This window comes from Oceanicola sp. D3 (assembly GCF_006351965.1).
GTDB lineage: Bacteria > Pseudomonadota > Alphaproteobacteria > Rhodobacterales > Rhodobacteraceae > Vannielia.
This window is the reverse complement of sequence record NZ_CP040932.1, coordinates 3940242-3996346: the sequence shown is the minus strand read 5'-3', so window position 1 is coordinate 3996346 and position 56105 is coordinate 3940242. Positions and strand designations below refer to the sequence as shown.

The 56105-nt window shown below is 63.2% G+C and carries 50 protein-coding genes, 3 tRNA genes, 3 rRNA genes and 1 pseudogene (2 of these 57 cut by a window edge); 29 read left to right on the top strand and 28 right to left on the bottom strand.

The window, feature by feature from the left end:
• The 13 genes from clpB to tkt form a co-directional block, all read left to right on the top strand.
• Positions 1 to 1363: the 3' portion of an ATP-dependent chaperone ClpB gene (clpB, locus tag FHY55_RS20095; RefSeq protein ID WP_140015881.1), read on the top strand. Its footprint begins 1253 nt before the window's first position; only the last 1363 of its 2616 coding nucleotides appear in the window; its start codon lies beyond the left edge, outside the window; the stop codon is at positions 1361 to 1363.
• Between the two features lie 87 nt (positions 1364 to 1450).
• Positions 1451 to 2197: an SDR family NAD(P)-dependent oxidoreductase gene (locus FHY55_RS20090; RefSeq protein WP_140015880.1), complete on the top strand. Its 747-nt coding sequence runs from the start codon at positions 1451 to 1453 to the stop codon at positions 2195 to 2197.
• An 81-nt stretch (positions 2198 to 2278) separates the two neighbouring features.
• The gene (locus tag FHY55_RS20085) at positions 2279 to 3241 is read left to right on the top strand and encodes an endonuclease/exonuclease/phosphatase family protein (protein WP_140015879.1); all 963 of its coding nucleotides are present in this window, start codon (positions 2279 to 2281) and stop codon (positions 3239 to 3241) included.
• A 60-nt stretch (positions 3242 to 3301) separates the two neighbouring features.
• The gene (locus tag FHY55_RS20080) at positions 3302 to 4801 is read left to right on the top strand and encodes an FMN-binding glutamate synthase family protein (protein WP_140015878.1); all 1500 of its coding nucleotides are present in this window, start codon (positions 3302 to 3304) and stop codon (positions 4799 to 4801) included.
• A 97-nt stretch (positions 4802 to 4898) separates the two neighbouring features.
• Positions 4899 to 5807 carry a protein-methionine-sulfoxide reductase catalytic subunit MsrP gene (gene msrP, locus FHY55_RS20075; protein ID WP_140015877.1) on the top strand — a complete coding sequence of 303 codons (909 nt, stop codon included), beginning with the start codon at positions 4899 to 4901 and terminating at the stop codon, positions 5805 to 5807.
• 7 nt (positions 5808 to 5814) lie between these two features.
• Positions 5815 to 6423: a protein-methionine-sulfoxide reductase heme-binding subunit MsrQ gene (gene msrQ / locus FHY55_RS20070; protein ID WP_140015876.1), complete on the top strand. Its 609-nt coding sequence runs from the start codon at positions 5815 to 5817 to the stop codon at positions 6421 to 6423.
• 768 nt (positions 6424 to 7191) lie between these two features.
• Positions 7192 to 8659, top strand: a 16S ribosomal RNA gene (locus tag FHY55_RS20065).
• Positions 8660 to 8807: 148 nt separating this feature from the next.
• A tRNA-Ala gene (locus tag FHY55_RS20060) sits at positions 8808 to 8883 on the top strand.
• Positions 8884 to 8886: 3 nt separating this feature from the next.
• A tRNA-Ile gene (locus tag FHY55_RS20055) sits at positions 8887 to 8963 on the top strand.
• Positions 8964 to 9280: 317 nt separating this feature from the next.
• A 23S ribosomal RNA gene (locus FHY55_RS20050) occupies positions 9281 to 12109 on the top strand.
• An 88-nt stretch (positions 12110 to 12197) separates the two neighbouring features.
• Positions 12198 to 12312: ribosomal RNA gene (gene rrf, locus FHY55_RS20045) — 5S ribosomal RNA — on the top strand.
• The 16S, 23S and 5S rRNA genes sit together here with 3 tRNA genes alongside, the layout of an rRNA operon.
• Before the next feature lie 81 nt (positions 12313 to 12393).
• Positions 12394 to 12470, top strand: a tRNA-Met gene (locus FHY55_RS20040).
• 155 nt (positions 12471 to 12625) lie between these two features.
• The gene (gene tkt, locus FHY55_RS20035) at positions 12626 to 14617 is read left to right on the top strand and encodes a transketolase (protein WP_168223070.1); all 1992 of its coding nucleotides are present in this window, start codon (positions 12626 to 12628) and stop codon (positions 14615 to 14617) included.
• 57 nt (positions 14618 to 14674) lie between these two features.
• On the opposite strand, the gene FHY55_RS20030 is transcribed toward tkt, so the two are convergent.
• The 6 genes from FHY55_RS20030 to FHY55_RS20005 form a co-directional block, all read right to left on the bottom strand.
• On the bottom strand, positions 14675 to 15706 hold the full coding sequence (locus tag FHY55_RS20030; RefSeq protein ID WP_140015874.1) for a TRAP transporter substrate-binding protein: 1032 nt from the start codon (positions 15704 to 15706) through the stop codon (positions 14675 to 14677).
• Between the two features lie 159 nt (positions 15707 to 15865).
• Entirely contained in the window at positions 15866 to 16900 is a 1035-nt protein-coding gene (locus FHY55_RS20025; protein WP_140015873.1) for a TRAP transporter substrate-binding protein, read from the bottom strand.
• 169 nt (positions 16901 to 17069) lie between these two features.
• Positions 17070 to 17858: a xanthine dehydrogenase family protein subunit M gene (locus FHY55_RS20020; protein ID WP_140015872.1), complete on the bottom strand. Its 789-nt coding sequence runs from the start codon at positions 17856 to 17858 to the stop codon at positions 17070 to 17072.
• Positions 17859 to 17870: 12 nt separating this feature from the next.
• Complete coding sequence (locus FHY55_RS20015; RefSeq protein ID WP_140015871.1) at positions 17871 to 20234, bottom strand: xanthine dehydrogenase family protein molybdopterin-binding subunit; 2364 nt, start codon at positions 20232 to 20234, stop codon at positions 17871 to 17873.
• 79 nt (positions 20235 to 20313) lie between these two features.
• Positions 20314 to 20799 carry a (2Fe-2S)-binding protein gene (locus FHY55_RS20010; protein ID WP_140015870.1) on the bottom strand — a complete coding sequence of 162 codons (486 nt, stop codon included), beginning with the start codon at positions 20797 to 20799 and terminating at the stop codon, positions 20314 to 20316.
• 52 nt (positions 20800 to 20851) lie between these two features.
• Positions 20852 to 21370 (bottom strand): CoxG family protein, encoded by a 519-nt coding sequence (locus FHY55_RS20005; RefSeq protein ID WP_140015869.1) that lies wholly within the window; start codon positions 21368 to 21370, stop codon positions 20852 to 20854.
• A gap of 164 nt (positions 21371 to 21534) precedes the next feature.
• On the opposite strand from FHY55_RS20005, the gene FHY55_RS20000 reads away from it, so the two are divergent.
• The 8 genes from FHY55_RS20000 (at position 21535) to FHY55_RS19965 (ending at position 29711) form a co-directional block, all read left to right on the top strand.
• Positions 21535 to 22233, top strand: a complete 699-nt coding sequence (locus FHY55_RS20000; RefSeq protein ID WP_140015868.1) for a response regulator transcription factor — start codon at positions 21535 to 21537, stop codon at positions 22231 to 22233.
• 63 nt (positions 22234 to 22296) lie between these two features.
• Entirely contained in the window at positions 22297 to 23463 is a 1167-nt protein-coding gene (locus FHY55_RS19995) for an FIST N-terminal domain-containing protein (protein ID WP_371707746.1), read from the top strand.
• Between the two features lie 3 nt (positions 23464 to 23466).
• Complete coding sequence (locus tag FHY55_RS19990; RefSeq protein WP_140015867.1) at positions 23467 to 25644, top strand: PAS-domain containing protein; 2178 nt, start codon at positions 23467 to 23469, stop codon at positions 25642 to 25644.
• 102 nt (positions 25645 to 25746) lie between these two features.
• A complete protein-coding gene (locus tag FHY55_RS19985) occupies positions 25747 to 26178 on the top strand; it encodes a YeeE/YedE family protein (RefSeq protein ID WP_140015866.1) in 432 nt (143 codons plus the stop codon).
• Between the two features lie 3 nt (positions 26179 to 26181).
• Positions 26182 to 26628, top strand: a complete 447-nt coding sequence (locus FHY55_RS19980; protein ID WP_140015865.1) for a DUF6691 family protein — start codon at positions 26182 to 26184, stop codon at positions 26626 to 26628.
• 27 nt (positions 26629 to 26655) lie between these two features.
• Positions 26656 to 27540, top strand: coding sequence for an MBL fold metallo-hydrolase (locus FHY55_RS19975; protein WP_140015864.1), 885 nt, complete (start codon positions 26656 to 26658; stop codon positions 27538 to 27540).
• 3 nt (positions 27541 to 27543) lie between these two features.
• The gene (locus FHY55_RS19970) at positions 27544 to 27960 is read left to right on the top strand and encodes a TIGR01244 family sulfur transferase (RefSeq protein WP_140015863.1); all 417 of its coding nucleotides are present in this window, start codon (positions 27544 to 27546) and stop codon (positions 27958 to 27960) included.
• A 5-nt stretch (positions 27961 to 27965) separates the two neighbouring features.
• Positions 27966 to 29711, top strand: a complete 1746-nt coding sequence (locus FHY55_RS19965) for a SulP family inorganic anion transporter (protein ID WP_140016208.1) — start codon at positions 27966 to 27968, stop codon at positions 29709 to 29711.
• A 3-nt stretch (positions 29712 to 29714) separates the two neighbouring features.
• On the opposite strand, the gene FHY55_RS19960 is transcribed toward FHY55_RS19965, so the two are convergent.
• Entirely contained in the window at positions 29715 to 30725 is a 1011-nt protein-coding gene (locus FHY55_RS19960) for a DUF2125 domain-containing protein (protein WP_140015862.1), read from the bottom strand.
• A 64-nt stretch (positions 30726 to 30789) separates the two neighbouring features.
• Here FHY55_RS19960 and FHY55_RS19955 point away from each other — a divergent pair, with 64 nt between their 5' ends.
• From FHY55_RS19955 to FHY55_RS19945, 3 genes are all read left to right on the top strand, one after another.
• The gene (locus FHY55_RS19955) at positions 30790 to 31341 is read left to right on the top strand and encodes a gamma-glutamylcyclotransferase (RefSeq protein WP_140015861.1); all 552 of its coding nucleotides are present in this window, start codon (positions 30790 to 30792) and stop codon (positions 31339 to 31341) included.
• A gap of 72 nt (positions 31342 to 31413) precedes the next feature.
• On the top strand, positions 31414 to 32574 hold the full coding sequence (locus FHY55_RS19950; protein ID WP_140015860.1) for a biopolymer transporter ExbB: 1161 nt from the start codon (positions 31414 to 31416) through the stop codon (positions 32572 to 32574).
• Positions 32574 to 34571, top strand: coding sequence for a peptidoglycan -binding protein (locus FHY55_RS19945; RefSeq protein WP_140015859.1), 1998 nt, complete (start codon positions 32574 to 32576; stop codon positions 34569 to 34571). The genes FHY55_RS19950 and FHY55_RS19945 overlap by 1 nt, the downstream gene beginning before the upstream one ends.
• Before the next feature lie 179 nt (positions 34572 to 34750).
• Here the strand turns inward: FHY55_RS19945 and FHY55_RS19940 are convergent, their stop codons facing one another.
• The 20 genes and pseudogenes from FHY55_RS19940 to trpS all read right to left on the bottom strand — a co-directional run bounded on the left by FHY55_RS19940 (position 34751) and on the right by trpS (position 52035).
• On the bottom strand, positions 34751 to 35506 hold the full coding sequence (locus FHY55_RS19940; RefSeq protein WP_140015858.1) for a TIGR02186 family protein: 756 nt from the start codon (positions 35504 to 35506) through the stop codon (positions 34751 to 34753).
• The gene (locus FHY55_RS19935) at positions 35506 to 36420 is read right to left on the bottom strand and encodes a sulfite exporter TauE/SafE family protein (RefSeq protein WP_140015857.1); all 915 of its coding nucleotides are present in this window, start codon (positions 36418 to 36420) and stop codon (positions 35506 to 35508) included. Before FHY55_RS19935 ends, FHY55_RS19940 begins: the two co-directional genes overlap by 1 nt.
• A 58-nt stretch (positions 36421 to 36478) precedes the next feature.
• Positions 36479 to 37279: a purine-nucleoside phosphorylase gene (locus FHY55_RS19930; RefSeq protein ID WP_140015856.1), complete on the bottom strand. Its 801-nt coding sequence runs from the start codon at positions 37277 to 37279 to the stop codon at positions 36479 to 36481.
• Positions 37263 to 38240 carry an ABC transporter permease gene (locus tag FHY55_RS19925; RefSeq protein ID WP_140015855.1) on the bottom strand — a complete coding sequence of 326 codons (978 nt, stop codon included), beginning with the start codon at positions 38238 to 38240 and terminating at the stop codon, positions 37263 to 37265. The genes FHY55_RS19930 and FHY55_RS19925 overlap by 17 nt, the downstream gene beginning before the upstream one ends.
• Before the next feature lie 4 nt (positions 38241 to 38244).
• The gene (locus FHY55_RS19920; protein ID WP_140015854.1) at positions 38245 to 38880 is read right to left on the bottom strand and encodes a LysE family translocator; all 636 of its coding nucleotides are present in this window, start codon (positions 38878 to 38880) and stop codon (positions 38245 to 38247) included.
• Positions 38880 to 40049 carry an ABC transporter permease gene (locus tag FHY55_RS19915; RefSeq protein WP_140015853.1) on the bottom strand — a complete coding sequence of 390 codons (1170 nt, stop codon included), beginning with the start codon at positions 40047 to 40049 and terminating at the stop codon, positions 38880 to 38882. Before FHY55_RS19915 ends, FHY55_RS19920 begins: the two co-directional genes overlap by 1 nt.
• Positions 40050 to 40065: 16 nt before the next feature.
• Complete coding sequence (locus tag FHY55_RS19910; protein WP_140015852.1) at positions 40066 to 40932, bottom strand: type VI secretion system-associated protein TagO; 867 nt, start codon at positions 40930 to 40932, stop codon at positions 40066 to 40068.
• Positions 40929 to 42470, bottom strand: coding sequence for an ABC transporter ATP-binding protein (locus tag FHY55_RS19905; protein ID WP_140015851.1), 1542 nt, complete (start codon positions 42468 to 42470; stop codon positions 40929 to 40931). The genes FHY55_RS19910 and FHY55_RS19905 overlap by 4 nt, the downstream gene beginning before the upstream one ends.
• Positions 42471 to 42559: 89 nt before the next feature.
• On the bottom strand, positions 42560 to 43552 hold the full coding sequence (locus FHY55_RS19900) for a BMP family protein (protein WP_140015850.1): 993 nt from the start codon (positions 43550 to 43552) through the stop codon (positions 42560 to 42562).
• Positions 43553 to 43739: 187 nt separating this feature from the next.
• Positions 43740 to 44159: a GNAT family N-acetyltransferase gene (locus FHY55_RS19895; RefSeq protein ID WP_140015849.1), complete on the bottom strand. Its 420-nt coding sequence runs from the start codon at positions 44157 to 44159 to the stop codon at positions 43740 to 43742.
• Positions 44156 to 44743 carry a tRNA (adenosine(37)-N6)-threonylcarbamoyltransferase complex dimerization subunit type 1 TsaB gene (tsaB, locus tag FHY55_RS19890; RefSeq protein ID WP_140015848.1) on the bottom strand — a complete coding sequence of 196 codons (588 nt, stop codon included), beginning with the start codon at positions 44741 to 44743 and terminating at the stop codon, positions 44156 to 44158. The genes FHY55_RS19895 and tsaB overlap by 4 nt, the downstream gene beginning before the upstream one ends.
• 17 nt (positions 44744 to 44760) lie before the next feature.
• Positions 44761 to 45324 (bottom strand): NifU family protein, encoded by a 564-nt coding sequence (locus FHY55_RS19885; RefSeq protein ID WP_140015847.1) that lies wholly within the window; start codon positions 45322 to 45324, stop codon positions 44761 to 44763.
• Between the two features lie 108 nt (positions 45325 to 45432).
• On the bottom strand, positions 45433 to 45888 hold the full coding sequence (locus FHY55_RS19880; RefSeq protein WP_140015846.1) for a universal stress protein: 456 nt from the start codon (positions 45886 to 45888) through the stop codon (positions 45433 to 45435).
• A 60-nt stretch (positions 45889 to 45948) separates the two neighbouring features.
• On the bottom strand, positions 45949 to 47004 hold the full coding sequence (locus tag FHY55_RS19875) for an AbrB family transcriptional regulator (protein WP_140015845.1): 1056 nt from the start codon (positions 47002 to 47004) through the stop codon (positions 45949 to 45951).
• Positions 47005 to 47196: 192 nt separating this feature from the next.
• On the bottom strand, positions 47197 to 47940 hold the full coding sequence (locus tag FHY55_RS19870; RefSeq protein WP_140015844.1) for a TSUP family transporter: 744 nt from the start codon (positions 47938 to 47940) through the stop codon (positions 47197 to 47199).
• A 187-nt stretch (positions 47941 to 48127) separates the two neighbouring features.
• Positions 48128 to 48988 carry a branched-chain amino acid aminotransferase gene (locus FHY55_RS19865; protein ID WP_140015843.1) on the bottom strand — a complete coding sequence of 287 codons (861 nt, stop codon included), beginning with the start codon at positions 48986 to 48988 and terminating at the stop codon, positions 48128 to 48130.
• Positions 48989 to 49283: 295 nt separating this feature from the next.
• Positions 49284 to 49787: a VOC family protein gene (locus FHY55_RS19860; RefSeq protein WP_140015842.1), complete on the bottom strand. Its 504-nt coding sequence runs from the start codon at positions 49785 to 49787 to the stop codon at positions 49284 to 49286.
• 167 nt (positions 49788 to 49954) lie between these two features.
• Positions 49955 to 50074: pseudogene (locus FHY55_RS19855) on the bottom strand (tryptophan--tRNA ligase); the annotation flags it as partial.
• Positions 50075 to 50234: 160 nt separating this feature from the next.
• Positions 50235 to 50777, bottom strand: coding sequence for a hypothetical protein (locus FHY55_RS19850; RefSeq protein WP_140015841.1), 543 nt, complete (start codon positions 50775 to 50777; stop codon positions 50235 to 50237).
• A 238-nt stretch (positions 50778 to 51015) separates the two neighbouring features.
• Positions 51016 to 52035, bottom strand: a complete 1020-nt coding sequence (gene trpS, locus FHY55_RS19845; RefSeq protein WP_140015840.1) for a tryptophan--tRNA ligase — start codon at positions 52033 to 52035, stop codon at positions 51016 to 51018.
• A gap of 75 nt (positions 52036 to 52110) precedes the next feature.
• Here trpS and FHY55_RS19840 point away from each other — a divergent pair, with 75 nt between their 5' ends.
• From FHY55_RS19840 to FHY55_RS19820, 5 genes are read left to right on the top strand one after another with little or no spacing between them, the layout of a single operon-like run.
• On the top strand, positions 52111 to 52797 hold the full coding sequence (locus FHY55_RS19840) for a rhomboid family intramembrane serine protease (RefSeq protein ID WP_140015839.1): 687 nt from the start codon (positions 52111 to 52113) through the stop codon (positions 52795 to 52797).
• 53 nt (positions 52798 to 52850) lie between these two features.
• On the top strand, positions 52851 to 53315 hold the full coding sequence (locus FHY55_RS19835; RefSeq protein WP_140015838.1) for a RidA family protein: 465 nt from the start codon (positions 52851 to 52853) through the stop codon (positions 53313 to 53315).
• The gene (locus tag FHY55_RS19830) at positions 53312 to 54067 is read left to right on the top strand and encodes a glycerophosphodiester phosphodiesterase family protein (protein WP_140015837.1); all 756 of its coding nucleotides are present in this window, start codon (positions 53312 to 53314) and stop codon (positions 54065 to 54067) included. Before FHY55_RS19835 ends, FHY55_RS19830 begins: the two co-directional genes overlap by 4 nt.
• Before the next feature lie 32 nt (positions 54068 to 54099).
• The gene (locus FHY55_RS19825; protein ID WP_140015836.1) at positions 54100 to 55281 is read left to right on the top strand and encodes a GNAT family N-acetyltransferase; all 1182 of its coding nucleotides are present in this window, start codon (positions 54100 to 54102) and stop codon (positions 55279 to 55281) included.
• Positions 55278 to 55535, top strand: coding sequence for a 4a-hydroxytetrahydrobiopterin dehydratase (locus FHY55_RS19820; RefSeq protein ID WP_140015835.1), 258 nt, complete (start codon positions 55278 to 55280; stop codon positions 55533 to 55535). The genes FHY55_RS19825 and FHY55_RS19820 overlap by 4 nt, the downstream gene beginning before the upstream one ends.
• A 462-nt stretch (positions 55536 to 55997) precedes the next feature.
• Here FHY55_RS19820 and FHY55_RS19815 read toward each other — a convergent pair whose 3' ends face one another.
• A protein-coding gene (locus tag FHY55_RS19815) for a peroxiredoxin (RefSeq protein WP_140015834.1) crosses the window boundary here: on the bottom strand, positions 55998 to 56105 show its 3' end. The gene runs 381 nt beyond the window's last position; only the last 108 of its 489 coding nucleotides appear in the window; its start codon lies off the right edge, out of view; it ends in the stop codon at positions 55998 to 56000.

The window sequence follows — 56105 nt, the reverse complement described above, 5'->3', positions numbered from 1 at the left end:
GATCCTGCAGATGCAGATCGAAGCCGAGGCGCTGAAGAAGGAAGACGACCAAGCCTCCAAGGATCGGCTCGAAAAGCTCGAAAAGGAGCTTTCCGACGTGCAGGAGAAGTCTGCCGAGATGACGGCGCAATGGCAGGCCGAGCGTGACAAGCTGGATTCGGCCCGTGCGCTGAAAGAGCAGCTCGACCATGCCCGCGCCCAGCTTGATCAGGCCAAGCGTGAGGGCAATTTGGCGAAAGCGGGTGAGCTTTCCTATGGCGTCATCCCGGGGCTGGAGAAGCAGCTTGCCGAGGCTGAAGCGTCGGAGAGTGACGTGATGGTCGAAGAGGCCGTGCGCCCCGAGCAGATCGCCGAGGTTGTCGAGCGGTGGACGGGTATTCCGACCGCGCGGATGCTGGAAGGTGAGCGCGAGAAGCTGCTGCGTATGGAAGACGAGATCGGCAAGCGCGTGATCGGCCAGCGCCAGGCGGTGCAGGCGGTGTCTAACGCGGTGCGCCGTGCGCGGGCCGGGCTGAACGACGAGGCGCGCCCGTTGGGCAGCTTCCTCTTCCTCGGGCCGACCGGCGTGGGCAAGACGGAGCTGACCAAGGCGCTTGCCGAGTTTCTCTTCGATGATGACAGCGCGATGGTGCGGATCGACATGAGCGAGTTCATGGAGAAGCACGCCGTCGCCCGGCTCATCGGTGCCCCTCCGGGCTACGTTGGCTATGACGAAGGCGGCGTGCTGACCGAGGCGGTTCGGCGGCGTCCCTATCAGGTGGTGTTGTTCGACGAGGTCGAAAAGGCGCATCCGGACGTGTTCAACGTGCTCCTGCAGGTGCTTGATGATGGTGTGCTGACCGATGGTCAGGGCCGCACTGTGGACTTCAAGCAAACGCTGATCGTGCTCACCTCCAACCTCGGGGCGCAGGCGCTCAGCCAGTTGCCCGAGGGATCGGACGCCGGTGAGGCCAAGCGCGACGTGATGGACGCGGTGCGGGCGCACTTCCGCCCGGAATTCCTCAACCGTCTTGATGAGACCATCATCTTTGACCGGCTCAGCCGGGATGACATGGATGGCATCGTCGACATCCAGCTGGCCCACCTGCGCCGTCGCCTTGGTGCGCGGGGCATAGCGATCGAGCTGGATGAGGGCGCGCATAAGTGGCTGGCCGATGAGGGCTATGATCCGGTGTTCGGGGCCCGCCCGCTGAAGCGCGTGATCCAGCGGGCCTTGCAGAACGAGCTGGCCGAGATGCTGCTGGCCGGGGATGTTGCCGATGGCGATACGGTCACGGTGTCTGCCGGGGCTGAGGGCTTGATCATCGGTGACAAGGTGGCCGGCTCCAACCGCCCGCGCCCCGATGATGCTGTGGTGCACTGAGCGAAGTTGATCCGGGCCCATCGCCCGCCTAAACACGCAAGGCCCCCTTCCGCCCGGGAGGGGGCCTTTGCATTGGGAGGAGGGCGCATGAAAGGTGCAATCATTACCGGGGCCGCGCGTGGGATCGGGCTGGCGACGGCCAAGCTGCTGGCCGGTGATGGCTGGAAGGTGGCGATGGTCGACCGCGACTGCGAGGCGCTGAAGGCCGCCGTGGGCGAGGTGCCGGGCGGAGTGGCCGTGTTTGCCGATGTGTCGCTGCCCGAGGATGCGAGCCGGATGGTCGACGAGGCCAAGGCAGCGCTGGGCCGCATCGACGGCTTGGTGAACAACGCGGGTGTGGCGCTGTTTGGCCCGGAGGCGGAAACCGATTTTGCCATGTGGCGCGAGGTCATGGCCACAAACCTCGACGGCGTGTTCCTCTGTTCGCAGGCCGCGCGCGCGGCGCTGAACGAGAGCAAGGGCGCCGTCGTCAACATCGCCTCGATCTCCGGGCATCGGGCCAGCACGCTGCGCGTGGCCTATGGCACCTCGAAGGCGGGGGTGATTCACCTGACCAAACAGTTCGCCGCCGAATGGGGCGAGCATGGTGTGCGGGTCAATTGCATTGCGCCCGGCCCGGTGGATACCAAGCTGGCACTCGCCGTGCACACGCCCGACATTCGCGCGGCCTACCACGATTCCATCCCGCTCAATCGCTACGGCAAGGAAGAGGAGATTGCGCAGGGCATCGTCTTCCTGCTGTCCGACAAGGCCAGCTATATTACAGGGCAGTTGCTCTCGGTGGATGGCGGCTTTGAGAGCACTGGGATCGGCCTGCCCTCGCTCCGGTCGTGAAGCGCGCGTGAAATTCGCCTGCGCGGGGTAGGGCAAGCGGGGCAGGGCGGTTAGGCTGGGGCCAGATCGCCGGAGCCCAGTATGCCGCCCTTCGAACCACCTGCCTTCGCCTTCAGCTACGACGCTGATGCAGAGATCGCCGCCATACGGGCCTGGCGCGATACGCAGCCGGGCCGCGCCATTCCGCCCAAGCAGAACGGGCGGCTGCTCTTGGCTTCGTGGAACATCGCCAATCTGGGAGACCGTTCGCAGATCAGGGATGAAGCCGATGTTCGCCTCATCGCCGAGGTCATCTCTTGGTTCGATATCGTCGCCGTGCAGGAGGTGAAGGAAAACCTTGCCGACTGGCGGCGGGTGCAGGCGCATCTGCCCCACGGGTGGGACACTGTCTTTTCGGACCAAGGCGGCAATGACGAGCGGATGCTCTTTGCCTTCGACAGCGCCCGCGTTACCCGGATGGAACTGGCGGGCGAGATCGCCGTGCCACCCGGGAGCCACCGCCATGTGAAACTGCCGGGGATCGGGCAGAAGTTTCGCGGCTTCGACCGCAACCCTTTTGCTGTCGCGTTTGAGGCGGGCGGATGGGTGCTGACGGTGGTGAACGCGCACCTCTATTTCGGCTCGGAGTCCAAACGCTCGGTCAACCGGCGTGCGCTGGAAACCTACGCGCTGGGCCGCTGGGCCGACCTGCGCCGCAAGCGCGGCTGGGCCTATTCGCCCAATGTGGTGGCGATTGGCGATCTGAACATGCCCAAGGCCGAGATGGGCGATGCGATATTTGATGCGCTGCGAAAGCGCGGGCTGGAGGTGCCGGCTCATCAATCGCGCATCGGCACCGTCATTACCGAGGGCAAGCATTATGACCAGCTGGCCTTCTTTCCGGGAGATGCGGGGCAGGCCTTCGTGCAGAAGGGGGTGTTTGATTTTGATGGCGCGGTGTTTGCCGATCTTTGGCAAAGCCGCACGCCTGCCGAGTTTGATGCCTTCACCCGCTACCATATTTCCGACCATCGCCCGATCTGGGCGCAATTCATCACCGGCTAGCCTTGCCACCTGCGACTTACCCGGCGCATCCTCCGGCAACCGACCGAAGGAGGCAGGCAGATGTGGTTTACGAACTGGGCGGGCTGGGCGCTTGAGGTTCTGGCGCTGGGGCTGCTGGTGGCAATCGGCGTGGCCCTGTTTGTTGCGGCCTGCCTCTTTGTCATCGACAAGACCCAGACGCAGGATGCCATTCGCCGCAACTATCCGGTGATCGGGCGCTTCCGGCATGTGTTCAGCACGCTTGGGGAGTTCTTCAGGCAATACTTCTTTGCGATGGATCGCGAGGAACTGCCCTTCAACCGGGCGCAGCGGGATTGGGTCAAACATGCGGCTGCGGGGCATTCCAACACGGTGGCCTTCGGCTCGACCCGCAACATCAGCGTTGTCGGCACGCCGATCTTCGTAAACGCGGCCTTCCCGCCGCTGGACGACCAGTTTGCATCGACCGAGCCCGTGCTGATTGGCCCCCATTGTCGCGAGCCCTACACCGCGCAGTCGATCTTCAACATTTCGGGCATGTCATACGGTGCCCTGTCGCAGCCCGCCGTTCGGGCGTTGAGCCGGGGGGCAAAGCTGGCGGGTATCTGGATGAACACGGGCGAGGGCGGCGTGAGCCCCTACCACTTTGAAGGCGGATGTGACCTCGTATTTCAGATCGGCACGGCCAAATACGGCGTGCGCGACCATGACGGGAACCTCTCGGATGAAAAGCTGAAAGAGCTCGCCACCCACCCGCAGGTAAAGATGGTGGAGCTGAAGCTGGCGCAGGGGGCCAAGCCGGGGAAGGGGGGCATTTTGCCTGCCGCCAAGGTGACGCCGGAGATTGCGGAGATCAGGGGCATTCGCGTGGGGGAGGCGTCTATCTCGCCCAATCGACATCCCGAGATTGATGACTGGGGGGATTTGCTCGACTACATCGCCCATGTGCGTGAGGTCACGGGCAAGCCGGTGGGCTTCAAGACGGTGATCGGCAACATCGAGGCGTGGCGACCACTGTTTGAGCTGATCGCAGAGCGGGGCGAGGCCTCGGCGCCTGACTTCATTACGATAGACGGTGGCGAGGGTGGCACCGGCGCGGCGCCAATGCCGTTGATGGACCTTGTCGGCATGCCGATCCGCGAGTCGCTGCCGCTGTTCAACAACCTGCGCGACGAGTTCGGGCTGAAAGAGCGCATTCGGCTGGTCGCGTCTGGCAAGATGGTGAACCCGGGCGATGTGGCGCTGGCCCTCGCGCTGGGGGCCGACTTTGTCACCTCTGCCCGTGGTTTCATGTTTTCGCTCGGCTGCATTCAGGCGCTGAAGTGCAACCGCAACACCTGCCCCACCGGCATCACCACCCATAACCCGCGTTTCCAGAAGGGGCTTGTGGTGGAGGATAAGGATAAGAAGGTGGCGCATTATGCCAAGTCGGTCATCAAAGAGGTTGAGACCATTGCGCACTCTGTTGGGGTGGCCGAGCCTCGGCTGATGCGGCGGCGGCACGTGCGGATTGTGCAGGCCGATGGCAGCTCGATCCCGTTCAACCGCATCCTGCCCAGTTTCAACGCGCCGCCCGAGTAGTGTTTCAACGGCTGACGATCCTGTCAGCCAAACGGCTCGTGAGAAATGTTTCAGTTTTCTCATCTTATATAGTGGGTGGGGAAAGAAGGAGACGACCATGGCTTTTCGCTGGAGCAACACACTCACCCGCGCCGACGTGACACCGGAGCCGATCTGGCTGAACCGGCGCAAGATCATCGCCGGGCTGACGGCGGCCGGTGTGGCCGGCTCGCTGGCCGGGCGGGCACAGGCGGCAGGTGAGGAACTGGAGCCGAACAGCTTTGAGGACATCACCAGCTACAACAACTACTACGAATTCGGCACCGGCAAGACGGACCCTGCCGACAATGCCGCAGCGCTGGATACTTCCGGCTGGGCGATTGAAATCGACGGCATGGTCGACAAGCCGGGCCGCTACACGATGGCCGATCTGACCGACGGGCTCACGGAGGAGGAGCGGATCTATCGCTTCCGCTGTGTCGAGGCCTGGTCGATGATCGTTCCGTGGAACGGGTTTGAACTGGCCGACATGCTGGCCAAGGTCGGTGTGCAGGAGGGCGCGCGCTACGTGGCCTTTGAAACAGTGGTGCAGCCAGAGAACATGCCGGGCGTGCGCCGCAAGGTTATTCCCTTTCCCTATGTCGAGGGCCTGCGCCTTGATGAGGCGATGCACCCGCTGACGATGATGGCCACCGGGATCTACGGCAAGCCGATGCCCAACCAGAACGGAGCGCCGATCCGGCTGGTGGTTCCGTGGAAGTATGGCTTCAAGTCGATCAAGTCGATCGTGCGGATCAGCCTTGTGGATGAGGAGCCGCCGACAACGTGGAACAAGCTGAATGCCCGTGAGTACGGCTTCTATTCCAACGTGAACCCCAAGGTGAGCCATCCGCGCTGGAGCCAGGCCTCCGAGCGGGTCATCGGTGGGGGGCTGTTTGCAAAGCGGCAGGAGACCCTGATGTTCAATGGCTACGAGGATGAGGTTGCCGCTCTCTACGAGGGCATGGATCTCACCAAAAACTACTGAGCGCCCGATGATCGACCTGGTGAACTCGAACCTCCGCAAGCTGCCTGCGTGGTCACTCTATATAGTGGCCCCCCTGCCAGCGGCCTTCTGGCTCTGGCAAGGGGCGACGGGGGCGAGTGGCCCGGAGCCGATCAAGGCGCTGGAGCACAGCCTTGGCCTGTTTGCCCTCCAACTCCTGATCTTCGGCTTGGCGATCACCCCGCTGCGCAAGTGGACAGGGCTGAACCTGCTGAAGTTCCGCCGTGCGGTTGGGGTCGTCTCCTTCTTCTATGTACTGCTCCACTTTCTGACGTGGCTGGTGCTCGACATGTCCCTGCTGTGGGGGCAGATCCTCGGTGACATCGTCAAACGCCCCTACATCACCATCGGCTTCATCGGATTCGTTTTGCTGATCCCGCTGGCGATCACTTCCAACAACCTATCGGTTCGCAAACTCGGCGCGCGGTGGCGCAAGCTCCATAAGCTCGTTTACCCGGCGGTTCTGTTGGGTGGGCTGCATTGGGTGTGGCTGGCCAAGGGCTGGCAGCTCGAGCCGATGCTCTATCTGGCCGCGATTCTGACGATTCTGGCCCTGCGGGCGATTCCGAAGCCCCGGAAACGGGCGCTCGCCGCCTGAATCGCCGCGAGTCACCCGACTCGCGGCGGTGAATCGGGGGTGAATCGAAAAAACTTCGCCCTCGCGGCAGAAAATTTCGGCCCGACTCGACGATTCACCCCCGTTCGACCCCCTCGATTCATCCGAACACCCCTCCGATTCCGATTCATCGCACCCCTGATTCACGCCTTACCCTACGTCCGAGTCTGTGGATAACTCACAAAACGCCTCGATTCTGGCCGCCGATCCCAGCTGCAAGCCTCAGCTCGCTTGAGGATGAAGAAAAAACGCAGCCGCAAACCCCTTGTTTTTAAGGTTTTTCGCGCAACCGCTAAAAAAATGTCATCTTTCTCCAAAAAAGCCCTTGCGAGGTCCGGCCCCTATCCGTAAATACCCCCTCACCGGCGGCGCTGAGGCGCACAACGGAACGCCAGACGGAACGACGGACTAGCCCACAAGGCGACGCTCCGGAGGGAAGGAAGGCAAAAAAACAGAGGTAAGTGAGGCGGGGCGCGCCAACTAAGTTACGGCGCATCTCGGTGATTTTGTCTCTGCGCTCTTTGAAATTGATGGTATCTGAAGAGATATGCGGGCGGTTTGGTCCATGCGACTGACAACCTCGTATATCGCGCTCTTAGGCTTCGGCCGATAATAGAGTGTCAGCTTCACTGTTTGTACGGCTCACGGTTCTTCGGAACCAAGAGCACATCAAACAGAGACTTTCCTGACCATAGCCGGTCAGGAAGATGTGCGAGGTTCGACGTCAAGGATAGCAGAGTAATCTGCTTTCAACTTGAGAGTTTGATCCTGGCTCAGAACGAACGCTGGCGGCAGGCCTAACACATGCAAGTCGAGCGCTACCTTCGGGTGGAGCGGCGGACGGGTTAGTAACGCGTGGGAACGTACCCTTCTCTAAGGAATAGCCACTGGAAACGGTGAGTAATACCTTATACGCCCTTCGGGGGAAAGATTTATCGGAGAAGGATCGGCCCGCGTTAGATTAGATAGTTGGTGGGGTAACGGCCTACCAAGTCTACGATCTATAGCTGGTTTGAGAGGATGATCAGCAACACTGGGACTGAGACACGGCCCAGACTCCTACGGGAGGCAGCAGTGGGGAATCTTAGACAATGGGCGAAAGCCTGATCTAGCCATGCCGCGTGAGTGACGAAGGCCCTAGGGTCGTAAAGCTCTTTCGCTGGGGAAGATAATGACTGTACCCAGTAAAGAAACCCCGGCTAACTCCGTGCCAGCAGCCGCGGTAATACGGAGGGGGTTAGCGTTGTTCGGAATTACTGGGCGTAAAGCGCGCGTAGGCGGACTATTAAGTCAGAGGTGAAATCCCGGGGCTCAACCCCGGAACTGCCTTTGATACTGGTAGTCTTGAGTTCGAGAGAGGTGAGTGGAATTGCGAGTGTAGAGGTGAAATTCGTAGATATTCGCAGGAACACCAGTGGCGAAGGCGGCTCACTGGCTCGATACTGACGCTGAGGTGCGAAAGTGTGGGGAGCAAACAGGATTAGATACCCTGGTAGTCCACACCGTAAACGATGAATGCCAGTCGTCGGGTAGCATGCTATTCGGTGACACACCTAACGGATTAAGCATTCCGCCTGGGGAGTACGGCCGCAAGGTTAAAACTCAAAGGAATTGACGGGGGCCCGCACAAGCGGTGGAGCATGTGGTTTAATTCGAAGCAACGCGCAGAACCTTACCAACCCTTGACATCCTGATCGCGGTTACCAGAGATGGTTTCCTTCAGTTCGGCTGGATCAGTGACAGGTGCTGCATGGCTGTCGTCAGCTCGTGTCGTGAGATGTTCGGTTAAGTCCGGCAACGAGCGCAACCCACACCCTTAGTTGCCAGCAGTTCGGCTGGGCACTCTAGGGGAACTGCCCGTGATAAGCGGGAGGAAGGTGTGGATGACGTCAAGTCCTCATGGCCCTTACGGGTTGGGCTACACACGTGCTACAATGGCAGTGACAATGGGTTAATCCCCAAAAACTGTCTCAGTTCGGATTGGGGTCTGCAACTCGACCCCATGAAGTCGGAATCGCTAGTAATCGCGTAACAGCATGACGCGGTGAATACGTTCCCGGGCCTTGTACACACCGCCCGTCACACCATGGGAGTTGGGTTTACCCGAAGACGGTGCGCCAACCTTTCGAGGAGGCAGCCGGCCACGGTGAGCTCAGCGACTGGGGTGAAGTCGTAACAAGGTAGCCGTAGGGGAACCTGCGGCTGGATCACCTCCTTTCTAAGGATGTTTCTGGATTTCAGGCTTGCTTGAAACGTGAAACACTTAGCAGCTACTTCGGTAGCATAAGATCAACATAGTTGATCAAACTCGGCACCAGGCCGTCCTCATATCTCTTCAGTCCAAGTTTCGCAGTGCGGAACAAACCGGGGCGTTAGCTCAGCTGGGAGAGCACCTGCTTTGCAAGCAGGGGGTCATCGGTTCGATCCCGATACGCTCCACCAGATGGGTCGGTAGCTCAGGTGGTTAGAGCGCACGCCTGATAAGCGTGAGGTCGGAGGTTCAAGTCCTCCTCGACCCACCATCATCCACGTTTGGATTGGCAAGCCGTAAGGCTTTCCTGTCCAATCGGACAAATTGACATCGTTTAGAGAGATACAAACATCAGAACTGCTGGTGTCCCGAGTGTGGGAACACCCAGGACTGGACCTCCGGAATTCGCCTTTCCTCGGCGACCCGGGTGCAAGGATCAGTCCATGAGAGGCAGTTTTGTCCAAGTCAAGTACACTAACCAATACTCCACCACGAACCAGGGTGGAGTGGGAAAGTACGACTTTTGATCCAGTCGCTCCTTCGGGAGCAGGAAGCGGGCTCCGCTTGGGCCTTGCTTTTTCTGGATCAAATCAAGCGCGAGAAGGGCGTTTGGTGGATGCCTTGGCAGTAAGAGGCGATGAAGGACGTGATACTCTGCGATAAGCGTTGGTGAGCCGAGAATAGGCTTTGACCCAGCGATCTCCGAATGGGGCAACCCACCTGACAGTTCGTTATAATTTGCTTCGGCAATTTATAATGGGCTGAAACAGGTACTTAATTCCTGAATACATAGGGTTTTAAGAGCAAACCTGGGGAACTGAAACATCTAAGTACCCAGAGGAAAGGAAATCAATTGATACTCCCCTAGTAGCGGCGAGCGAACGGGGACCAGCCAAGCCATGAATGTGACTAGAATGAGATGGAAAGCTCAGCCATAGCGGGTGACAGCCCCGTATAGGAAGCACGATTGGATGTATTAAGTAGGGCGGGACACGTGAAATCCTGTCTGAAGATCGGGGGACCACCCTCGAAGGCTAAGTACTCCTTACTGACCGATAGCGAACCAGTACCGTGAGGGAAAGGTGAAAAGCACCCCGACGAGGGGAGTGAAACAGTTTCTGAAACCGGACGCCTACAAGCAGTCGGAGGAGCCTTGAGCTCTGACGGCGTACCTTTTGTATAATGGGTCATCGACTTGGTCTCACATGCAAGCTTAAGCCGTTAGGTGTAGGCGCAGCGAAAGCGAGTCTTAATAGGGCGAATGAGTATGTGGGATCAGACCCGAAACCGAGTGATCTAGGCATGGCCAGGTTGAAGGTGAGGTAACACTCACTGGAGGACCGAACCCACATCTGTTGAAAAAGATCGGGATGAGCTGTGCCTAGGGGTGAAAGGCCAATCAAACTCGGAGATAGCTGGTTCTCCGCGAAAACTATTTAGGTAGTGCGTCATCCGAATACCCCGGGGGGTAGAGCACTGGATGGGTAATGGGGCCCCACAGGCTTACTGATCCTAACCAAACTCCGAATACCCGGAAGTACTAGATGGCAGACACACGGCGGGTGCTAACGTCCGTCGTGGAGAGGGAAACAACCCTGACCTACAGCTAAGGCCCCTAATTCATGGCTAAGTGGGAAAGCAGGTGGGACGACCAAAACAACCAGGAGGTTGGCTTAGAAGCAGCCATCCTTTAAAGATAGCGTAACAGCTCACTGGTCTAGATAAGTTGTCCTGCGGCGAAGATGTAACGGGGCTCAAGCCATGAGCCGAAGCTTAGGATGCAGCAATGCATGGTAGCGGAGCGTAGTGTGACATAACTCCACGCCTTTTCTACATCCTTCGGGGTGTATTGAAGGCTCGGAGTTTTCTGTGAAGCCGGCCTGTGAGGGATCCGGTGGAGAGATCACTAGCGAGAATGATGACATGAGTAGCGACAAACAGGGTGAGAGACCCTGTCGCCGAAAGTCCAAGGGTTCCTGCTTAAAGCTAATCTGAGCAGGGTAAGCCGGCCCCTAAGGCGAGGCAGAAATGCGTAGCCGATGGGAACCACGTTAATATTCGTGGGCCAGGAAGATGTGACGGATCCCGAAGGTAGTTCATCCTTATCGGATTGAATGGGCTGCTTAGGGGTTCCAGGAAATAGCCTTCCATCAGACCGTACCCTAAACCGACACAGGTGGACTGGTAGAGAATACCAAGGCGCTTGAGAGAACGATGTTGAAGGAACTCGGCAAAATACCTCCGTAAGTTCGCGAGAAGGAGGCCCGGGTTCAAGGCAACTTGGATCCGGGGGCACAAACCAGGGGGTGGCGACTGTTTACTAAAAACACAGGGCTCTGCGAAGTCGCAAGACGACGTATAGGGTCTGACGCCTGCCCGGTGCCTGAAGGTTAAAAGGAGAGGTGAGAGCCTTGAATTGAAGCCCAGGTAAACGGCGGCCGTAACTATAACGGTCCTAAGGTAGCGAAATTCCTTGTCGGGTAAGTTCCGACCTGCACGAATGGCGTAACGACTTCCCCGCTGTCTCCAACATCGACTCAGCGAAATTGAATTGCCTGTCAAGATGCAGGCTTCCCGCGGTTAGACGGAAAGACCCCGTGCACCTTTACTACAGCTTCACACTGGCATCAGGCACAGCATGTGCAGAATAGGCGGTAGACTTTGAAGCAGGGACGCTAGTTCCTGTGGAGTCTCCTTTGAGATACCGCCCTTGCTCTGCTTGATGTCTAACCGCGGTCCGTTATCCGGATCCGGGACCCTGTGTGGCGGGTAGTTTGACTGGGGCGGTCGCCTCCCAAAGAGTAACGGAGGCGCGCGAAGGTTGGCTCAGAGCGGTCGGAAATCGCTCGTTGAGTGCAATGGCATAAGCCAGCCTGACTGCGAGACTGACAAGTCGAGCAGAGTCGAAAGACGGCCATAGTGATCCGGTGGTCCCGAGTGGAAGGGCCATCGCTCAACGGATAAAAGGTACGCCGGGGATAACAGGCTGATGGTGCCCAAGAGTCCATATCGACGGCACCGTTTGGCACCTCGATGTCGGCTCATCTCATCCTGGGGCTGGAGCATGTCCCAAGGGTACGGCTGTTCGCCGTTTAAAGAGGTACGTGAGCTGGGTTTAGAACGTCGTGAGACAGTTCGGTCCCTATCTGCCGTGGGTGTAGGATACTTGAGAGGAGTTGCCCCTAGTACGAGAGGACCGGGGTGAACGATCCACTGGTGGACCAGTTGTCGTGCCAACGGCAGTGCTGGGTAGCTATGATCGGAAAGGATAACCGCTGAAGGCATCTAAGCGGGAAGCCCCCCTCAAAACAAGGTATCCCTGAGGGCCGTGGTAGACCACCACGTCGATAGGCCGGAGATGTAAGCGCAGCAATGCGTTCAGTTGACCGGTACTAATTGCCCGATAGGCTTGATTTGATCCAGTAACAGCAAGGCCGTTACTGATCGAAAGCCGTACTACACCACAATGCGTGCTTGGCTTGGACGATGATGATTTCTTTCTCGGTTTGGTGGTCATAGCGCGAGCAAAACACCCAGCTCCATCCCGAACCTGGCCGTTAAGTGCCGTAGCGCCGATGGTACTGCGTCTTAAGACGTGGGAGAGTAGGTCGCCGCCAAACCTAGTAAGAAATCATCCGCCGTATCTCTCAAAACGATGACCAGCGCGAAAGTTCGAACGCAGCAATCGCGCACATAAGTGTCGCGGGGTGGAGCAGCCCGGTAGCTCGTCAGGCTCATAACCTGAAGGTCGTAGGTTCAAATCCTACCCCCGCAACCAACATCACGGCCCGCCTTTGGCGGGTTTTTTTGTGTCTGGCGCTTGTGTGTAGTTTTCCTAACAAGATCATTAAGTTTTCGAGTTTGCTCCGATCTGGGCCAATGGCTAGGAACGGGCGCGGGTTTTTGACCCGTCCGTTGAGGAGGAAGCCGGGCATGAACATTCAGAATTCGACCGAAACTGCCGTCGACATGCGGCGGATGGCGCATGCGATCCGCTTCCTTTCGATGGATGCCATCGTACGGGCGGGCGAAGGCCACCCTGGAACGCCTTTGGGTGGCGCCGATATCGCAACGGCCCTGTTCACCCGCCACCTCAAGTTTGATGCCGCCAACCCAACATGGCCGGACCGCGACCGCTTTGTGCACTCAGCTGGTCACGGCTCGATGCTGCTCTATTCGCTTCTTTGCCTCTGTGGCTATGAGAAGATCGACATGGAGCAGGTGAAAAACTTCCGTGTTCTTGGCTCTCACACCGCGGGCCACCCGGAGTATGATCCGGAGGCCGGGATCGAAACCACCACGGGGCCGCTGGGGCAGGGCATTGCGAATGCTGTTGGGATGGCGGTTGCCGAGCGCATTCTGAACGCCAAGTTCGGCGATGGGATCGTTGACCATTACACCTATGCCTACACCGGCGATGGGTGCCTGATGGAAGGGATCGCAGCCGAAGTCATCGCTATCGCGGGGCACCTGAAGTTGGGCAAGCTGATTTTCCTATGGGATGACAATAGGATGACCGATGACGGGCCGACCGATCAGGCGGTGTCGGAAGATCAGGTGACCCGGTTTGAAAACAATGGATGGCATGTGCAAGAGGTGGACGGGCACGACCCGGAGGCGGTTTCGAACGCAATCGCCAAGGCGAAATCCGATGACCGGCCCAGCATGATCGCTTGCCGCACCCTGATCGGTTACGGCATTCCCCGGATCCAAAACGATCGCGCCGCACACGGGGGCAAGATCACCACGGATGACACCGACGCCGCGCGCGAGAAACTGGACTGGCCCCTTGCGCCGTTTGAATTGCCTAGAGAGGTAGAAGCCGCTTGGCGAGAGGCTGGAGCGCGTGGCGCATCGGAGAGGGAAGCCTGGCAAGCGCGGGTTGATGCCCTGCCACCGGAGACCCGCGCCGAATGGAACAGGTTGATGGCCGGTGAGCTGCCGAGCGGATGGCAGACGGCCCTCGCGAGGAAGAAGGAAGAACTGGCCAGCGCAGGAGACTTGCCCGGCATTCGCGCCTCGGGCGAGATGGTCGAAGCTATGGCAGAGGCTCTCCCAGAGCTCATTTCCGGTGCGCCCGACCTTGAAGCCGCCACACAACACAAACGCCAGCTTGCGCCCTTCACCGCCAACGATCGTTCCGGCCGCTACATCCATTACGGCGTCCGCGAGCACGCGATGGGCGCGATGATGAACGGGATGACGGTGCACGGCGGGATCGTGGCCATGGGCACCACTTTCCTCGTCTTTTCAGACTACATGCGCCACACCCTTCGGATGGCCGCATTGATGCGTATTCCGGGGCTTTTCATCTTCAGCCACGATTCCATCGGGATCGGCAAAAACGGCCCAACGCATCAGCCTGTCGAGTATCTCGCCTCGCTTCGGGCCTACCCGAATCTGTGGACAATCCGACCGGCGGATGCGGTTGAAATGGCCGAGGCTTGGGAGTTGGGGCTCACTCATGCTGATGGCCCAACCTCCATTATCTGCTCTCGCCAACCGCTCTCGGTTGTGCGGCCAGATGCCGGTAAGGAAAACCGGTCTGCCAAAGGGGCTTACGTTCTGGCGGAGGCAAACGGGCCGCGCCGGGCGACAATTTTGGCAACTGGCTCCGAGGTGGCAATCGCTCTTGCCGCGCGTGATCAGCTGGCCGCGCAGGGCGTTGAGGTGGCGGTGGTTTCGATGCCTTGCTGGGAGCTGTTTGAGGCCCAGCCCAAGGCCTACCGCGATGAGGTGCTTGGGCGGGCGCCCCGCGTTGCCGTGGAAGCGGCCGTGCGCTTTGGCTGGGATCGCTACATCGGCGCGGACGGGGCGTTTATCGGGATGGAAGGTTTTGGGGCATCGGGTGACTTCCCTGATCTCTATCGCCACTTTGACATCACGGCGGAAGCCGTGGCCGAGGCCGTTCGGATGAGCATCTGACACGAAAAAGGGCCGCAGCGTTGCCGCTACGGCCCGAATTTCAAACTTGGCTCAGGATCACTCGGTGTATTCAGCGATCTTGGCGCGGGCTTCGTCGATCAGCGCCTGACCGTCGATGCCCTTGGCCTCCATGTCCTTCACCCACTCTTCGTAGATCGGCTCGGCAAGCTCACGCCATTCAGCGGTGGCCTCCTCGTCGAGGGTGATGATGTTGTTGCCAAGGTCTTCGGCGATCTTGCGCGACGGGGCATCGGAGGCCTCCATCGTGTCGCCTGCGAACATGGAGAATTCGAGGCCGGAGTTGTCGTCGATCACCTTCTTGAGGTCGTCGGGCAGGCTCTCGTACTTGTCCTTGTTCATGGCCAGCACGAAGGTGAGCGTGTAGAGCGACACATCCTTGAACTCGGTGTGGTTTTCAACCAGCTCGGCCACCTTGAGCGAGGCCGTCACCTCCCACGGGATGGTGGTGCCGTCGATCACGCCTTTGGACAGCGCCTCCGACACGGCCGGAACGGGCAGGCCAACGGGCGTTGCGCCGAGCTTTTCGAGCAGGATGTTCACGGTGCGAGAGCCGCCGCGAATTTTCATGCCGTCGAGGTCGGCGGGCACTTCAATTGGATCCTTGGTGTGGAACAGGCCCGGGCCGTGCACCCAAGTGCCAAGGATGTGGAGATCCTTGAACTCGGTGTCGCGCATGTGGTCCTCAAACATTTCCCAATAGGCGCGGCTGGCCGCTTTGGCCGTTGTCACCATGAAGGGCAGCTCGAAGACCTCGGTGCGCGGATAGCGGCCGGGCGTGTAGCCTACCACCGTCCAGACAATATCGGCCGATCCGTCGATGGCTTGGTCCATCAGCTCGGGCGGCTTGCCGCCAAGCTGCATCGAGGGATAGTGCTCTACCTTGATGCGCCCGTCCGACTGCTCCATGACATCGGCGGCCCATTTGTCGAGCACCAGCTTGGGCACGTTGGCCTGCGGTGGCAGGAACTGGTGCATCCGGAGTGTTACCTCCTGCGCCAATGCACTCGTGGCGCCGAAAGCGGCAAGGGCAACGCCGCCCATGGCCCCCAAAATCGTTCTGCGATCCATCCTCTAACTCCTCCCGTTAACCTGATGGTTTTTGCATTATAGTGCCGAGTTTGCCGTATATCACACCTTCGCGCCAGCAATAAAATCGACGATCTCAGCGATCATCGCAAAAAAAACGCCCCGCTCTGAGGCGGGGCGCTTTCGATCATGTGGTGTGTTTTACTTGCTGTATTCGTCGATCTTGGCGCGGGCCTGATCAATGAGCGCCTGCCCGTCGATCCCCTTGCTCTCCATATCGGCCACCCATTCTTCGTAGATGGGCTGGGCGAGCTCTTTCCACTCTTCGGTGCCCTCGGCGTCGATGGTGATGATGTTGTTGCCGAGATCCTCGGCAATCTTCAGGCCGGGCGCATCGAGCTCGTCCATCATCTTGCCGGCCCAGGCCGAAAATTCTGCGCCGGAATTGGCGTCCAGCGCGGCTTTGGCCTCGTCCGGCAGGCTCTCGTATTTGTCCTTGTTCATGGCCAGCACGAAGCCAAGAACATAGAGGGAGTTTCCGGTGAACTCGGTGTGGTTGGTCACCAGTTCCGAGCTTTTCACGGCGGTGGTCACTTCCCACGGGATGGTGGTGCCGTCGATCACGCCCTTGGAGAGGGCTTCAGACACAGCCGGAACCGGCATGCCAACGGCGGTTGCGCCGAGCTTTTCAACGAGGTTGGTCACCAGCCGCGAGCCGCCGCGAATTTTCATGCCCTGAAGATCTTCGGGGGTCTCCACAGGGTCTTTGGTGTGGATCAGGCCGGGGCCGTGGACCCATGTGCCGATGATGTGCAGGTCTTTGAACTCGGTGTCCTTCATGTGTTCGTCGAACATGTCCCAGAAGGCCATCGACGTGGCTTCAGCCGTGGTGGCCATGAAGGGCAGCTCAAACACCTCGGAGCGCGGATACCGGCCCGGGGTGTAGCCGATCACCGTCCAGACGATATCGGCAACGCCGTCTTTGGCTTGGTCCATCAGCTCCGGCGGGGTGCCGCCAAGTTGCATGGAGGGGAAGTGCTTGATGGTGAGCGAGCCATTCGATTCTTCTGCAACCTTGGCAGCCCAAGGCTCGAGAATCTGCGAAGGCACGGCGGCTTGCGGCGGCAGCATTTGGTGCAGGTTCAGCGTTTCCTGAGCCTGGGCCTGAGCGCTGAAGCCAGCGGTTGCGAGGGCCGCAGCGCCTGCAATGTTGAGGAATTGGCGACGTGTTTTCATTTTATCCTCCCAGAGACATGAAAACTTGAGATCGGTGCTGATCGTGGCATAGAGCCTGCCTGCGGGCCATGAGATATTGCGCCGCGTCAATCAAATTTTTCTTGAGCCCCAAAGAGAAACGCCCCGCCGGGAGGGCGGGGCGCAAACGTTTTCTTATTGCCGGTGGCGGTTAGCTTGCCGCTGCGACGGCCCGTTTGGTAAGCACGCCGATCAGATGCGCGCGATACTCGGCAGTGCCGTGCAGGTCGTTGATGAGACCGTCGGCAGAGTGGGTGAGGCCGGACACCGCATCGGCAGAGAAGTTGCCCGCGAGCGCCTCCTCGGCCTCGGCCCAGCGAAACACGCCATCTTCACCCGCGCCGGTCACGGCCACGCCAACGCGGTCGCCGTATTTGGCCACAAAGACACCAACGAGCGGAAAGCGCGAAGCCGGCTGTTCGAACTTCTGGTAGTCCGAGGCTTGCGGAACCGGGAAATCGATACCGGTGATGATCTCCCCCTCTCCGAGCGTTGTGGTGAACAGCCCGTCGAAGAAGTCATCCGCCGCAATCTCGCGGCTGTTGGTGCGGATGGTCGCGCCGGTGGCCATGCAGGCCGAGGGGTAGCAGGCCGCCGGGTCGTTGTTGGCGAGGCTGCCGCCGATGGTGCCACGGTTGCGCACCGCCGGATCGCCGATGAGCGAGGCCAGCTTGGAGAGGCCAGCAAAGCTGCCCTTGGCTTCCTTGGCCACGGTCCCGTGGGTGGTGCCGCCGCCGATCTTCATCGTGCCGCCATCCGACGACACGCCTTTCATCTCGGCGATACCGGTGAGAGACACCAGCTTTTCGGGCATGTTGAGGCGCTGCTTGAGCGTGGGGATCAGGGTTTGCCCGCCGCCAAGTGCCTGCGCCCCTTCACTCGACAGGGCCGCAACGGCCTCGTCGATGGTGGAGGGCTTTTCGAAGTCGAAGTCATACATGTTCGTGTCTCCTCAACCGTTCATCGCGGCCCAGACCCGGGCGGGCGAGAGCGGCATGTCGATATGTTTCACATCCTTTCCGGCGCGCTGCAATGCATCGCAGACGGCGTTGACCAGTGCAGGCGGGGAGCCGATGGCCCCGGCCTCGCCGCAGCCCTTCACCCCAAGCGGGTTGTGGGTGCAGGGGGTCTGGCAGGAGTGATCCACGATGAAGTTTGGCAGGTCGGCCGCACGGGGCATGGCATAATCCATGTAAGAGCCCGAAAGCAGCTGGCCGTCATCGTCGTAGGCGCAGTTTTCGAGCATGGCCTGCCCGATGCCTTGGGCGATGCCGCCATGCACCTGGCCTTCAACGATCATCGGGTTGACCACGTTGCCGAAGTCATCCGCTGCCGCGAAGGCCAGCACTTCCACCTTGCCGGTGTCCGGGTCCACTTCGACCTCGCAGCTGTAAGCGCCGGAGGGGTAGGTGAAGTTGGACGGATCGTAGAAGGCGGTTTCTTCCAAACCCGGCTCGATGTCTTCGAGCGGGTAGTTGTGGGGCACGTAGGCCGCGAGGGTCACATCGCCCCAGGCCACCGATTTGTCGGTGCCTGCCACGGTGAAGGCACCGTCCTTCAACTCGATGTCGCCCTCGGAGGCTTCCATCAGGTGCGCCGCGATCTTCTTCGCCTTGGCGATGATCTTCTCGGTTGCACGCACCATGGCCGAGCCACCTACCGCAAGGGAGCGGGAGCCATAGGTGCCCATGCCCATCGGGGTGTTCGCGGTGTCACCGTGAACGATCTCGATCTGGCTGGCGTCGATTCCGATCATGTCGGCCACCACCTGCGGGAAGGCGGTTTCATGGCCCTGCCCGTGGCTGTGCGAGCCGGTCATCACCGAGATCGAGCCGGTCGCGTTTACCCGCACCGTCGCGCTCTCATAGAGACCCGCCCGGGCACCGAGCTGGCCGACGAGGTTGGATGGCGCGATGCCGCAGGCCTCGATGTAGCAGTTCACGCCCAGCCCGCGCAGCTTGCCGCGTGCCTTGCTCTCGGCGGCGCGCGCCTCGAACCCGGCGAAGTCGGCCACCTCGATGAGCTTGTCCATCGTGGCGTGGTAGTCGCCGGTGTCATACTCCACCGCAACCGGCGTGGCGTAGGGGAACTCGGTGATGAAGTTCTTCCGCCGCAGGTCGATCGGGTCCATCCCGATCTCGCGGGCGGCTTTGTCGATCACGCGCTCCAGCTGGTAGGTTGCCTCGGGGCGGCCTGCGCCGCGATAGGCGTCAACCGGCACCGTGTTGGTGAAGACGGCCTTCACGTTCACGTAGATCAGCGGCGTCTTGTAGTTGCCGGCCATCAGCGTGCCATGCAGCCACGTGGGCACCGAAGGCGCGAAGGTGGAGAGATAGGCCCCCATGTTCGCGTAGGTCTCGGTGCGCAGGGCGGTAAAGTTGCCCTCTGCGTCCATCGCCAGCTCGATCTTGGTCACGTGGTCGCGGCCATGAGCGTCGGAGATGAAGGCCTCGGAGCGCGAGCAGGTCCACTTCACCGGGCGCTTCACTTCCTTGGCGGCGAAGGTGCAGAAGGCCTCTTCGGCGTAGTGGAAGATCTTGGTGCCGAAGCCACCGCCCACATCGGGCGCAACCACCCGCAGCTTGTGCTCGGGGATGCCCAGCACGAAGGCGCCCATCAGCAGGCGAATGACATGCGGGTTTTGCGAGGTGGTGTAGAGCGTGTGATCGCCGGTCGCATCGTTGAAGTCGCCCACGGCCACGCGGGGCTCCATCGGGTTGGCGACGAGGCGGTTGTTCTTCAGCTCCAGCGTGGTGACGTGATGGGCGGATTTGATCGCCTGATCCACCGCGTCGCGGTTGTCTTCCACGAAGCCCCAATCATAGCAGAGGTTGCTCGTCAGGTCGTCATGCACCTTGGGGGCGCCATCCTGCACGGCGGCTTTCATGTCGATCACGGCCGGAAGGTCGGTGATGTCGACATCAATCGCCTCTGCGGCGTCACGCGCCTCCTCAAGGCTTTCGGCCACGACGGCGGCAATCGGGTCGCCCACGTGCCGCACCTTGCCTTGGGCCAGCACCGGGTGGGGCGGCTCTTGCATCACCTCGCCGTGCCGATCGGTCACCTGCCAGCCGCAGGGCAGCCCGCCGATGCCTTCGAAGTCCTTGCCGGTGAAGATGCGCACAACGCCGGGCATCCCTTCTGCGGCAGAGGTGTCGACCCCGTTGATCCGTCCATGCGCCACGTCGGAACGCAGGAAGTAAACGTAGGCCTGTCCATAGATGTTGATGTCGTCGGTGTACTTGCCTTTGCCGGTCAAGAACCGCACGTCTTCGCGCCGCTTGGTGCTGGCGCCAATGCCACCGTCTTTGGGCATCTTATCTCCTCCCCTTGGGATTGGTGGGCGTGGCCCACTCTAAAGCGTGTCCGGCCCGCAGAATGGGGGCCGGGAAGGCTCACTCGGCGGCAACCGCGCTCACGTCCTGCCCGCTGGCTGCCATGATCGCCTTGACGATGTTGTGGTAGCCGGTGCAGCGGCAGATGTTGCCCTGCAGGTAGTTGCGGACTTCCTGCTCGGTCGGCTTCGGGTTGTCCTTGAGCAGAGCCGCGGCGGACATCACCATGCCCGGAGTGCAAAAGCCGCACTGTAGGCCGTGGTAGTCCTGAAACGCCTGCTGAATGGCGTTGAGCGAGCCGTCGGCATTGGCCTGGCCTTCGATCGTGCTCACCTCGGCACCATCGGCCTCTTGGGCAAACATGGTGCAGGCCTTAACCGCCTCGCCGTTCACATGAACAACACAGGCCCCGCATTGGCTGGTGTCACAGCCCACGTGGGTGCCGGTGAGTTTCAATTCTTCTCGCAAGAACGAAACGAGGAGGGTCCGCCCCTCCGCTTCGCCGGTCCGGGCTTTCCCGTTGACCGTCATGGTTACCGTTGCCATTGCAATCCTCCCTATGTGGTTATCCTGGCGTTTTGTGCTGGGTCGGGGAGGGTCAGCTGCCGGTCAGGCGCTTGAGCCACCCTTTCTTTTCTGTCTCTGCATCTTCGGCGGGGTCTTCCTCGCCCTCGGGCGGACCCTCGATGGCCGTCTGGAAATTTTGAAAGAACTGGTCGGCCATCTTCTTGGCGAAGCCGTCGATGATGCGCGAGCCGAGCTGGGCAAGTTTGCCGCCCACCTTGGCTTCCACCTTATAGGTCAGCTCCGTGCCCTCGGGCACTTCCTTGAGCTCCACATCAGCGCCGCCCTTGGCAAAGCCTGCCGCGCCGCCCTTGCCTTCACCGCTGATGGTGACGCTGTGGGGCTCGTTCATGTCCGTAAGCGTGACCGCTCCTTTGAACGTGGCCTTCACCGGGCCAACCTTTTGCACCACGGTCGCTTCGAAGCCCTCTTCTGGAGAGCCTGACATTTCGGTGCAGCCCGGCACGCAGGCCTTGAGCACATCGGCATCCAGCAGCCCGTTCCAGACGGTTTGCGGATCGGCTTTTATTACACGGCTGTCGCTGAGTTCCATGAATCACCTCCCTCAATTGATGAAGACCCTAGGAAGCGCGAGGGGCCGCGCCTATTCGACCAAAGGCTTGGTTGGGGCCCATCGGGTTTTGTCGGGTGCGAGTGTCACCCGCCCCCGACCAATTGGCAAGTGACTGAGCAATCTTCGGCGGATAGTCTTGCCACATGGAACAGATCGACCGTGATATCCCTTCAGGCGCGTTCACCGGCTGGGCGCTGGTGGTAGATGACCACCCGCTGTTTTGCGATGCGCTCGAACTGACGCTCACAAGTGTTGCCGCCTTTCGGCAGGTGCGCACCTGCGACCGGTTGGAAACCGCGCTGACAATGCTGGGCGAGGCGCTGCCTGATCTGGTGGTGCTGGATCTCAATCTGCCGGATGTGTCTGGCCTCGACGGTCTGATCCGCCTCAAAGCCGCCGCGCGGGGTGTTCCGGTTCTTGTTGCCTCCTCGATGGCTGAAAATCAGGTGATCTCGGCCGCGCTCAAGGCTGGTGCGGCGGGGTTTGTGCCCAAGCACAGCCCGCGCAGCACCTTTCGCGAGGCGCTCGCCGCGGTTGCGCGCGGCGAAACCTACATGCCGGATGATTTTGTTGAGGCGGAGGGCAAGGAGGGCGATGCGGGCGATGCCGTTGAGCGGCTTTCCACCCTGACGGCGCAGCAAGCGCGCATCCTTCAGCTGATCTGCCAAGGCAAGCTGAACAAGCAGATCGCCTTCGATCTTGCCATCGCCGAGACCACGGTTAAGGCGCATGTCACCGCGATCATGCGCAAGCTCGGCGTGCAGAGCCGCACGCAGGCGGTGCTTGTGGCCGGGCAGGCCCGTTTTTCAGCCGTATTGCCAAGCGCGCCTGTCTCCTCCTAACTTGTGCCGCCACTGGCGCTTTCGGATGCGCCCCGGTGGCACGTGGGAGGAGCCCCTGTGACACTGACCAAAGACGGCCAAAGGCACCAAGCCTTGCTGCATCTCGGCCCGCAGGTCGCAGAAGCCTTCGCGACAGATCCCGACCCTCTCGCCGTGCTCGCAGAAGAACTGGGCCCCGGCCCGTTTTCGCTCGTTTGTCTCTTCGTCAGCCCGGTGGGCGACTTTTCGGAACTGGTCACCGCGGCCTCGGCGCGGTTTGGAGAGGCGCAGGTGATGGCCTGCACAACAGCGGGTGAGATCGGGCGCGCCGGATATGTTGAAGAGCGCGTGGTGGCCGTCGGCTTTCCGGCGGAGACGTTTTCTACCGCCGCCGTCATGATCCGCGAGTTGAGCAGCCGGGATGCGCAGGCCTTTGGAGACAGGCTGGTGCGGGAGCGGCTCACCCTTTCGGAGCAGGCCCCGGACCGCCCCAATGCGTTTGCTTTCTTGCTGGTCGATGGGCTCTCACTGAAAGAAGACATTTTGGCCGCCGCGCTCTCCCCCGCGCTGGGCGGGATGCCGATGTTTGGTGGCTCTGCGGGCGATGGGGTGGATTTTGCCCGCACCCGCGTCGCCCTCAATGCCGAGGTGGCTCAGGATGCCGCCGTTTTGGCGCTGGTCCGCACGGCCCTGCCGATCCGGGTTTTCTCTATCAATCACCTCTTGCCGACCGAGGAGCGTATGGTGGTGACCGAGGCGGACCCGACCGCGAGGATCGTGAAGGCCATCAACGCCGAGCCTGCGGCGCGGGAGTATGCGCGGATTGTCGGCAAGGACCCTGACCAGCTTGATACCTTTACCTTCGCTGCCCACCCCGTGGTCGTCCGTATCGGGGGGGAGCACCATGTCAGGGCAATTCAACGGGTGACGGACGCGGGTGAGTTGCAGTTCTTTTCCGCCATCGACGAGGGCATGGTTCTGACCGTGGCCCACAAGCAGGATATTGTCAGCCATCTGGAAGAAGAGCTTTCGGCCCTTGCCCGCGAGGAGGCGCCCCTTTCGATCCTCGGGTGCGATTGCCTGTTGCGGCGTATGGAGGCCGAGCAGGCGCAGGCGGTGCGGGGCCTGTCAGACACGCTGTCACGGCATAAGGTCTCGGGTTTTTCCACCTATGGTGAGCAGTTCGGGCCATTGCATGTGAACCAGACAATGACCGGCGTTGCGTTCTACCCGCCCGAGGAGGCGGTGTAGGGGATGCTGGTCAACCCTGAAGACAGTCTTGAGCGGCAGAACGAGAAGTTGTTGCAGATCGCCGAGTCGCTCATGCGCCGGGTTGAGCAGAAAAACGAAGAGAGCGGCCTTGCCTATGCCCAGTTTGAACGGGCCGCGCTGCTGGAAGCACAGGTGCGCGAGCGCACGGAGCAATTGGAGCGGGCGCTGGACCTCTTGCAGGATTCAAATGCCAGCCTCGCCCGCGCCAATAGCTCCGCCGAAGAGGCCCGCTCCAACCTTGCCGATGCGATCGAGACGGTGGCCGAGGGCTTTGCGCTCTTTGATGCCTCCGAAAAGCTGGTGCTCGCCAACAGCCGCTTTTGCAAAGCCCTGTCGGACATCAAGCCAAAGCTCACCGAGGGGCTCAGCTTTGCCGATTACGTGCGGCTTGTATCCGAGAGCCGCGCTATCTCGCTGCCAAAAGGCGAAGACCCCGGCGATTGGGCCGCCCGCCGGATGCGCCGCCACCGTGATGCGCATTCGGTGTTCAATGTCTCGCTGGTGCGCGACCGCTGGCTTCAGGTCTCCGAGCATCGCACCGCCTCTGGTGGCACGGTCATCCTGCAAACTGACGTCACCTCGATTTTCCGCGCCGAGCGGCGTGAACGAGAGCGGCTGCAGCACGGTCATGCCCAGATGCTGCAGGCCACGCTCGACCATTTGACCCAAGGCGTTGCCATCTTTGACGCCAACGCCCGGCTTGTCGGGTGGAATGACCGATTGGGTGAGCTCTTCGATATCGGCCTGCCGGAAGAGGTGCTGGGCGCAGACTTCATCGAGATCAGCCGCCAATTGGGCACGCAAGCCGGGTTTTCTGACGGGCTGACGCTTGAAACCCTTGTGGATTGGGCGGCCCGGCGCAGCGGGCGCGCGCCCTTGAGCTTTGAGGTGACAACAGCGGGCGAGCGGGTATTGCAGGGGTTCGCGCAGGAAATGCCCGACCGGGGCTTTGTGGTGTCCTTCACCGATATCACCGCCGAGCGACAGGCGGCCAAGGACTTGAAAGACATCAACGAATTGCTCGAACAGCGGGTGGAAGAGCGCACATTGGAGCTGGAGGACGCCCTCACCGAGGCGGAGCGCGCCAACACCTCCAAATCGCGCTTTGTTGCGGCGGCCAGCCATGACCTGATGCAGCCCCTTTCTGCCGCCAAGCTGTTCCTGTCGTCGCTGGCCGAGGCCGCGGGGGGTGGGGCCCCGGCGGAACTGGCCGACAAGACGGCGCAGGCCTTGGTCAACGTGGAAGAGATCATCACCGCGCTTCTGGATATCTCCAAGCTGGACCTTGGGCAGGCGAGTTTTGAGGTGCAGCCCGTGCCTCTGCGCGCCATCTTCGAGCCTCTGCGCCACCAGATAGAACCGCTCGCGCGTGCCAAGGGTTTGCGCCTCAAGATCATCGACAGTGACCTTACCGTCAGGTCTGACCCGGCCTTTCTGCGGCGCATCGTGCAGAATTTGCTCTCGAACGCGGTCAATTACACTGATCGGGGGCGCGTGGTGCTGGGTGTGCGCCGCAACGGCGGCTCGGCGCGGATCGAGGTGTGGGACACGGGGCGTGGGATTGCCGAGGAGGATCAGGCGCTGGTCTTTCAGGAGTTCAAGCGGCTCGAAAATGGCGGCGGCGATGGGCTTGGCCTTGGGCTGGCCATCGTGGAGCGGGCGTGCAAGGGCCTTGGCCATCCGCTGTCGCTCTGGTCTGCGCCGATGCAGGGCAGTTGCTTTGCGCTGAATGTGCCGCTGGCCGAACGGGCCATGCCGGCCCGCGCCCGCCGGGCGCTGGAGGAGCCGGACCTGCGCGAGCGCGCGCCGCTTGTGCTGCTCGTGGAGAATGACACTGCCCTTGCCCGCGCCATTGGCATGATGATCGAGGGCTGGGGCGCGCATGTGCTTCACGCGCATAATGCCGATGAGGCGCTGGAACTGCTGGCCGAGGTGCAGCTGAAGCCGGATGCGCTTTTGCTTGATGAGCAACTGGGGCGCGGCATGTCGGGCACGGAGCTGTATTCCCTGCTCTCCGGGCGCTTTGGCAAGCTGCCTGCCCGGGTGATTTCTGCCGACCGTTCGCGCCGTCTGCGGGAGGCCTGTGCCGCGCTCGGGCTGGAGCTGCTGGGCAAGCCGATTGACCGTGAGCGGATTGGGGCATTTCTGGCACGGCTCTGATCGCCTCTTGTCAGATGCAAAAAATGGAATATATAGATGTCAACGCCAGAGACGGGCCCCTGCTGCGCGGCCCGCAGCGCATAAAACGGAGATGTCAGACCAATGGAAACCGAGTTTACACCCTATGCCTCTCTCGGCGGGGGCCTGCTGATCGGGCTTGCAGCCGTGATGCTGATGGCCACGCTCGGGCGCATCTTCGGTGCTACCGGAATCTTGGCAGGTTTCATCCAGCCAAGCAGCCCCTCGGAGTTTTCGTGGCGCGCCGCACTGCTGGCCGGAATGGTCTCCGGCCCGCTGCTCTTCCTCGCGATTACCGGCAACTGGCCCGCCATTTCTGTGCCCGTGTCCACGCCGCTCTTGGCGCTGGGCGGGGTGATTGTGGGCGTGGGCGTGACCTACGGGGCGGGCTGCACCTCTGGCCACGGCGTCTGTGGCATGGCCCGGCTCTCGCCGCGCTCGGTCGTGGCCACGCTCTCCTTCATGGTGGGCACGGCAGCCACGGTTTATGTCATCCGCCACGTGATCGGGGGCTGATCCATGAAAAAGCACATCCTGATCTACCTCATCGGCCTGATCTTCGGCCTCGGCATCTCCATTTCCGGCATGGCCAACCCGGCCAAGGTCATCAACTTTTTCGATGTTGCGGGCAGCTGGGATCCGAGCCTGATCTTCGTCATGGGCGGGGCGCTGGTTTTCACCCTTATTGGCTACCGTCTGGTGTTTCGCCGCGCGGCACCGATCTGGGCCACCGGCTTCAGCCTGCCGAACACCCGCCTGATCGACGCGCGCCTGATCGGCGGCTCGCTTGTCTTTGGCATCGGCTGGGGCATCGCTGGCTTCTGCCCCGGCGGCGCACTTCCGGCCCTCGGCACGGGCCGCATCGAGGTGTTTATCTTCGTCGCGGCGCTGGTGGCAGGTGTCCTGCTGGCCAAGACGCTGCAAAAAATAACAGCGCGAAAGAAACCCGAGGTGGCAAGGGCCTGAGCGCCCCCGCCCGAAATGGAGGTTCACATGAGCGACTACCCCATCGACATCACCGTTATCCCCGAGGTCAAAGCCTTCTTCGATGAGGCGACCAACACCATCTCCTACGTGGTGAAGGATCCGGCCAGCGAGCATTGCGCCGTGATCGACAGCGTGATGGATATCGACTACGCCGCCGGCCGCATCACCTATGACAATGCCGACGAGATCATCGCCTACGTGCGGGAGCACGGCCTCACCGTTGACTGGCTGATCGAAACCCACGTCCACGCCGACCATCTCTCCGCCGCGCCCTATATCCAGCAACAGCTGGGCGGCAAGATTGGCATCGGTGTCCACATCAAGACGGTGCAGGACACATTCGGCAAGGTGTTCAACGAGGGCACCGAGTTTCAGCGCGACGGCTCGCAGTTTGATGCGCTGTTCGAGGATGGGGATACCTACAAGATCGGCGGCCTCAACGCGGTGGCGATCTTTACCCCGGGCCACACCCCCGCCTGCATGACCCATGTCATCGGCAATGCGGCCTTCGTTGGCGACACGCTCTTCATGCCCGATGGCGGCTCGGCGCGTGCCGACTTCCCTGGCGGCGACGCAGGCGTGCTCTACGAGAGCATCATGAAAGTTCTGGCGCTCCCTGACGAGATGCGCCTGTTCATGTGCCACGATTACGGGCCGAATGGCCGCGATATCCAGTGGGAAACCACCGTGGCGGATGAGCGCGCGCACAATATCCACGTGGGCAAAGGCAAGACGAAAGAGGATTTCATCAAGTTCCGCACAGAACGCGATGCCACGCTCGACATGCCAAAGCTCATCATCCCGTCGTTGCAGGTGAACATGCGCGCGGGCGAAATCCCGACGGACAAGGACGGCAAGCCGATGCTCAAAGTCCCGCTGAACGGGCTTTGAGCCATGGTTGCGCCCAAGCCATTGGACGGCGACTTTTTCGTTGCGGGCCAGATCGCGCCTGACGATCTGGGAGGGCTCGCGGCAGCCGGGTTTCGCACCATCATCTGCAACCGCCCGGATGGCGAGGTGCCGGGGCAACCCGACGCCGCCACGCTGGATGCAGAGGCCAAGCGGCTTGGCCTCGCCTTCCATTTCTTGCCGGTCTCCGGCGCGGATGTGCGTGAAAGCCATGCCGATGCGCTGGGCGAGATCTTGAGCAGCAAACCCCCGGGCGCGGTGCTGGCCTTCTGCCGCACCGGCACGCGATCGGCCATGGTCTGGGCGCTTCGCGAAGCCCGGATGCGCCCGGCGGAGGATGTTTTGGCAAAAACGCGTGACGCAGGCTACGAGCTTGGCGCGTTTCTCGGCGCGGCGGGCTGATCTTGCTGCGCCTTGCCCGCAAGTATCTGCCGGTCTTCGACTGGGGCCGCGATTACTCGCGCGATACCCTGTCCAATGACCTGATCGCCGCGCTGATCGTCACCATCATGCTGATTCCGCAGTCGCTGGCCTATGCGCTGCTGGCCGGGTTGCCGCCCGAGGCTGGCATCTACGCCTCCATCGTCCCGATCATCCTCTATGCCATCTTCGGCACCTCGCGCGCGCTGGCCGTGGGGCCGGTGGCGGTGGTGTCGCTGATGACGGCCGCTGCCGTTGGGCAGGTGGCCGAGCAGGGCACCATGGGATACGCCACCGCCGCGCTGACCCTGGCCTTTCTTTCCGGCGGGATGCTGCTGCTGCTGGGGGTGTTCCGGCTCGGGTTTCTGGCCAATTTCCTGTCACACCCCGTTATCGCGGGGTTCATCACCGCCTCCGGCATCCTCATCGCCACCTCGCAGCTCAAGCACATCCTCGGAGTGCAGGGCGGCGGGCACACGCTTGTCGAGATGGTGGAACGCCTCATTACCCAGCTTGGACAGACGAATGTGATCACCCTTGTGGTCGGGGTCACTGCCACGGCCTTCCTGTTTTGGGTCCGCAAGGGGCTGAAGCCCGCGTTGTTGAAGGCAGGGCTCACGCCCCGGCTTGCCGACATTGCCACCAAGGCGGGTCCGGTGGCTGCCGTCGTTGTTACCACGCTCGTGACGTGGGCCTTTGGCCTGACCGAGCGTGGCGTTGCGGTGGTTGGGTCTGTGCCGCAAGCATTGCCGCCGCTGACCATGCCCGACTTTTCCACCGAGATGCTGGGTGCACTGTTCGTTCCCGCGCTGCTGATCTCGATCATCGGCTTTGTAGAGTCGATCTCGGTGGCCCAAACGCTGGCGGCCAAGAAGCGTCAGCGGATCAACCCCGATCAGGAGTTGATCGGCCTCGGCGCGGCCAACCTCGGCGCGGCCTTCACTGGCGGCTACCCGGTAACGGGCGGTTTTGCCCGGTCGGTCGTCAACTTCGATGCGGGCGCCGAGACACCGGCGGCGGGAGCCTATACTGCCGTAGGCCTCGCCATTGCCGCCGTCGCCCTCACGCCTTTGGTGTATTTTCTGCCCAAGGCCACGCTGGCGGCCACCATCATTGTTGCCGTGCTTTCACTGGTCGATTTCAAGATCCTGAAAACCTCATGGACATACAGCCGCGCCGATTTTGCTGCCGTTCTGGCCACCATCCTGCTGACGCTCGGCCTTGGTGTCGAAACCGGGGTAACGGCGGGCGTGGTGATCTCGATCGGCCTTTTTCTCTACCGCACCTCCAAGCCCCATATCGCCGAGGTGGGGCTGGTGCCGGGCACCCAGCACTTTCGCAACGTGCTGCGCCACATGGTGGAAACCTCGCCAACCCTGCTGACCATCCGGATCGACGAAAGCCTCTATTTCGCCAATGCCCGCTACCTCGAAGACTATGTTCTCGACCGCGTGGTGAAAAACCCGGAGCTGCGCGATGTGGTGTTGATGTGCTCGGCGGTGAACGAGATCGACCTTTCGGCGCTTGAATCGCTGGAGGCGCTGAATACGCGGCTCATGGGCCTCAACGTGCGTTTGCACATGTCGGAGGTGAAAGGCCCGGTCACAGACCGGCTTGGCCGCACCCACTTTCTTGAAGCCCTCTCGGGAGAGCTCTTTCTGGCGCAGTATGATGCTTATCAGGCTCTTTCAGCCAAGCCGCGCGAGGCACAGCAGAGCGGCGCGCAGGCCTGAGCCTTACCGCAACAGGATGACAGGCGCGGGGCCGATGGGCGCGGGGCCGATGCGGGTTTGGCCGTTTTTGAAGTTCAGCGGAATATCCAGCGTCTTGGGGCTGCCCGCCAGTTGGCTGGCCAGTTCCAACGCGGTGGTGATCGGCATCTCGAAATCTGCGGGCACCACGCCCGAGGCAACACCAACGGCCAGAATTTCGCGCCAGTTGGTGGCCTTCACCAGCAGCGCGCCCTCCGGCACGCCGGCCTCGTCCACATCAAGGCTGCCGGCCAGCTTCAGCTCCATCTGCCCCCATTTTGCCTCGGCCAACGTCACCTCTACATGCCGCGGCTGGGGGCGGGCACGCTCGATGGCGTAGCGGTCCCACGGGGCGGAGAAGGTGATGGTGACGTCTGCGGTGACGCTATCCAGCGTATCGGGCACCAGATCGGCGGCATTCAACTCTGCCAACAGCCGCGATGGCACCTGCCAGGCGCGTGCCGAGAAGTTCACCTGATGAACCGTCGGATCCGGAAAATCCTCGGGCAAAGTCCGCGTGGCCAGCCGGCCCTCTGTCAATCGGCTCGTCCACCCGGCGTCCGAGGTAATCTCCACCCCGTCCAGTTCAAAGCTCGACCGTTTCAGCGCGAGCGAGGTCGGCGTCAGCATCAGGCTGCCGCGAAGCCGCTCGGACGTGATGTTGAGCCGCTCATAGGGTGTTTGCAGGCTCTGGGTCTCAGGCCAGACGGCAATGACGTGGTACGGCTTGTAGCTCAGGGCAAGGCTTTGAAAGAACGGCGCATTCCATGCCCAGCCGGTCTTTGGGTCTGCCAGCTTCAGCGTGTTCAGCTCAAGGTCGAACCGGTTGGGGAAGCCTCGCACAACCACCTGCTCGGCCTCGGCCTGCCAGCCATCTGCCCGGCGCTCTTCCAGCCAGCCGCGCACGGCCTTTTCCAGCCCCCATGCGCCAACAGCCCAATACCCGCCCCAAGCGAGCACGGCCACCAGCACCACCACGATCATACGGCGCAGCATCCACGCCCCTTTCGGTTTTTGACGCGATCTGGTTTACCGGGCCGCAGATGGAAAGGCGAGGCGGATGATCCCCGATAGCAAACTTCCCAACCCGCTCTGGGTGTTCGGTTACGGCAGCCTGCTCTGGAACCCCGGGTTCGAGGTGGCCGAGCAGCGGCTGGCGCGTCTTGATGGGTATCACCGGGCCTTTTGCATGTCGTCGATCCACCACCGTGGCACCGAAGAAGAGCCGGGGCTGGTGCTGGCTCTCGATGAGGCAGAAGGCGCGTCCTGCCAAGGCGTTGCGCTGCGTGTGACGCCCGGACAGGAGCCGCAGGTTCTGGCCGATCTGCGGGAGCGCGAGCTGATCTCTTCGGCCTATTTCGAAGCGGTCGTGACGCTCCGCGCCGATGGGTTTGAGCCGTTCAATGCGCTGGCCTATGTGGTGGACCGGGATCACGTGCAATACTGCGGGGCCCTCAGCCTTGAACAGCAGGCCAAGATTATCGCCCATGCCCATGGCGGGCGTGGGCCCAATTCCGAATACCTCTTCAACACTGCCGATCATCTGGCCCAGATCGGCATAGCCGACCCGGACCTTGCCTGGCTTGCTGCCAAGCTGCGTGAGGGCGCCTGAGCCCTTTGTGATTGGCAAGAAGGGGCCGGACCCCTATCGTGAGGCCAACAAGCAAAGGGCGTTAACCCCGCTATGAGCATGACAGAGGCTGAGGCCGAGCCGCATTTTTCGCAACCCGTGCGCCAGGTGGCGCAGATGCTCATTGTCTTGGGCCTTGTGGGCGTGGGCAGTTACCTGCTGTTGCCCACCGTGATGCCGGTGATCCTTGCCAACCTCTGGCTCAACGGCACCATCGGGCTGGTTTTCGTGGTCGGTGTGTTCACCTGTTTCTGGCAGGTCTACCAATTGGTGCGCTCCGTGCATTGGCTGGAGGATTTTGCGCTCGACCGGGAGGTGGGGCCAAAGGTGCCCCGGCTGCTGGCTCCGCTGGCGGCGCTTCTGCGGTCGCGGCGCGGGCGGATGCAAATTTCTGCCACCTCATCGCGCTCGATCCTCGAATCTGTGGCCACCCGGATTGAAGAGCTGCGCGATATCACGCGCTATCTCGTCAACCTGCTGATTTTCCTCGGGCTTCTTGGCACCTTCTACGGGCTCGCCACCACCGTCCCTGCCGTTGTTGAAACGATCCGCTCCCTTGCGCCACAGGAAGGCGAGGGCGGTGTGGAGGTGTTTTCGCGCCTGATGGGCGGGCTCGAAGCGCAGCTTGGCGGGATGGGCACGGCCTTTGGCTCTTCGCTTTTGGGGCTTGCCGGTTCTCTTATTGTCGGCTTGCTGGAGCTTTTCGCCTCCCACGGTCAGAACCGCTTTTACCGTGAGTTGGAAGAGTGGCTTTCGTCCATCACCCGCGTCTCTTTCGCCGCGAATGACGGTGAGGCTTCCGACCCGTCTTCGGCTGCTGGCGTCCTTGACCACATGGCTGAGCAGATGGAAGCGATGCGCGAGATGTTCACGCAGTCCGACGTCTCCCGCGCCATGCTGGAAGACCGGATGGGCGAGGTGGCACTGGCGATGGAAAAGATCGCCGAGAACATGGCGCAGCCGCGCAATACCGACAAGCTGCTGCGGCGGATCGCAGAGGGCAACGAGGCGCTCCTCACCAAGCTCGACAATCTCGCGCCCGGCGAGGGCGGCGTTGATGCCGAGAGCCGCATGCGCCTGCGCTCGATCGACACGCAACTGCTTGCAATTCATGAAGATATCGCCGCCGGCCGGCAGGAAAGCGTCTCTGGTCTGCGCGCCGATCTTGCGGCCCTGACCCGGGTGATCCGCGACGCGACCAAGAGGCCCGGCTGATGGCCCTCTCCCGGCGCAGCGGCCAACGGTTCTCGGCCTCGATCTGGCCGGGTTTTGTGGATGCGATGACAGCACTTTTGCTGGTGCTGATGTTCGTTCTGTCGATCTTCATGATCGTGCAATTCATGCTCCGCGAAACCATCACCGGGCAGGAAAGCGAGCTGAACCAACTGAGCGAAGAGCTGGCCTCTCTGGCCGATACGCTCGGCCTTGAACGCGCCCGGGTGGAGGCCTTGCAGGGCGACATCGCGCAGCGGGATGCAACGATCTCGGCGGCGCAGGAGGATGCGGCGCGGCAGGCGGCCTTGATCGCGTCGTTGCGGGGCCAGATCGCCTCGGGGCAGGAGGCGCTCCAGGACGCACAGCAGAAGATTTCGGGCTTCGAGGCGCAGGTTGCGGCGCTGATCGTGGAGCGGGATGCCGCGCAGGAGCGGGGGGCCGGGCTGGCGCAGGATCTGGCGGAAGCAGAGGCCGCGCGGGAGGCTGTGGAGGCCGAGAAAACCTCTTTGGAACAGGCGCTTGCGTCGGCAAGAACGGAGGTTGACGCCCAAGTGGAGGCCGCGCGGCTTGCTGCGGCGCGGCGGGAGGCGCTTGAGGCGCTGGTGGCGGATCTGCAGGCAGAGAAGGTCGAGGCCGCTGCAAAGGTGGCTGGGCTGGAAGAGCAGCTGTCGGAAGAAGAGAAGGCCCGGCTGGCAGAAACTGCGGCGGCTCAGGCACTTAGGGAGCGTTTGCAGGGGGCCGAGACGGAGCTGACGGCGATGACTCTCGCGCTGGAGGCGCAGCGGAAAAAGGCCGAGGAAACGCTGACACTTCTGGCGGCAGCCGAGGCGGCGGAGGAGACGTTGAACGCGCGACTGGCAGCGGCTCTGGCGTCGATCTCGCAGTTGGAAAGCCAAGTGGAAACAGGCACTTCCGCCGCAGAAGAGGCCGCCCGGCTTTCGGGTGAGCTGGCCACAGCGAAAGCCGAGCTTGCGGCGCTGGGCGCGGCGCGGGGTGAGGCGGAGGCGGCGCGGGATGCGTTGGCGGCACGTGCGGAGGCGGCGGAGGCGGACCTTGCCGCGCTTCGGGCAGAAGTTGCTGAAAACGCGCGGGAAATCGCAGAGTTGAAAGCCGTCAAAGAGGCGCTGGAGGCGGACCTTGGGGATGCCTCGCAGGTGCGGGAAAAGCTGGCGGCGGCGCTGGCAGAGAAGCTGGCCGCAGAGGGCCGCGCAGAGGCGGCGCTGAGCGAAGTGGAGCGCAAGGATGCGCTGCTTGCTCAGGCCAATAAAGAGTTGGAAAACAGTGAGGTAGCCTCAGCCGAAGGGCAGCGAAAACTGGCGCTTTTGAACGAGCAAGTGGCCGCTCTGAGAGCGCAATTGGGGGCGCTTCAGGGGGTGATTGATGCGGCGGCGCAGAAGGACCAGGACGCGCAGGTGCAGATCGAGGCGCTGGGCGCGCAACTGAACGCCGCGCTGGCCAAGGTGGCGCAGGAAGAACGGCGGCGGGCGGAGCTGGAAGCGGCGGAGCGGGCGCGGCTGGAAGCGGCGCAGGAAGACCTTGAAAAGTATCGCTCGGAGTTCTTCGGACGGCTCCGCGACCTTGTGGGCAACACCGAGGGTGTGCGGATCGAGGGGGACAGGTTTGTCTTCTCCTCCGAGGTGCTTTTTGCCCCGGCAGAGGCGCGGCTTTCACCGGAAGGGCGGCAGGAAATTCAGAAGGTTACGCTGATCCTGCGCCGCCTCGCCGCCGAGATTCCGCCCGAGATCGACTGGGTGATTCAGGTCGATGGTCATACCGACAACCAGCCGCTCTCGGGCTTTGGCGAATACGCTGACAATTGGGAATTGAGCCAGGCGCGGGCGCTCTCGGTTGTCCGGTTCATGAGCGAGTCTCTCGGCGTTCCGCCGCAACGCTTGAGCGCGAATGGTTTTGGGGAATATCAGCCGATTGACACGGCAGACACGGCGGAGGCGCGGGCGAAGAACCGGCGGATCGAGTTGAAGCTGACAGAGCGTTGATTTGCTTTGCAGAAATGCCGTTGCGCCGCGTTGCTGCACGGCGTTAACTGCAAAAATGTCACATGCACAACCCATGCACATCCTATGCACAACCCATGCATCCGGTATTTGCGCAAAGCCGAAGAGGTTAACGCACCGGGCAGGGCGTGCGGTGTATTAGCGATGAAGTGTAGGGCGGATCAGCCCCGGATATACCGGAACACCGCAGAGGCGCCCCAGCCTGCCGCGATGGCGATGGCGAGCGAGAGCAGGCCGTAGAGCAGCGGTTGCTCATGCGCCAGCGCGTGCAGCCAGCGTTCCAGCCCGACCTTGGAGACGTGAATGGTGGTGGTGTGGCTCGACACCACGGCACCTTGGCGGGTCAGGAAGATGCGGGTGGTGTAATTGCCTTCGGTCAGGTTGGCCGGAAGGGCGACGTTGGCGCGAAAGAGCGTGTCTTTCTGGATCGTCACCCCGCCCTCCTGCACGGCGTAGTGCCCGGCGTCGGTGCGGATGCGGATGAGCGCCTCGGTGAAGTCGGCGGCGTTGCCGATGCTCGCGGGCGCGCCGACAGAGCGGATCGCGCGATCAATGGAGATGCTGTGGCGCAGGTCGGCGGTGGCGGAGATCAGGCTGTCGAGCGGATCGGTGGTGACGATCTGGTAGAAGCTGGGCGCCCGGTCAACCTCCACAGCCTCGGTATTGACCCAAACGCCCGCCTTGCGGTTTTTCTTGCGCACAACGACTGGCGTTGACGGACCGGCGACGGTGATGACAACACCCAGCTCACCGGCGGGAGACACCGGGTAGTTGCGGCGGACCGCGCCGAACACAAGGATTTCGGAGCCGTTGAAGGTGGCGTTGATGCCCACCCGGCTTTGCGAGAGGTCGGCCACCACCTCTTCGGCGGCGCCGGCGGGGGCCGCGAGGAAGAGGAGGGCGAGGAGCCAGCGCATCAGCCCGCCCCCAGCGGGGTGAGCGAGAACAGCTCGGTGGGTTGCAGCAGCAGATCGAGCGCGAGTTTGCCGCAGACCAGCAGCACCAGCCCGGCCAGGGCGATGCGTAGCTGCTCGGCCTTCATCATGGTCCCGATCCGAGTGCCGAATTGCGCGCCCACCACCCCGCCGACCAGCAGCAGCACGGCTAGCACGATATCGACCGTCTGGTTGGTGGTGGCGTGCAGCAGCGTGGTGAAGGCGGTGACGAAGATGATTTGCAGCAGCGAGGTGCCGATGACGACCTTGGTGGGCATGCCCAGCAGGTAGATCATTGCCGGAACCATGATGAAACCGCCGCCCACGCCCATGATCGCCGCCAGCACGCCGACAGAGAGGCCGACCAGCAGCGGCGGGATGACGGAGATATAGAGGCCGGAGGTGCGGAATTTCATTTTCAGGGGCAGGTTGTGCACCCAGTTGTGCTTGCGCCGTGGGGGCAGTTTGCCGCCCTTGGTGCGGCGCATCGCATTGAGGCTTTCGATGAACATCAGCGCGCCGATGATGCCAAGAAAGACGACGTAGCAGAGCGTTACCAGCAGATCGACTTGGCCGAGTTGGCGCAGGATGTTGAAAACCCAGACGCCAAGCGCCGCGCCAACGAGGCCGCCCGCCAGCAGGACAAGGCCCATTCGGACATCGACCGTCTTTCGCCTGAGGTGCGCGAGCACGCCGGAGATGGAGGAGGCGACGATTTGATTGGCGGAGGTGGCCACGGCCACGGCGGGCGGGATGCCCACGAAAAACAGCAGCGGGGTGATCAGGAAGCCACCGCCCACCCCGAACATCCCCGAGAGGATGCCCACCACGCCGCCGATGCCCAGGAGCAGGAAGGCGTTCACCGATACCTCGGCGATGGGGAGGTAGAACTGCATGGACCTCCTAGTGCGACAAACTTCTGGCGCTGTCTAGTGCCGCAGCGCAGCGTATGGCTTAGAGTGACTTCAGGAAGGCACGCAGGATCTTTTCCAGCTTGGTCGCGCCGAGGGGGGCCATGGCCTTGGTATGCTCGTGGCTGATGGCCTCGTCCGACATGCCGGCGGCCATGTTGGTGATCGTGGAGATCGCGGCGCATTTCATGCCGAGGAAGCGGCCAAGGATCACCTCGGGCACGGTCGACATGCCCACGGCGTCGGCCCCCAGCGTGCGGATGGCGCGGATTTCGGCAGGGGTTTCGAAGGAGGGGCCGGAATACCAGGCGTAGACGCCGCTTTCGAGCGGGATGTTCTGGGCCTCGGCGGCGGCCTTGAGGGCCGTTCGGAGGGCCGGGTCATAGGCGTCGCCCATAGGCACGAAGCGGGCATCGGAGGGCTCGCCGATGAGCGGGTTGAGGCCGGAGAAGTTGATGTGATCGGAGAGCAGCATCAGCTCGCCCGGAGGAATATCTGGGCGCATGGAGCCTGCGGCGTTGGTTAGCAGGAGCGTGTCGCAGCCAAGCGCCTTCAGGGTTTCGAGCGGCAGGCGCATGGCGGCGGGGTTGCCGCTTTCGTAGTAATGCGCGCGCCCGCCGAGCACCGCCACGCGCACGCCTTCCAGCGTGCCGATCACCAGCTTGGGGTTGTGCCCCGAGACGCCCGCGTGGGGGAAGCCCTCCAGCGCGGCGTAGTCGATGGCCACGCCCTTCACCTCTTCGGCAAGATGGCCGAGGCCGGAGCCGAGGATCAGCGCCAGTTTGGGCGGGGCGGAGCCTGCATCGAGTTTGATCTTGGCGGCGAGGTCAGCGCTCTTTGACATAGGGTTCGCCTCCGGCGCGGGGTGGGATGGCCTTGCCGACGAAGCCGGCGAGGATCACCACGGTGAGGATGTAAGGCAGCGACTGCATGAACTGCACGGGCAGTTGCAGCCCGAGGATCGTGATGTTCTGGAAGCGGTTGTCGATGGCGAAGAACAGGCCGAAGAGCAGGCAGGCATAGAGCGCATACCATGGCCGCCACTTGGCGAAGATCAACGCGGCCAGCGCGATGTAGCCGCGGTTGGCTGTCATGTCCTTGGTGAAGCCGGCCTGGATGGCGGTGGAGAGGTAGGCCCCGGCGATGCCGCAGAGCACGCCGCAGATGGCCACGGCGGCAAAGCGCAGGCCGACGACCGAAACGCCCGCTGTATCCACCGCCTCGGGGCTTTCGCCCACCGCGCGCAGGCGCAGGCCGAAGCGGGTGCGGAACAGGATCCACCATGTCAGCGGCACGAAGAGGAAGCCGATGTAGGTGAGGATCGGGTGGCCCGAGATCAGCTCGGAGTAGACCTGCATCAGAGGCCCGGCGTCGGCCATGTCGCGGATGCGGGTGAGGGCGCCGGGCAGGTCGATGCTGTTGAAGCGGGCCGCGCCGGTGAGCGGCTCTGTCCGTCCGCCCTGGTTGAACCAGTCCTGCGCGATGAGCACGGTGAGCCCGGCGGCGAGGAAGTTGATCGCCACGCCGGAGATCAGCTGGTTGCCCCGGAAGGTGATGGAGGCGACGCCGTGGATGGCCGAGAGCACCATGGACGAGGCGATGCCCGCCAGCAGGCCGACCCATGCCGAGCCGGAGTAGAAGGCCACCGCCGCCGAGAAGAAGGCGGCCATGAGCATTTTGCCCTCAAGGCCGATATCAAAGATCCCGGCCCGCTCGGAGAACAGCCCGGCGAGGCAGGCGAGCAGCAGGGGGATGGCGAGGCGGATGGTGCCGTCGAGAACCTGGATGATTGTCAGGAAGTCCATGGCTCTAGCTCCTCGATGTGGCGAGCTTGAAGGCGAAGAAGGCGAAGAGCACGCCCAGCGTGGCCTCCACCGAGCGCCTTGCGCGGGCGTAGGCGGCGCGGATCGGCGCGGCGGAGAGCAGCAGCGCCCATGCGGCGTGGCAGGTGAAGCTGATGAGCCATGCCCCGGCGAAGAAGGCGGCATAGACCAGCGTGCCGCCGCCTTCGGTGGCCCCGAGTGCGGCGATGGCGAGCCAGAAGACGATGGCCTTGGGATTGGTCACTTGCAGCAGGTAGCCCGCCAGCAGGAGGCGGAGCACCGAGCGGGCGGGCACCGGCCCGGTGGTGAGCGCGGGCGGGTTTGCCGCCTTGCGGAAGGCCCCGTAGGCCAGCCAGGCGAGATAGGCCGCGCCGAGGATCCGCAGGATTTGCATGGCCCATGCGGCCTCTGACAGCAGCAGGCCGACGCCGAGCATGGTGGCGAGGTTGATGGTGGTGGAGCCGAAGGCGATGCCGAGGCAGGTCACCAGCGCCGCCCCACGGCCCCGGCTCATGGAGATGCCGAGCAGCATGGCCACCGCTGGCCCGGGCGAGGAGGCGGCGACCATCAGGATGGAGAAGGCCGCGAAGAAGCCGGGCAGGAAGGGGATGAGATCGGCCATCATGCCTCCTTCACCGTGCCTTCGGGCGCATGGTCGGGCCGCTTTGGCCCCGGCGGCGGTGGCGCGGTTTCGGGCGGTTCCTTGCCCTTGCGCAGATGCAGGAAGAGCTTGGCGAGCGGCGCGCGCACCATGTTGTCGAGCGCGCCGGTGAAGAGGATCACGAGGGCTTGGATGACGACGATCAGCTCACGCGGGATCGACGTCCACAGCGCCAACTCGGCTCCGCCCTGATAGAGAAAGCCGAAGAGCACGGCGGCGAGGAACACGCCGAAGGGGTGGTTGCGCCCCATCAGCGCCACGGCAATGCCGATGAAGCCCGCGCCTTCGACGGCGTTCAGCACGAGGCGCTCCTGCTCGCCCATGGCGGTGTTGACGGCCATCAGCCCGGCGAGGCCGCCCGAGATCAGCATGGCGATCACGGTGATGCGCAGAGGCGAGATGCCCGCGTATTTGGCCGCTGTCTCGGATTGGCCAAATGCACGGATCTGGAAGCCGAGGCGGGTGCGCCAGAGCAGGAACCAGACAGCGAAACAGGCGATAATGGCGAGGAGGAAGGTGACGTTGACGGAATCGTCCCGCGCCGCCTTGAAGCCCAGATCTGTCAGCACCGAATTCAGCGTGGGCAGATCATAGGCGGCGTCAAACTTGGCCGAGGCCGGATCAGACTGGCCAGCGGGCTTGAGCGTGTTGGACAGCAGGTAGTTCAGCAGGCCCGCGGCCATGAAGTTGAACATGATCGTGGTGATCACGATATGGCTGCCCCGCGCGGCCTGAAGGTAGGCCGGGATCAGCGCCCAGAGCGCCCCGAAGGCCGCAGCCCCCAGAGAGGCGGCGACCAGCGCGATCGACCAGTGCGGAAAGGGAATGTAGAGCAGCACCAGCGCCACCCCGAGCCCGCCGACCATCGCCTGCCCCTCTCCGCCGATGTTGAACAGGCGGGCATGGAAGGCGACCGAAACGCAGAGGCCAGTGAAGATGAAGTTGGTGGCGTAATACAGCGTATAGCCCCAGCCCCGGATCGAGCCGACAGACCCGTCGATCATGATGCCGACCGCCGTGATCGGGTTTTCGCCGATGGCGAGGATCACAACCGCCGAGAGAAGCGCGGCAAGGATGAGGGAGATGAGGGGAACGAGGATCACCTCGGCCCATTTGGGCATCACGTCCATGTGGCGTTTTCCTCCTTCACCAGTTGCACGCTTTTCGCAGCGGCTTGATTGCTTCGTTCAGGCCAGCGAGGTCGAAGCCGAATTCGAGGGCACTTTCATTGTAGGGCGTGAGGCGGACCAGAAGCGAGTTACCCTGTATCAACTTCTTGATTTGAGGAATGGATTTGCTGCCACTCCAGAGACCGAGCACCTCGTTGTCCGTGGATGCTGACATTCGCCAGGACGCTGCTTTCAGATCGTCTATCCTGTAGGTTACTTTGCCGTAGCCTTGAATATCAGAAAGGAAATGCCCGCCGGGGTTGATGAACATTGAGGTGGTGTTTTCCATGCATCGCAGGATCAGGCTGGGCGTTGCGGTGCCGTTGTATTTGCCACGCACGACATCCCGCGATTCTAGCCGGAGGACGATGAGCGGCGTGTCATCGAATTGCGACTCGCTCTGGCTCACCAACCAGCTTCCGGTATCGCCGGGCTTGTCAGGCTTCGCGGTGGGCGCTGCTTCCGGCGCTTCTGGCGCGGGCGCGACCAGTACCAGGGGCGTTTCATTCACCGGGCCACCGATCCGGACGCATCGGCCGGTTTCACCCCCGATCACCTCGTCGCCCTTGCGGACCTCAAGATGAGAATGTTTGGGCACGAACTGAAAGCGGTAGCCATCGACGGTGCCGGTTTCTATCCGATTGCTGCCACTGCCTTGCGTCATCTCTACAGGAGGGCGGTTTTGCACCTGCAACAGGGGCTTTGCGCCGACCGCTTCCGGATAGGTGATGGAGAAGGACGGCAGGCTGGGGAAGGTGCAGGCGTAGTGCACCTCTGCTTTGGCGGCGAGCGGCAGCAACAGCACAGCTGCCAGAGCGGCAAGTCTTGCTCTTGCGTTGCTCACGCGGCCTCCCCCTGCATCCCGGCCATCAGCAGGCCGAGCTCTTTTTCGTCGGTTTCGGACGGCAAGCGCTCGCCCATGATCTGCCCGTCGAACATGACGGCGATCCGGTCGGAGAGCGACATGATTTCGTCCAGTTCGACCGAGACCAAAAGGATGGCCTTGCCCTCGTCGCGCAGCCGCACGATCTGCTGGTGGATGAATTCGATGGCGCCGATGTCCACCCCGCGCGTGGGCTGGCCGATCAGCAGCAGGTCGGGGTTGCGCTCGATCTCGCGGGCCAGCACGATCTTTTGCTGGTTGCCGCCGGAGAAGTTCTTGGCGGCCAGCAGGGGGTTGGGCGGGCGCACGTCGAAGCGCTCCATCTTGGCTTCGGTGTCTTCACGGATGGCGGTGTTGTCCATCGTCAGCGCGTTTTTCTGGTATTTCGGGTCGTTGTGGTAGCCGAAGGCGACGTTTTCCCAAGCGTGGAATTCGAGGATCAGCCCCTCGCGGTGGCGATCTTCGGGCACATGGGCGATGCCCCGGCGGCGGCGCGATTGGGCGTCGGAGTGGCGGCCCGTCAGGTCGATCTGCTCGCCATTCATGCGGATGGTGCCCTTGGCATCCTGGTAGCCGCCGAGCACTTCGAGCAGCTCTGACTGGCCGTTGCCCGCCACCCCGGCGATGCCGAGGATTTCGCCTGCGCGGATATCAAAAGAGATGCCGCGCAGCTTTTGCACGCCCTTGTCGTCGGTCACGGCAAGGTCGCGGACCTCCAGCACCGTTTCGCCGGGCTTGGCCGGGGTCTTGTCGACCCGCAGCAGCACCTTGCGGCCCACCATCAGCTCTGCCAGTTCCTCGGGGGAGGTGGTGGCGGTTTGGACGGTGGCCGTCATCTCGCCGCGACGCATGACCGAGACGGTATCGGTTATGTCCATGATTTCGCGGAGTTTATGGGTGATGAGGACGATGGTTTTGCCCTCTTCCTTCAGCCGCCCCAAGATGCGGAAGAGCTGGTCGGCCTCGGCCGGGGTGAGCACCCCGGTGGGCTCGTCGAGAATGAGGATATCGGCCTGTCGGTAGAGCGCCTTGAGGATTTCGACGCGCTGCTGCATGCCCACGCCGATATCTTGGATCACGGCGTCCGGGTCGATCTTGAGGCCGTATTCCTCGGCCAGCGCCGTCAGTTCCTTGCGGGCCTTGGACAGCGAGGGGCCGAGCATGGGGCCGTCTTCTGCGCCGAGCACGACGTTTTCGAGCACGGTGAAGTTTTGCACCAGTTTGAAGTGCTGGAAGACCATGCCGATGCCGGCGGCGATGGCGGCCTGACTGTCGGTGATTTCGGTTTTGCGGCCACCGATGAAGACCTCGCCCGCATCGGCCTTGTAGAAGCCATAGAGGATGGACATCAGGGTGGACTTGCCTGCGCCGTTCTCGCCGATGATGCCGTGAATCGCCCCGCGCTTCACCGAAAGCGAGATGTCTTTATTGGCCTGAACCGGCCCGAAGGCCTTGGAAATTCCGCGCAATTCGATGGCGGGCGGCTGTTGATCGGCCATGTCTGTCCCCCGGTCTTCTGGTTGGGAAAGGGCCGCGGCCAGTCTCCCGGCGCGGCCCTCCCTCTTGTTTGGTCAGCGTTGCACGCGGCTTACATCGCCGGGCAGGTGCTGTCGGTCTCGTAGTTGTGCACTTCGATCTCGCCGGCGATGATCTTTTCCTTGGCCGCGTCGACGGCTGCGGTCATCTCGGCGGTCACGAGATCGGCGTTGTTCTCGTCCATGGCGTAATCGACGCCGCCTTCGGCAAGGCCGAGGGCCACGAGGCCGGGCTCGATGCCGTCGGCCCCGGCGGTGAAGCTGTCATACACCGCCACGTCGACGCGCTTGAGCATCGAGGTGAGCACGGAGCCGGGGTGCAGGTGGTTTTGGTTGGAGTCCACGCCAATGGAGTAGATGCCTTCATCGGCAGCGGTTTGCAGAACGCCCACGCCGGTACCGCCAGCGGCGGCATAAACCACGTCAGACCCTTGCGAGATTTGCGCCTTGGTCAGCTCGGAGCCTTTCACCGGGTCGTTCCAGGCGGCCGGGGTGGTGCCGGTCATGTTCTGGATCACGGTGGCATCGGGGTTGGCCGCCTTCACGCCCTGGGCATAGCCGCAGGCGAACTTGTGGATCAGCGGAATGTCCATGCCGCCGACGAAGCTCACGGTGCCCGACTCGGAGGCCATGCCAGCCATCATGCCAACGAGGTAGGAGCCCTCCTGCTCCTTGAACACCACCGAGCGCACGTTGGGCGCATCAACCACGCCGTCGATGATGACGAACTTGGTGTCGGGGTAGTCGGGGGCCACTTCACCCAGCACGGTTGCAAAGGCGAAGCCGGTCATCACGATGGGGTTTGCGCCATCTTCGGCCAGCCGGCGCAGGGCCTGCTCGCGCTGGGCCTCGGACTGCATCTCGATTTCCTTGAAGCTTTCGCCGGTTTCCTCGGCCCACTTCTTGGCACCGGTGTAGGCGCTTTCGTTGAAGGATTTGTCGAACTTGCCGCCGAGGTCGAAGATAACAGCCGGTTCGGCCAGCGCCGCGCCTGCGGTGAGTGCGACGGAGGCGGTGGCGGCAAGAAGAGCGCGCGCGAATGTCATGGTGAAGGTCTCCCGTTGGTTTTGCTCCGCGCCCTCGGCGCAATTGCGCTCGGGGCTGCTGGATTATGGATTACCCATGAATAAGGCCGCAGCGGCGGGGGGTGGTCAACCGCTTTTTCTGCGCCGCAACGTAACTTGACGGTGTTTCGAGGGGGGATCGGGGCGGTGTGGCGGGATGCGCCCGGCCCTACAGGGCGCGGGTCATCACCAGCGCGTCGATGCGCGCGGCGTCGGGCGTGCGGTAGTAGGCCTTGCGCTGGCCCACCTCGCCGTAGCCGCTGGCGGTGTAGAGCGCGATGGCGGCGGCGTTGTTGGCGGCAACTTCCAGCAGGGTGGTGCTTGCGCCCCGCGCGCTGGCCGCGTCGTGGTAGGCAGCAAGCAGGGCGCGGCCCCGGCCTTGCCGCCGCGCATCGGGGGGCACGGCGAGGGTGAGCAGCTCTGCCTCGGCGCCGGAGGCCTGCCCCAGCGCAAAGCCGGTGCCACCATCGCCGATGAGAAAGACGCTGTCTTGCGCCAGCAGCGCAGCAAACTCCTCGGCGTGCCAAGGTCGGGGCGCGGTGAAGCAGGCGGCGTGAAGGGCGGCAAGCGCCTCGGCCTCGGTGCTCATCCGACGATCTCGGGTGGCGCATCTCGCGCGGGGGCGGCATCGGGCGCACGCACGTAGAGCGGCGCGGGACGCGGCAGGGGGCCACTGGCCTGCGCGAGCAGCGCGGCGGCGCGGGTGGCGAGGCGGAGGGGAATGTTGGGGAGTGGTTCGCGTAGTTCGGCGGTGCGTGGCACCAGCCGGGGCGGGCCGGAGGGGGCACCCCGGGCGAAGTCTTGCGCGTAGGCCATGTCGCGGGGGGCGGGGAGCAGGACGGTTTCGCTCTCTCCGGAGCGCGCCAGCTCGAAGGTAGATACACCGATGGCCGGAATGCCGAGCCCAAGCGCCAGCCCACGGGCGGCGGCGACGGAAATGCGGATGCCGGTGAAGTTGCCGGGGCCGATGCCGACGCCGAGCGCGGTGAGGTCGCCCCAAACGAGCCCGGCCTTGGTGAGCAGGCCCTCCAGCATTGGCATGAGGTTTTCGGCCTGTCCGCGCTTCATTGGCTCGAAGCACTCGGCCACCAGCTCGCCACGGTGCAGAACGGCCCCCGCGATGTGGGGGCCGGAGGTGTCGAAGGCCAGCAGGGTGGGATCGGAAGAGCCCAAGGGTCAGGCTGCCCGGATCAGGCGGCGACCGGGCGCACTTCCGTCACCTCGGGGATGTAGTGGCGCAGCAGCTGCTCGATGCCCATCTTCAGCGTTAGCGTGGAAGAGGGGCAACCGGCGCAGGCGCCCTGCATGTGCAGGTAGACAACGCCGCGCTCGAAGCCGTGGAAGGTGATGTCGCCACCATCCTGCGCCACGGCGGGGCGCACGCGGGTGTCGAGCAGCTGCTTGATCTGCTCGACGATCTCGCCGTCTTCGCCCTCATGCACCGCATGGGCGGCCTCGGGCGCGGCGTTGGAGGCCAGCACCGGCTCGCCCGACTGCACATGCTCCATGATCGCGCCAAGGATGGCGGGCTTGATATGGTCCCATTCCACGGCATCGGTTTTGGTGACGGTCACGAAATCACCGCCAAGAAACACGCCGGTGGTGCCATCGACAGCAAAGATGCGCTGGGCCAGCGGCGAGCCGGAGGCCGAGTCGGCATTGGGGAAATCGGCGGTGCCGGTGCCAAGCACTTCCTGCCCGGGCAGAAACTTCAGCGTGGCGGGGTTTGGCGTGGATTCGGTCTGGATGAACATGCGCACAGTCCTTTCGGGGTTGGGCCTTATATGCGCCTCGGGTGGGGGCGGGTCAAGATTTGGAATGGTTCTAAAGTAGGTGGCGGCAGCGACGTGGCAAGTCTTGGCCTAGGTAATGCTCTCCAGCCGCTCCTTGGAAAGCTCGCCCGGCACGATGGTGATCGGGAAATCCAGCGAACCAGCGTTTTTGGTGAGCTGCGTCACCAGTGGGCCGGGGCCCTTCTTGCCTGCGCCCGCGCCCAGCACCAGCACGCCAACTTCGCTGTCTTCGCGGCATTGGGCGAGGATTTCATCCACCGGTTCGCCCTCGCGCACCACCAGCTCCGGGTCTACCCCCTGCCGGTCGCGCATCCATTTGGCGAAGACCTCGAAATGCGCCTCGATCCGCTCGCGGGCTTCGGCGCGCATCACATCGCCAACGCCGATCCAGTGGTTGAATTCGTCGGGCGGGATGATCGACAGGATCTCTACCCCGCCGCCGGTTTTGGCTGCGCGCATGGCGGCAAAGCGCATGGCGTTAAGGCATTCGCGACTGTCATCAAGCACGACAAGAAACTTGCGCATCTGTGTGGCCCTCCTTGCGGGCGGATCATGGCCGAGGGCCGGGGAACTGGCAATGGGGCTTCAACGCCCCGGCGGCGGGGGTGTGCGACCGTGGCGGATGGCGAAAGCCGATAGGATCAGGGCGAGGATGATCAGCCGGCTGACGTGGGCGGCGGCGACAAAGCTTGGGTCGGCCCCGGCTGCTGCGCCGACGATGATCATGGTTTCCAGCCCGCCGGGGGAGAAGGCGATGAGCACGTCGAGAAAGGGCAGGCCGGCGGCGCGGGCGGCGGCGAGGGCAAAGACAGCGGCCAGCGTGGTGGCGGCGGCGACGGCAAGCATGGCGGCGGCGAGGTCAGCCAGAATGGCGCGGGCGGTGATGCCGGCAAAGCGCGAGCCGATCAGGCTGCCCATCACCACCAGAACGGTTTGTGAGACCCAGCCCGGCAGGTTTCCGACCGCAGCGCCCGACAGATGCGCCCCGGCCCCCACGGCCATTGCCCCGATCAGCAGGGGGGCTGGCAGGCGCAGTTTGCCCAGCCCCCAGCCGAGCGCTGCGGCGGCGATGATCTGCGGTGCAATCGTCAGCCAGCTTTCGGTCAGCGGTGGGGAGGGCAGGCCGGGGCCGATGGGCACGCCCGCCAGCCGCGCGGCAAGCGGCACCGTCAACGTGAGGATCAACACGCGGAAGGAGGCCATCAGCACCGGGCGCACCAGTGGCAACCCGAGGGTTTCGGCGAGGGCGACCACCATGGAGAGATGCCCCGGCGCGGCTGCGAGAAAGCCCTCGGCCTGCCCAAAGGCGAACCAGCGGCAGAGCATCTTGCGGATCACGAACAGGGTGACGAGGGTGAGCAGGGCGAGCAGGACGAAGGCAACGGGCCAAGAGGCTATGGCGCCGAGGCTGGCGGGCGTTACCAGCCCGCCGATGGTCAGGCCGATCAGCAGGAAACAGGCATCGCGCAGTCGCGGGTGCACGGCCACCTTCATCCCCGCAAGGCTGGCGCAGGCGACCGCGATGGCGGGCCCGGCCAGAAATGCCAGTGGCATCGCAACCGCCCACGCCACCGCAGCGCCGAGGCCCCCGATGCAGAGAGTTTGCGCGGTGAGGCGCAGGGAGGTGAGGCGGGAGGTCATGCCGGGCAGGGTGCGAGGTGTGCGGGCATTGGCAAGACCCTTCCGGCGGGGTCATCGCGCAGCGTGCCGGGGCCTTCACCGTGGCGCGATCGGGCCAAGGCGGGGCGGGCTGGTGGGGGGCGGAATGGCCCGGCCATGGGTGTTTCTGTGCCATCTTTGCGCGTCATGTCACGAATGTTGGCCATCGGCTCTTCAAAGCGCCTTTGTCAGCAGGATGAGGGCCGAAAGCGTGGCCAGCCCAAGCGCCCAAGGCCGTATCGCCCCCCGCTCAAACCGCGCGACCAGCGGGCGCACGGCGATGAGTGTGAGTGGCACAAGCGGTGCGAGAGAGACGGCGAGCGCGATTTGCGGCCCGCGGATCAGCCCTGCAAAGGCCAGCGCACCGATGGAAACGATCATGCCGAAGCCGAAGAAGGCGTTTTGCGTTGCGGCCGATCTGCGGGCCTCGACGCGGGAGTAGAGAATGGCCATTGGCGGTGCCCCGATCCCCGTCAGCGTGCCCATGATCCCAGCCGTGACCCCCGCGCCGAAGAGGGTTTGGGGGGTGATCGGCATCGACAACCCCGCGAGGCTGAGGGCAACGGCGAACAGCACGATGAGCGCGATCACGACGGGAAGCAGATCGGTGCCCACCACGGCGCTTGCCACGAAAGCGGCCAGAACCGCCCCGATGAGACGCCCGGAAAACCCCGCTGGCAGGTCTGACCGCACAATCGCGTCGCGCGCCCCGAGCACGGCCCCGATGCCGATCAGGACGCCCAGCAGCAGGATGGTCCCCGGCACCCATTCGGGGGCGGTGATCGTCATGATTGGGGCGGCGATCATGCCGAAGCCCGCGCCGGAGAGCTTTTGAACGACGGTACCGCAGGTCACCGCCAGCGCGCAGGCAAGCCATGGCAGAAGCGGCGGGAGATACTCTGCTATGTCGACTGGCATGAACGGATGGTCCGCCGGGGTGGGGCAGGCGGGCTAAGTTGAAGGAAGAGGGGGCGGTGCATGGTGATGGCACTATGGCGTTGGGGCGAGTAACTGCAATCCGCCCCATCCGCAAAACCAGTACTGCCGAAAACGGCTTGCGCCACCCTCGGGCGGGGCGGTGCCGCTTTGCCCTCGCACTGGCCGATCAGGCGGATCGGGCCCAGTCCCAATAGAGCTCGCGGGTGCGGCGGGTGACGGGGCCGTGCTGGTAGTGGGTGCCGTCGAACTCCACCACCGGCGTTACCTTCATCAGGTTGCCGGAGAGAAACACCTCATCCGCCGCGCGGAAGTCATCAAAGCTGAGGACGCATTCATGCACTTTCACCCCGTCTGCCTTGAGGTTGGAGATGTGCCGCGCCCGGGTGATCCCCGACAGGAAGGTGCCGTTGGGGATGGGGGTAAAGACCTCGCCATCTTTCACCATGAAGGCATTGGCGGTGGCGCTTTCGGCCACGTTGCCCATGACATCGGCGACCAGCGCGTTGTCATAGCCCTTGGCCTTGGCCTCGGCCAGCATGCGCGCGTTGTTGGGATAGAGGCAGCCCGCCTTGGCGTTGCAGACCGCGCTTTCGATCACCGGGCGGCGGAACTGCGTGGTGGTGAGCCGCACGGTGGCCTCGGGCGGGGCCATAGGCACCTCTTCAAGGCAAAGGGCAAAGCCGCCATCGGCTTCGGCGGGCAGGATGCCCATATGGCCGCTTTCGATGCCCCAATACATCGGGCGGATGTAGACGGCGGCATCTTTCGGGTAGAGCTTCAACCCCTCCCAGGCGATCTCCAGCATCTCCTCGGTCGAGACCGTGGGGCGGATCATCAGGGCCTCGGCGGAGCGGTTGACGCGGGCAAGGTGCGCCTCAAGGTCGGGCGCAAGGCCATCGACGAAGCGCGCGCCGTCAAACACGGTCGTGCCAAGCCAGGCCCCATGGTCGGCGGCGCGCATGATCATCACGTCGCCTTCGTGCCAAGTGCCTTCAAAATAAGTGCGAATGTTGGTTCCGGTCGCCATGGCGGGCCTCCTTTGCCGGGCGAACCTAGGGGTGCGGCGCGGCAAGGTCCAGAGGGGAGGGCCCCCGGCCTCGGGGAAGGCCGGGGGACAAGAGCGGAATGGCTCCGGGGGACAGGAGTTGGGTCGCTCTGCCCGGGGCGAAGGGCCGGCCTTGGCGGGGACTGCCGTTGGGCCGGCGGAGGGGAGCCGCCTCGGGCGTGGGGCGAGGAGGTTGGCGGCCTCGCTCCCTTGCCGGCACCCTAGGAGAGGGAGGAGTCCTTGGGGTGACGGTTGGGTGACAGATCTGTAACAGCGGTCAGGCTGTTTCGGTGGCCTCGTCCAGCAACGCCTCAAGGTTGAGCGGGGCCGTGACCATGGCGAGGTTGCCATCGGCATCGCGGGGCCAATCTTCGGGGGCGCGATCCCAGTAAAGCTCCACTCCGTTCTGGTCCGGATCCCGCAGATAGAGGGCCTGGCTAACGCCGTGATCGGAGGCGCCATCAAGCGGAATGTCATTTTCAATCAGGCGCTTGAGTGCATCCGCGAGGGCGGCGCGGGTGGGGTAGAGGATGGCGGTGTGAAACAGCCCGGTGGTGCCCGGAGGCGGCGGGGTGCCGCCCTTGCTCTGCCATGTGTTGAGGCCGATGTGGTGGTGGTAACCGCCAGCGGAAAGGAAGGCGGCCTCGGTGCCGTATTTCTGCGTGAGCTCAAAGCCGAGCACGCCGGAATAGAAGGCGAGGGCACGATCGAGATCGGCGACCTTGAGATGGACGTGCCCAATGCGGGTGCCGGGATGAACGGGGGTGACGGAGCGGGTCATTTTGGGGCCTTTCAGTTGCTTGAGGCAAAGATAGGCGGGCCTGTGATTTTGCGCAATTCTACGCGTGTGCGCCAAAGGTGTGCAATAATGCGAAGGTGGCGCGGGCCGATAAGGTTTCTGCCGCGGGCTGGTCGAATCAGGCACCTCCAAAGAGCGGCTGCATTCCTTCAACCCCGCACCAGCCCCACAATCTCGTGGGTCTTTGCCAGCACCGGTGCCGCAATCTCGCGGGCGCGGTCTCGGCCTACCATCAGCAGCCGGTCGATCTCTGCCGGGTCGGCCATCAGACTGGGCAGGTAGTTTCCTTCGTGGTTCCCGGTGCCATCAACGAATACGCCATATCCCGCGCGCATCACCGGGCAGCTGCGCCCTACATACCGATGGCACCAGCATCCTGGAGATCTTCGGCCTCCGCGAGAAGCGGACCAGGTTCAACGTCCATCAGGATTACCTGCCTTCACAGGGGCTTGCCGGCGCCGCAGTAGAGGGCTGCCCCGGGGCGTCCCAGCCGTCGCTTTTGGCGAGATACTCTATCTCCGCCGTGTATGTCGCATCCAACTCGGGCGTGCGCGTTCCACAGATCACTCCAGTGCTCCGGAGTTCCTCCTCTCCGAAGGGTCCGCTCATGATCTCGATTGCGCCCATGCGACCGATGACGACCTTCAGGTTTGCGGTGCCCTGAAAACGATCTGCGAGGGTCAGCGGGAGTTCGACCTCGGCAACCCAGCTCTCGCCGGAATGATATTCCGCCCAGTATAGGGCCAGAGCGAGGACGCTGCTGTCGGTGGGTGGCGGCATCCTCAAGTCTGCCCGTCCCTCACCAAAGGCGAAGAGCCGCCTCCCGTTGATGGTGCTTTCACCGTAGAGAATTGGCCACGCGCCGCGATGGGCCGATGCCCCCTCGATCAAGAGGCGGTCCGGGTATGGCCGACAGCCGGAAAGGGACAGGGCAATCAGGCCGCACAGGAGCAAGCGCCGCAGGCTCGTCATGCGCGGCGCTCCTCTTGGGGGGACGGCTGGCGCTCTGTGATAACATCGTTCAGGATATCAGTCCTCTCATGTTCCGGCCGCCGTCGCCCTGATCAGAACTGCGCGTATGGTGCTGTTAACGTCCTTTGAACGCACGAGCGCCGCTGGAGAACCCGGTCCGGCCGCGTGTGCCCAAAACGTAACGCTTCGCTGTGCCGCCGGGCACTGATACAGTGTCTTCCGGGGGCGGATTTGCCCGTCAACTCCGCACCAGCCCCACGATCTCGTGGGTCTTTGCCAGCACCGGTGCCGCAATCTCGCGGGCGCGGTCTCGGCCTACCATCAGCAGGCGGTCGATCTCTGCGGGGTCGGCCATCAGGCGGCGCATTTCGTCGCTGATGGGCGCCAGTTTCTCTACCGCCAAATCCGCGAGGGTGGGTTTGAATTGGCCCCAGCCTGCGCCCGCATATTCCGCGATCACCGACTCTTGCGTGCCGCCCGACAGGGAGGCGTAGATGTCGACGAGGTTTTTGGCTTCGGGGCGGTCTTTCAGGCCCTCGGGGGTTTCGGGGAGGGGGGCCGGGTCTGTGCGGGCCTTCTTGAACTTCTTGGCAATCGTGTCGGCGTCATCGAGCATGTTGATCCGCTCCATGTCGCTTTCGCCGGACTTGGACATCTTCTTGGAGCCGTCGCGCAGGTTCATCACCCGCATGCCGGGGCCTTCGATCACCGGCTCGGTCATCGGGAAGAAATCGACCTTGTAGTCGTGGTTGAACTTGGCGGCGATGTCGCGGGTCAGCTCGACGTGCTGTTTTTGGTCCTCGCCCACGGGGACGTGGGTGGCGTGGTAGAGCAGGATGTCAGCCGCCATCAGCGAGGGGTAGGCGTAGAGGCCAAGCGAGACCTTCTCGGCGTTGCTGCCGGCCTTTTCCTTGAACTGGGTCATCCGGTTCATCCAGCCAACGCGGGCGACGCAGTTGAAGATCCAGCCCAGCTCGGCGTGCTCGGGCACCTGGCTCTGGTTGAAGAGGATCGACTTTGACGGGTCGATGCCGGAGGCGAGCATGCCGGCGGCGACCTCATAGGTCGCGGTGCGCAGCTCTGCCGGGTCTTGCCAGACGGTGATGGCGTGAAGGTCGACGACGCAATAGATGCTTTCCGTCCCCTCCTCCTGCATGTCCACCCAGCGCTTGATGGCGCCGAGGTAGTTGCCGAGGGTGAGCCCGCCGGAGGGCTTGATGCCCGAGAAGACGCGGGGGGTGAAGCTGGTGTCGGACATGGGGCGTGCCTTGTCTGGTCAAATCTGCCCTGCTCGCTTACCCACGGGGGCGGGAAAGTTCAACAAGAGGTCGTCATGGACTGGGATCACAATGCCTCGCCGTTCAACGCCGTGCCGCCGGTGGTGCTGGCGCTGGTTGGCTTGATGGGGGCGGCAGAGCTGTGGTTTATGCTGAGCCAGGCCGGGATTGTGGGCAACACCCGGGGTGGGGATGATGCGCGGATCTTCGCGTTGCAGCGGTTTGCCTTTTCCGGCGAGATCATGGGGATGATGGTGGAGCGGGGCGAGTATCCGGCCAGCCAGTTGATGCGGACAGTGACCTATCCGTTCGTGCATGGCGGGTTCACCCATATGCTGTTTGCTGCGGTGTTCACGCTGGCGCTGGGCAAGATGGTGGGCGAGGTGCTGGGGCAGGTGGCGGTGGTGGTGCTGTTCTTTGCCGGGACGGTGGCCGGGGCGCTGGCGTTTTGGCTGCTGGCCGGGGGCGGGGCGCTTTATGGCGCGTTTCCGGGGGCTTATGCGCTGATTGGCGGCTATACCTACATCCTGTGGGTGCATTACGGCCATATGGGCGAAAGCCAGTATCGGGCCTTTACGCTGATCGGGGTGCTGCTGGTGTTTCAACTGGTGTTCGGCGTGCTCTTTGGTGCGGGGAACGACTGGATCGGGGATATCGGCGGGTTCTTTGCCGGGTTGTTCCTGAGCGTGCCGTTGGCGCCGGGGGGCTGGCAGCGGCTGATGGCGCGGCTGCGGCGCAGGTAGCTTGACGGGGTGCCGGGGTGCGGCCATGGTCCGCCCGAAAAGGAGATGTACCCATGCCCGGAACCTATGAAACCCGCCTTGCAGAGCTTGGCGTTACCCTGCCCGAAGCCAGCGCCCCTGCGGCCAACTATGTGCCCTATGTAGAGGCGGGCGGGCTGCTTTATGTCAGTGGCCAAATCTCGATGGAGAACGGCGAGATGATCAAGGGCAAGCTGGGCGACGACATGGGCGTGGAGGCCGGTGTGGCCGCTGCGAAGGTGTGCGCGGTGAACCTGCTGGCGCAGGTGAAGGCGGCCTGTGGGGGCGATCTCGACAAGCTGGAGCGGGTGGTGAAGCTGACGGCCTTCGTCAACTCGACCGCCGATTTTGGCGAGCAGCCAAAGGTGGTGAACGGCGCGTCCGATTTCCTCGTGGAAGCGCTCGGTGACGCAGGGCGGCATGCGCGCTCGGCTGTCAGCGCGGCCTCGCTGCCCTTTGGGGTGGCGGTGGAGATCGAGGGGATCTTCAAGCTGAAATGAGCCTGCCCGACGCCTTTTTGACCCGCCCCATCGCGCACCGGGGCTACCATGACCGGGCCGCGGGGCGGGTGGAAAACTCGCGCGCGGCCTTTGCAGCGGCGATTGAGGCGGGCTACGGGATCGAATTGGACATCCAGCCCTCGAAGGATGGCGTGCCGATGGTGTTCCACGACTATGCGCTGAGCCGCCTGACCGGCGAGACCGGGCCGGTGGCGCAGCGGACGGCGGAGGAGCTGGGGCAGATCATGCTCACCGATGGCGGCGAGGGCATTCCGACGCTGGCGGAGGTGCTGGCGCTGGTGGACGGCCGGGTGCCGCTGCTGATCGAGGTCAAGGATCAGGACGGGGCATATGGCGAGAATGTGGGCGCGCTGGAAGCGGCCACGGCGGCCGCGCTTGAAGGCTACGCGGGCGAGGTAGCGCTGATGAGCTTCAACCCGCATTCGGTTGCCGCCCTTGCCTCTTTGGCGCCGGAGATTCCGCGCGGGCTCACCACAGAGGCCTTCACCGCAAACCCCTCGCCCAGCCTCCCCGATCACGGCTTTCCCGAAACCGCCTTTCTGCAGGAGCTTGCCCGCATCGGGGCCAGTTTCATCTCGCATCAGTTCACCGATCTGGCCGCGGCTCCCGTCACGGCGGCGGGTAGGAACGGCTACGCCATCCTGTGCTGGACGATCCGCAGCGCAGCGGAAGAGGCCGAGGCGCGCAAGATTGCCGCCAATGTGACCTTTGAGGGCTACGCCGCCGCTTGACGCCGCGCTGCGGCGCAACGAGTTTGGCAGATATGGACGGCTCCCGCGAGATCAGCGTTGAAACGATAGACAGCCTCGGCGCGGTGACGCCCGAGGATTGGGACGCCTGCGCCGCGCCGGGCGGCGGGCGGGCTGAAGACCCGTTTACCACCTATCGGTTTTTGAAGGCGCTGGAAGACAGTGGCTCGGTGGGCGGGCGCAGCGGTTGGCAGCCGACCTACCTGCTGGCGCGGGCGGGCGAAGAGCTGATCGCCTGCGCGCCGATGTATGCCAAGTTTCACAGCCAGGGTGAGTATGTGTTTGACCACTCTTGGGCCCATGCCTTTGAGCGGGCTGGGGGTGAATATTACCCGAAATTGCAGATTGCCGCGCCCTTCACCCCGGTGCCGGGACGGCGCTTTTTGGTGAAGCCCGGCTGGGAGCGGATCGGGATGAGCGCGCTGGTGCAGGGCGCGGTGCAGGTGGCGGCGAAGGCCGGGCTTTCTGGCGTGCATGCCACGTTTTGCACCGAGGAAGAGGCCGAGGCGGGCGCGCAGATGGGGCTGATGCACCGGCGGGGGCAGCAGTTTCATTGGGAGAACCGGGGCTATGCGGATTTTGACGGGTTTCTCGCCGATCTGAGCAGCCGCAAGCGCAAGATGATCCGAAAGGAGCGGCGGCAGGCGCAGGGGTTTGGCGGGCGTATCCTGCGGCTGACCGGCGAGCAGATCGAGCCGGAGCATTGGGATGCCTTCTGGCAGTTTTATCAGGACACCGGGGCGCGGAAATGGGGCTCGCCCTACCTGACGCGGTCGTTCTTTGACGAGGTGCAGGCCGGGATGCGCGATGACGTGCTTTTGGTGCTGGCCGAACGTGACGGGGCCTATGTGGCCGGCGCGCTCAACTTCATCGGGCGCGACGCGCTGTTTGGCCGGTATTGGGGCTGCACCGAGCACCACCCCTGCCTGCATTTCGAGCTGTGCTACTACGTGGCCATCGAGGAGGCGATTGCGCGCGGGCTGGCGCGGGTGGAGGCCGGGGCGCAGGGCGAGCACAAGCTGGCGCGGGGGTATTTGCCGAAGGAGACGCACTCGCTGCATTGGGTGGCCGACGAGGGCTTCAGGCGGGCGATTGCGGATTTTCTGGAAGAGGAGGCCCGGGCGGTGGATTACGAGATTGAAGTGCTGACGGGCTACGGGCCGTTCAGGCGCGAGTATCGGGAGGAGCAGGATTGACCCTTGAGGAGTTGCTGGCTGCGGGCTGGGAGAAGGACGGGGAGGTTCTGGCGAAGAGTTTTAAGTTCCGGAATTTCTCGGAGGCTTTCGGCTGGATGGCGCGGGTGGCGCTGGCCGCAGAGAAGGCGGACCATCATCCGGATTGGTCGAATTCTTGGAACAAGGTCGAGGTGCGGTTGACGACGCATTCGGAAAAGGCGCTGACGGAGAAGGATTTGGCGCTGGCTTCGGTGATGGAGCGGTTGGCGGGGTAGCCGGGGTGGTGGGCAGATTGCCCACCCTACATTTGCGAGCGCCGTCATCGTCGGGCGGCTCGGCGTGGCGGGCTTTTCGGTTTCTATACTGGTGGCAGAGCAGCGCGGGTGGCAGGACGACGACAGCCACCGGAATGAGCGCGCCTCTGTACGTGTCGAGCACGGTGTCAGGCGCGAAGATGCAGATCAGCAGCATGAAGAGCCAGCTGGCCCATGCCACGGACACGGTGAAAGAGAAATCCTCTTGTTCTTGAATGCGCTCTGCCCTTTTCAGGGCTGCGTTGCGCTCGGGGTCGTTCATCCATTCGATATGGGAGCCTCGGGGGCTGTTTCCAAGATCGGATGCGGGGGCGGCAGAGTTGGAGCGGCTGGTGGGGTAGCCGGGGTGGTGGGCAGATTGCCCACCCTACGGGGTTTTGTGCTGCCATCCCCGGGCTTGGGCCGAGGATGGCGGGGCAAGGTTTACAGCGCGTCGAGGATCGCGTTGCCGCCGGAGATCGAGCATTCGCCGGGGCTGTTCTCGATGTTGAGGGTTTGCACCACGTTGTCGTAGGCGATGAGGGCGTAGCG

Excerpts from the sequence above, each read along its gene's own strand:
- FHY55_RS20030 (WP_140015874.1), bottom strand. The coding sequence starts at position 15,706 with ATGGATCGCAGAACGATTTTGGGGGCCATGGGCGGCGTTGCCCTTGCC.
- FHY55_RS20000 (WP_140015868.1), top strand. The coding sequence starts at position 21,535 with ATGGAACAGATCGACCGTGATATCCCTTCAGGCGCGTTCACCGGCTGG.
- FHY55_RS19945 (WP_140015859.1), top strand. The coding sequence starts at position 32,574 with ATGGCCCTCTCCCGGCGCAGCGGCCAACGGTTCTCGGCCTCGATCTGG.
- FHY55_RS19975 (WP_140015864.1), top strand. The coding sequence starts at position 26,656 with ATGAGCGACTACCCCATCGACATCACCGTTATCCCCGAGGTCAAAGCC.
- FHY55_RS19865 (WP_140015843.1), bottom strand. The coding sequence starts at position 48,988 with ATGGCGACCGGAACCAACATTCGCACTTATTTTGAAGGCACTTGGCAC.
- FHY55_RS19955 (WP_140015861.1), top strand. The coding sequence starts at position 30,790 with ATGATCCCCGATAGCAAACTTCCCAACCCGCTCTGGGTGTTCGGTTAC.
- FHY55_RS19960 (WP_140015862.1), bottom strand. The coding sequence starts at position 30,725 with ATGCTGCGCCGTATGATCGTGGTGGTGCTGGTGGCCGTGCTCGCTTGG.
- FHY55_RS19840 (WP_140015839.1), top strand. The coding sequence starts at position 52,111 with ATGGACTGGGATCACAATGCCTCGCCGTTCAACGCCGTGCCGCCGGTG.
- FHY55_RS19940 (WP_140015858.1), bottom strand. The coding sequence starts at position 35,506 with ATGCGCTGGCTCCTCGCCCTCCTCTTCCTCGCGGCCCCCGCCGGCGCC.
- FHY55_RS19885 (WP_140015847.1), bottom strand. The coding sequence starts at position 45,324 with ATGTTCATCCAGACCGAATCCACGCCAAACCCCGCCACGCTGAAGTTT.
- FHY55_RS19980 (WP_140015865.1), top strand. The coding sequence starts at position 26,182 with ATGAAAAAGCACATCCTGATCTACCTCATCGGCCTGATCTTCGGCCTC.
- FHY55_RS19830 (WP_140015837.1), top strand. The coding sequence starts at position 53,312 with ATGAGCCTGCCCGACGCCTTTTTGACCCGCCCCATCGCGCACCGGGGC.
- FHY55_RS20010 (WP_140015870.1), bottom strand. The coding sequence starts at position 20,799 with ATGGCAACGGTAACCATGACGGTCAACGGGAAAGCCCGGACCGGCGAA.
- FHY55_RS19880 (WP_140015846.1), bottom strand. The coding sequence starts at position 45,888 with ATGCGCAAGTTTCTTGTCGTGCTTGATGACAGTCGCGAATGCCTTAAC.
- FHY55_RS20005 (WP_140015869.1), bottom strand. The coding sequence starts at position 21,370 with ATGGAACTCAGCGACAGCCGTGTAATAAAAGCCGATCCGCAAACCGTC.
- FHY55_RS19905 (WP_140015851.1), bottom strand. The coding sequence starts at position 42,470 with ATGGCCGATCAACAGCCGCCCGCCATCGAATTGCGCGGAATTTCCAAG.
- FHY55_RS19985 (WP_140015866.1), top strand. The coding sequence starts at position 25,747 with ATGGAAACCGAGTTTACACCCTATGCCTCTCTCGGCGGGGGCCTGCTG.
- FHY55_RS19875 (WP_140015845.1), bottom strand. The coding sequence starts at position 47,004 with ATGACCTCCCGCCTCACCTCCCTGCGCCTCACCGCGCAAACTCTCTGC.
- msrQ (WP_140015876.1), top strand. The coding sequence starts at position 5,815 with ATGATCGACCTGGTGAACTCGAACCTCCGCAAGCTGCCTGCGTGGTCA.
- msrP (WP_140015877.1), top strand. The coding sequence starts at position 4,899 with ATGGCTTTTCGCTGGAGCAACACACTCACCCGCGCCGACGTGACACCG.
- trpS (WP_140015840.1), bottom strand. The coding sequence starts at position 52,035 with ATGTCCGACACCAGCTTCACCCCCCGCGTCTTCTCGGGCATCAAGCCC.
- FHY55_RS19950 (WP_140015860.1), top strand. The coding sequence starts at position 31,414 with ATGAGCATGACAGAGGCTGAGGCCGAGCCGCATTTTTCGCAACCCGTG.
- FHY55_RS19990 (WP_140015867.1), top strand. The coding sequence starts at position 23,467 with ATGCTGGTCAACCCTGAAGACAGTCTTGAGCGGCAGAACGAGAAGTTG.
- FHY55_RS19925 (WP_140015855.1), bottom strand. The coding sequence starts at position 38,240 with ATGGACTTCCTGACAATCATCCAGGTTCTCGACGGCACCATCCGCCTC.
- FHY55_RS19825 (WP_140015836.1), top strand. The coding sequence starts at position 54,100 with ATGGACGGCTCCCGCGAGATCAGCGTTGAAACGATAGACAGCCTCGGC.
- FHY55_RS20015 (WP_140015871.1), bottom strand. The coding sequence starts at position 20,234 with ATGCCCAAAGACGGTGGCATTGGCGCCAGCACCAAGCGGCGCGAAGAC.
- FHY55_RS20025 (WP_140015873.1), bottom strand. The coding sequence starts at position 16,900 with ATGAAAACACGTCGCCAATTCCTCAACATTGCAGGCGCTGCGGCCCTC.
- tkt (WP_168223070.1), top strand. The coding sequence starts at position 12,626 with ATGAACATTCAGAATTCGACCGAAACTGCCGTCGACATGCGGCGGATG.
- FHY55_RS19970 (WP_140015863.1), top strand. The coding sequence starts at position 27,544 with ATGGTTGCGCCCAAGCCATTGGACGGCGACTTTTTCGTTGCGGGCCAG.
- FHY55_RS19895 (WP_140015849.1), bottom strand. The coding sequence starts at position 44,159 with ATGAGCACCGAGGCCGAGGCGCTTGCCGCCCTTCACGCCGCCTGCTTC.
- FHY55_RS19935 (WP_140015857.1), bottom strand. The coding sequence starts at position 36,420 with ATGCAGTTCTACCTCCCCATCGCCGAGGTATCGGTGAACGCCTTCCTG.
- FHY55_RS20085 (WP_140015879.1), top strand. The coding sequence starts at position 2,279 with ATGCCGCCCTTCGAACCACCTGCCTTCGCCTTCAGCTACGACGCTGAT.
- FHY55_RS19920 (WP_140015854.1), bottom strand. The coding sequence starts at position 38,880 with ATGGCCGATCTCATCCCCTTCCTGCCCGGCTTCTTCGCGGCCTTCTCC.
- FHY55_RS19860 (WP_140015842.1), bottom strand. The coding sequence starts at position 49,787 with ATGACCCGCTCCGTCACCCCCGTTCATCCCGGCACCCGCATTGGGCAC.
- FHY55_RS19900 (WP_140015850.1), bottom strand. The coding sequence starts at position 43,552 with ATGACATTCGCGCGCGCTCTTCTTGCCGCCACCGCCTCCGTCGCACTC.
- FHY55_RS20080 (WP_140015878.1), top strand. The coding sequence starts at position 3,302 with ATGTGGTTTACGAACTGGGCGGGCTGGGCGCTTGAGGTTCTGGCGCTG.
- FHY55_RS20090 (WP_140015880.1), top strand. The coding sequence starts at position 1,451 with ATGAAAGGTGCAATCATTACCGGGGCCGCGCGTGGGATCGGGCTGGCG.
- FHY55_RS19870 (WP_140015844.1), bottom strand. The coding sequence starts at position 47,940 with ATGCCAGTCGACATAGCAGAGTATCTCCCGCCGCTTCTGCCATGGCTT.
- FHY55_RS19915 (WP_140015853.1), bottom strand. The coding sequence starts at position 40,049 with ATGGACGTGATGCCCAAATGGGCCGAGGTGATCCTCGTTCCCCTCATC.
- FHY55_RS19930 (WP_140015856.1), bottom strand. The coding sequence starts at position 37,279 with ATGTCAAAGAGCGCTGACCTCGCCGCCAAGATCAAACTCGATGCAGGC.
- FHY55_RS19835 (WP_140015838.1), top strand. The coding sequence starts at position 52,851 with ATGCCCGGAACCTATGAAACCCGCCTTGCAGAGCTTGGCGTTACCCTG.
- FHY55_RS19850 (WP_140015841.1), bottom strand. The coding sequence starts at position 50,777 with ATGACGAGCCTGCGGCGCTTGCTCCTGTGCGGCCTGATTGCCCTGTCC.
- FHY55_RS20020 (WP_140015872.1), bottom strand. The coding sequence starts at position 17,858 with ATGTATGACTTCGACTTCGAAAAGCCCTCCACCATCGACGAGGCCGTT.